Raw genomic sequence first — 41,006 nt, 5'->3', positions numbered from 1 at the left:
AAAAATTGAAAGTGAACCGCCCCAGATTGTGCGGACAGCACAAAAAAGAGGCCTGCAAGAGTAGAATGGATTGAATTAGAGACTGGCTTGGCGAAGCGAGAGCGGAGCCAGGCCAGTCTTTGTCTGGAGCCGCTCATAATTGTAGAAATGGATGTACTCGTCAATCAAATAATTTGCTTGCTGAAACGTCTTGACCTTTTGGCGGTAAATGCACTCTGTTTTGAGAATGGAAAAGAAATTTTCAGCCATTGCATTGTCATACGGGTTCCCACGTCTTGACATCGAAGGCGTAATGCCGTAATCTTGAGTTAAGGTCAAACAGGGTGTCATACCAGATCACGGTATCCACATGATCGACCTGCTCAATTTTTGCCTTCAGGGCAGCTACATCCTTGTTCGGCATATCCTCCACGATAATGAAGGAAAAAGCGCCCTTCCCAAAATCCTCCATGAGTTCATTCTGCCCGATGATGGTATCCATATCCTCCGGCAAGTAATTCAGCATGTCATAATTGATTCTGGTATTTGCAATGCCAATCACTGCCGGAATCATCAGCAAAACGGTTAGAATTAAGATCGGTATGCGGTATTTTACAACCGCCTTTGAAAAACACATAGATGATTACATATCCTTTCTGTTAGGGTCTATCTGGCAATATTCGGCATCGATGACCTCCGGCAGCTGGTGACGAATGATCTTAACGGCGGTCAGAATGGTGATCAGATTTAGCACACCTTCGGTTATGAGCGTCACCCCCAGCAAGATCATCACGACCTGGGCGCTTTCCGATGGGCGTAAGAGCAGCAGGAAACCGGCAGCCCCTGTCAGAATTGCTACAGCGAGAATCAGCCACCACTTTTGAATGCCAAAGGCTTTGGAATCAATGGAAATCTGTATTTTGAGGAGCGCGTCTGCCAGAACACAGATGCCCATAACAATGCAGATAAGATTAACCATTGCATCTGTACGGATGATCAGAATGACGCCAAGTGCCACGAGCAGAATGCCAAAGGCCAGATCAAATTGAAATGCCAGCCTGTATAAGTCTTTGGAACAATAGCCGACGATCTTTACCAAGCCGAATAGAACCATGATTCCTCCGCCGAGCCTGCATAGCAGCGTCACCGAGAAATCAGGCACAGCAATCAGTACAATTCCCAATACACATAACAGAATAGAGATCATGATATAGCCAATTTTTGCGGCTTTAATCCGGTTGTTCAGTTGCACAAAAAACACCTCCTTGTTTTGTCAATATTCTCATGGTTGCGTGAAGGTCACGTACCTCATAGACAATCTTTTTATATATAAAAAGTGTGATTTCGCATCGTAATTTACTACATGAGCTGACATATCAGCCAACTCTTCCGTCTATACTGCCAATCTGAATGTAGAGCAGACTAAGCATTCATTTGACAAAAAATATCTTGCAGATCGGCATCAATTGCAGACAGCAAATCTGCATCATGTTTCAGACGACATTTAAGGGAATCTGACACATCGTTTTCAGTCTTGTCTTTTAGGTGATGCTCTAAACTCGCCCAATAGTCCATAGCAATTGTCCGTATTTGGATCTCAACAGGAATGTGTTCTGTTGTCCCCGCCAAGAAAATGGGAACTGAAACAATTAGGTGGAGACTCCGGTATCCGTTTGACTTTGGATTAGAAATAAAGTCCTTTTTCTTAAGCAAACGAATGTCATCTTGAGAAAGGAGCAGGTCAGCGACTAGATTTACATCATTTAGGTAATTGCACACGACCCGAACTCCAGCAATATCAAGAATACCCTCACGAAGGGATTGCATTTCTATGGGGTATCCTTTTCGTCTGAGCTTTTCGAGCATACTTCCTGGAGACTTCAGCCTACATTCAATATGGTGGATAGGATTGTGGCAGTGCTCTACTTGGAATCCATCATTAAGAATCTCAAGTTTGGTCCTTACTTGCTTAATTGCAGCATTGTACAACTGACGGATTGCGAGAAACTCTGTCACATCATCCACGAAAGCCTCGTCCTGTAAGAGCGCCAGATTACGCTCACTTGTCGTCATTTGCAGGATTCTTTCAAAGTCCATAATAAGTCCCCCTTTTCATTTAAAACCGACAGGACTTTGACCCCTCCATAACACAGATAGCCGGACTGCCCAATGCAACCCTTGGGGCAATCCGGCTATTAGGATCTTCTATCACGAAATCAGATTATATCCTGCCAAAGCTGCGGCAAGTTTGTCTGTTCCCAAGGTAATTCCGCAGTATTTGAGCCAAAGTGACCATAGCTTGCGGTGTGTCTGTAAAACGGTGTTCGCAGGGAAAGGCGGTCTATGATAGCAGAGGGGCGCAGGTCAACCGTTTTAAGAATCAGTTCCCGGATCCGGTCTGCCGGGAGCTTTCCCATACCGAAGGTGTCTACCAGAAGGGATACCGGCTGGGCAACGCCGATAGCGTAACTGATCTGGATCTCACACCGATCCGCCAATCCCGCCGCAACCACATTCTTCGCCAAGTACCGGGCCATATACGCACCACTTCGGTCGACCTTTGAGGGATCTTTACCAGAGAACGCGCCGCCGCCATGCCGGGCATAGCCGCCGTAGGTGTCCACGATCAGCTTCCTGCCCGTCAGGCCGCTGTCACCGGCGGGACCGCCAATGCAGAAACGGCCTGTAGGATTGATAAAGAATTTTGTGTTCCTGTCCAGCATGCCCTCCGGGATCACCGGGCGGATGACATGGCGGAGAATATCCTCCCGCAATTGCTCCATGGACACATCCGCCTCATGCTGGGAAGAAACTACAACAGTGTCCACCCATGCCGGGATTCCGTCCCGGTACTCCACGGTGACCTGGGCCTTCCCATCTGGCAGCAGATAGGGCAGAATTCCCTCCTGCCGCACAAAGGCAAGGCGCTTTGTCAGCGCATGGGCAAGCTCAATGGGCAGCGGCATCAGGTTTTCCGTTTCCTTGCATGCGTAACCAAACATCATGCCCTGATCTCCTGCGCCGTTTTCCATAGAATCCGTCTTCTCCACACCCATGTTGATATCGGGGGATTGCTCATGGATATCCACTGTGATTTGGCAGGTGTCTGCGTCAAAGCCATAGCCGTGCTTCACATACCCGATATCCCGAACCACCTGCCGGGCAATAGCGGCATAGTCCACACGGGCAGCCGAGGTGATCTCGCCGAAAATGTGGATCCCGTTGGGAATGGCAGTTACTTCGCAGGCTACATGGGAATGGGGATCGTTTTCCAAAAGGGCATCCAAAATGGCATCGGCGATCTGGTCACATACCTTATCCGGGTGTCCCGCTGTGACGCTTTCAGAGGTAAAGAAGGTTGTCATTTTGCCGCTTCTCCCTTTTTCTTCGCACAGCTGCAGCTCCACAACTCGGTGGCGGTGGGGGTCCAGTTCTTTGCGTAAGCCTCGCATTTATCGCACAGGTGATCCACCGTTTCCGGGGATTGCAGGTCTGTGGAATGAGCGCCGGTAGCTTTCACAATTTCCCGCAGCTTTTCCGGATTCTCCAGCATGGGGCAGGGACGCAGATGGTTATCGTTAAAGGGCTGCCCATCGTGATAGGCCATGAAAATGGGGCTGCGCAGTACATCCAGCAGGCTCATGTCCCGGATGTTGGCGTTGGAATAGTGGATAAACACGCAGGGATCACAGTCACCGTTGGCGTTGATATGCAGATACCGCCGTCCACCGGCAATGCAGCCGCCTACATACTCGCCATCGTTCTGGAAGTCCATGGCGAAGATCGGCTTGGTAGCCCGGATCTCCCGGATCCTGTGATACATGAATTCCCGCTGCTCAGGATTGGGCAGCAGTTCCGGCACTGCGTCATTGCCCACGGGCATGTAGTGGAAGTACCAGACAAACCGAGCACCCCACTGAATCATCTGATCAATAAATTCATAGGAGCTGATAGAATCCAGATTCTGGCTGGTGTAGCAGCAGGACAGGCCGAAGGGCAGATGCTTCTCCTTCAGGATTGCCATTGCCTGAATCACTTTCTGGTAGGTACCGTTGCCCCGGCGGCCATCGGTGGCAGACTCAAAGCCCTCCACGCTGATGGCAGGGATAAAATTCTTCACCCGGAGCATCTCGTTTGCAAAAGCTTCGTCGATCAATGTGGCGTTGGTGAAGGAAAGGAACTGGCAGTCGCTGTGCTTTTCACACAGGGTGATCAGGTCCTTTTTGCGAACCAGAGGCTCACCGCCGGTATATATGTACATATATACGCCCATTTCCTTGCCCTGGGTGATAATGGAATCGATCTCGTCAAAGGTCAGGTTCAGCTTGTTGCCGTATTCCGCGGCCCAGCAGCCGGTGCAGTGCAGGTTGCAGGCAGAGGTAGGGTCAAGCAGAATGGCCCAAGGAATATTGCAGTTATATTTCTTCCGGTATTCCTCCTGCTTTGGCCAACCGATGATATTCGCGTTGAGGAAGAAATTTTCAAAGGTGGCCTTTAGAACCTCCGAATCCGTCTCCTTCAGGATGTTCATAACGAGCTGATACATGTTGTTCTGCGGGTCTTCCAGCACTTGACGAACTGCCGCGCGCTGGACTGGGAAACTGTCTGGGCCATCGCCAGCCAGCTTATCCACCCAGGACATCAGTTTCAGAGCATTTTCTTCCGGATTTTTCTCCAAGTAGCCAAAAGCAGTACGCAGAGTTGCTTTTTTCAGTTGATTTGTAAATGACATCTTTATCTCTCCATATATAAGGGGGGGAGGCAACGCCTCCCCCCAGTGAAGCTTCTATCACTCAATTACATGATATTCTTTCAGCAGCTTTTCGATATCTGTTCCGCGGATATTCTCCAGCAGCTTCTTGACCACCATTTTCTCCTTGAAACCCAGGTTCATTTCCGTCAGGGGCTTGCCGTCCCGAAGCTGGATGGTGGCGTTCAGCAGATCACGGATATCGTAGACGCTGCCCCAGACCTCGGGCACACCACGGTCGATGTCCAGCAGGGTGTAGACAGCCTCCATGCCGGTACGCATGGAATACTCGGTGGTGAAGATGGTATCCCGCTTGGTTTCGGCAAACTGACCCAGAAACGCAAAGTTCACAGCACCCTCGGGCACCACATCAGGACGGTCACCGGCGGCACGGGGCATGAAGAAAGCGGTAATATAGGGCATCATCACCGGCACAGTGTTGGCGCTGTGCTCGGCCAGCTCCTCGATCTCCCCCACCGGCACGCCGATGTGGTACAGCCACTCCATACAGATTTCCTTACCGGTGCACTCCCGCATGGGCTTCTTCACGAAGTCGCCGGGTTTGTCGGAGAACAGACCGTAAACCCACACCAGGCACTGATCCTTGGGCTGATTCCGGAACTGGGGCTGACGGTTGATGGTCCAGCTCAGGAGCCAGCCGGAATCCTTCACGGTCACGATGCCGCCGGTAACCACGCCGCCGGTAAAGGGGTCACGCTTGCAGATATTCTTGATATAGGGAATGATCTTCTGATCCAGTGTGGTGACGGTGGCGCTCATCCAGTTGGACTGCTCAGGATCATGGCAGAACTTGTCGGGATGACCGAAGGAAGGATCCTGTGCAGCAATTCTGCGCCACATATCCCAGCCGCCGCCGGGCTTGATTTCGGGGTTGAAGGGTGCCACGGTGTTCTGGGAACCCATGGTGGCGTTCTCCACGCAGCCACCGTTGGTAATGAACACCAGATCGTTTTCCGTCAGGTCAACAAACTGATGTTTGCCCTCAGACAGCAGCTCAATACGCTTTGCCTGCTTTTTACCGGGCTGGATGTCGAACTCCACATTGACCACCTTGGTGTTATAGTGGAACTGGACACCGAAGCCTTCCAGATACTTGACCATGGGCAGAATCATAGATTCGTACTGGTTATAACGGGTGAACCGCAGAGCCTTGAAGTCCGGCAGACCGCCCACATGGTGGATATAGCGCTTGAGATACAGCTTCATTTCCAAAGCGCTGTGCCAGTTCTCAAAGGCAAACATGGTGCGCCAGTAGAGCCAGAAATTGGAGTTCAGCACCTCATCATCGAAGAAATCCGTGATGCGCTTATCGTACAGGTCTTCATCGGGGGTGAAGAACAGCTTCATGATCTCCATTGCAGCCTTGTCGGACAGACCGAACTTGCCGTCGGTGTGGGCATCCTGACCCTGGTTGACGGTTGCCCGGCAGAGGGAGTAGTTGGGGTCTTTCTTATTCAGCCAGTAGTATTCGTCCAGAACACTGACCCCTTCTGTCTCGATGGACGGAATGGAGCGGAACAAATCCCACATGACCTCGAAATGGTTATCCATCTCCCGTCCGCCCCGCATGACATAGCCTACATCGGGGTACTGCCAGCCATCGCATGCACCGCCGGGAATGGGGTCTTTCTCATAGATGTGGATGTTCTGACCCTGCAGCTGTCCGTCACGAACCAGATAGCAGGCGGCAGTCAGAGCCGCAAGGCCGGTGCCGATGATGTGGGCGGATTTGTTGTCCACGCCCTCGGGCTTTCTGGGACGGGCAAAGGCTTCGTAATTACCGCTGGAATAATACATAATTTTTCCTCCTTGTTATATTGGCATCCTTTATTTGAGAGGTGTTTTTTTGTTTACGCCCTCATTATATCGGGAAGATTCTTCCTTTCCTATGGACAGAGATACCCCCTATGCCTGAAATTCAGACACAGGGGGTAGGTTTGCCTGGTTTTTTGACTCGTATCGCAAAAAAAGCAGGACCGAAGTCCTGCTTATACCTGGGAATATGAAGTTGTATGCTGGAATTCATCATAAAAAAGCAAAATATCTTTATATACATCCAGCTTTTTCTCTTCGTTGAGTATCTCATGACGCATATGTTCATACAGTTTGCTGCTGATATTTGTATAGCCCAGCTCCGATAAAAAAGCGATTAGCTGTTCAAATCGCTTTCTTGATCGAATAACCGGGTCTTCCTCACCGGCAATGACAAGAATTGGCAAATGTGGGTTGCTTACATGCCAGTTTCTTTTCTCAAAAGCCGCTTTTTGCAGCCTCAAAAGGTTGACAAACCCATTTGTGGTAAAGATAAATCCACATTTCGGATCTTGGTTGTATTGTGCAACATTGGCTTGGTTTTCTGAGAGCCAGCCATTCGGAATCGAATTTCCGGCATTAAACTGCGAAAAGGCCATAGCATTCAACATTTTATTCGGAGCCTTTTCCTTAATGAAGGGTTTTGAAAGTCTGGCCAGAAGCAGACCAAGCCCCGCTGCCGCATTATAGGTCGGCGGACCGCACAGAACAACTTTGTCAATTTCCGAATCATATCTTTTCAGATAACCCCGGGCAACAAGCGTACCCATGCTGTGACTAAACAGAAATACAGGAAGGCCAGAATAGATATGTTTAATATACTTTGTAACGGTATGCAGATCCTCAATGATTGCCTGTTCATTCTCGGTATAGAAAAAGCCATAATCCTCTGCCTTTTCCACACTTCCACCATGTCCACGATGGTCATGAATAACACACACATATCCATGATCGGAAAGATAATTCATGAAGTCGTAGTATCTCTCCTTGTGTTCAGCCATACCATGGGAAAACTGAATAACGCCTTTGGGATTCCCCTCTGGCACAATCACTGCGATTTCCAGCCCCAGTCCGTCAAACTCAGAAAGTATTTTTTCGATTCTCATGTTGCCTCCTTTTCGTTATAAGAGCGAAGAAAAACATCCACTCGGATTTTGTTACCATATTATCAATCATTTTCAAAAACTTTCCACAGACAAAATATCCCCTGTGTCTGAAATTCAGACACAGGGGGTAGGCTTGCCTAAAGACTATGACCGCATTTTCTCACAACGGTCAATGAGATGCTCCAAATCACCGCACTTTAATTCTAAAATCCGCCGAAACCGGGCCATAGCATTCGGGTTCATACCGGTTTCCAGCCAGCCCATGATCATACCGAAGCTGACACATTTCAGATAATCTACAACGGTGGTATAATCCTCAGATGTCATTTTTCGGTTGCCTAGAACGCCGTCTACATACGTCCTGGCCACATAAGTACAGACCCGCCATTGGTATTGCTCATAAATGTCTCGGTTGACGGAATGATAGATATGAAGCACTGCTTTCCGATTGGCCAGAGCAAATTCCAGTGCTGCATTGATACAATCGTCCAGGGAATCGATGGTAGGATGCCCCCGGATAATCCGCTCCGCATCCTCATCTACAACGCTTTCCACCAATTGCGGCAGGTCCTGGTAATAGTAATAAAAGGTATTGCGGTTCACGCCGCAGTCATCTACAATATCCCGAATGGTAATTTGGCTCAAAGGCTTCTCGTTCAATAGTTTCACAAATGAATCCCGAATGGCTTTTTTAGTAAAACTGGCCATGCGTTACGCCTCCTTATTACACAGTGTAACGACATCTGAAATATCACATTGAAGGGCAACACATATTTTTACAATCGTATCCAGATGGACCGGCTGATCTTTTCCCATTTTAGCAATCACGGACGAACTGAGATGTGCCATATTCTGTAAATCTTTTTTCTTCAATTTACGGTCAATCAACAGTTTCCAAAGGCTGTTATAAGAAAGGCTAAGCGTTGCATTATCCATTTTTCCACCCCACAGTGTTGTGTCATAATATATATTATATCATTTTTTCTTCTAATACGCAATAGAATTTACACGAAATCGCTATTTTTATATAGTTAATAAAAAGTCCGCCGATTACAAGTCATCACGCAAAAGTTTTTTGGAGACAATCTTCAGATAGAATTTATATGGATGTTTGCAAAGTAGAAAGGAACAAATACGAAGGAAATTCGTATGTAGTAAGATGCCGCCCGGAAGGACGGCATCTTGTTTAATAGGCGGGAATACCATAACCAAGGATTTCATAATAGCCCACAGAATACTGCCTCTGACGGCAGCTATCACCGGAATTTCCCTCGATGGTATAGACAATGCCGTTTTTGCATTTTTCCACGATACCCACATGGTCGGACTGTCCGTCCTGGGGACCGGAAGAACCATTCGGGGAATCCCAATCAAAGAAGATAATCATACCCGGTGTCGGTTCTATACTGTTGTCGGCCCATTGGCCACGATCCTTGAACCACTGGACGCCATTTACACAGCCTGCGAATTTGGGAATAACACCGGTGTCAATATAGCCGCACTCGTTGGCGCACCAGCTCACAAAGCAGGCACACCATTCCACACGGCCCTCAAAACCGTACCATGACCAATAAGGCTGTCCGCCGATGTTGCCCACCTGTGACAATGCCACAGCCACAATCGTGTCATCGCTGACGCCGATTCCATACAGCACCGCCGCCCACAGGGAATTGTTTTCCTCTGCCAACAGCTCTGCAAGCTGCGCCCGCTGGTCAGCATTGAAACCAAAATAGTCAGCCATTTCCTCAGCGGTTTTATGGCTGACCGTGATATACAGTGTGGTTCGGGTAACGGTGGTTGTGGTTTCCACGATATTGCCGTTGCCGTCGTCCGATTCTTCAATTACTGTTTCCGTGCTGGTTTCCGTCCGGGAGGAGATTTCATTCATCTGCCAGAAGATGTCCTTTAGAATGGCTTTCCTGGCATCGTCCACCGTTGCCACGTCCATGGCATTGTCCGGGTCAGTGGTGGTTTTGACCGCATAAACAGAAAGCACCTCTGGTCAGACGGCACGGGAGCCGGACATTTCCAGTACATCATAGGAGATATTGGCCTTAATGGTGTCAAGTTGGTTTTCGTAATCCTCGTTGATCTCCCGTACCACTGTCTGCATGGTCTGCCCGGTGCCGGTGTCCTCACCGGAAAAGAAAATACCAAAGCAGGAACCAACGATCAGCCCGATCAGGCAGATAATGACGATGACAGCTAATATCATACATCTTTTGATTATTCCACCCGTTTCAGTTCAACAATAAAAAGCTGGTCAGGAATTTTCCCAACCAGCTTATGTCTATATATTTCTACCTCTCATTTCGTTCAGTAAACAAGTTTTCCTTCCATTCGATTTTATGTTTTCGCAGAAGTGATACCATACCTGCTTTTTCCCGTTTGAGGCGTGCGTTTTCTTTTTCCACCTGCATTCGCCGTGCTCTTTCCTCCATGAGTGCCTGACGGTACCGAGCAGTCTGCTCTCCCAGTCTGTTGGTCAGATCATTCACTTTCTTTTTCAGACTGTTCAGCACACTTTCCAGCTGCCGGATTTTTTTCTGGGCGGCATCCCGCAGTTTCTGCAGCTGTTCATCCTGACGGCGGTACACCACATACTGTTTGGCTGCATGGAGCAGGTTTTCAAAGTCACTGCGCGGCAGCGTTACCCGGTCACTCAAAAGCGCCTTTTTCGCACTGACGGCCTCGATCTTATCAAGGTCCACCACTTGTTTCTGGACCGCCTGCAAGGTGTCCTCTATCTTTTCCACTTCGGTACGTTTCTGCGCAATGGCTGAATCCAGTTCCTTGACCTCCTTGCTGCGCTCCTGCTTTTTGTACTCCAATACAGACAGGTGTTCTTCGTGGGTGCCGAGTTGCTCCCATTCGATACCATGCTCCTGCATGATATCCGCCAGCACCTGCTTTTCCCGCTGCACCCACAGATTCCACTCTGTGGCGCTGCGCGTTCCGCCCACAAAGCCCATCTGCGCCAGCGCCTGTTTGAGGGATACACGGGTATCCATTCCCCGTTTGCTGCCGGTGATATAGGGCACAAAATCAATATGGACATGAGGCGTCGCTTCATCCATGTGCAAATGAGCAGAAAACATACGCAGTGTGTGGTTTCGTGCTTGAAAGCCATGGACATACGCTTCCAGACATTGCCGGGCAAGGTCCGCCGTTTCCGAACCGATGCCGGTATCATCCTTGTTTCCGATTTGCAGCACGATCTCGTGGAAGGGCTTTTCCTGCCTGGAGGAAGCGATTTTTTCATAATAGTCCGCTATACAGCGGTCATTGCGTGTCTGCTTTGCATTGTAACGCCGCTGTGCTGCGTCAAACAGTTCATGGTACACCGTTCGGATATCTTCCTTGCAGTATTCCACATTCAGATGGCTGCGGGACGGGTCTACATTGGGGGCGTAAAACGCACGGCTGTTATGATTGAGGGAGCCTTTCCCAACCATGGCGCTGATTGTCCTTTTCAAAATCTCTCCTTTCTCCGGCGTAAGCCGGCGGGTTCTGTTACTCTTGCCAAGAGTAACGCAAAAGCACTTTTGACACTTCGCATCAAAAGCGCCTTTGCGCCCTGCGGGGCTACCTAGCTGAAAAAGCAATCTCCTGTTTTCAAGGAGGCAAGATGCCCTGTTCTTATAGATAGGGTCATCTTGCCTCCTTGCATTATTTTTGTGGCAATTCCCACAACCATCGTTTTCCCACCTTGCGGGAAGTGACACCCAACTCGTACCGGGCATTGCGCAGCGTTTTGGGCTTGATGCCTTTTTGCTCCGCAGCTGCCTCTATTTCAGTTTGCAGCAGAGCCCCTTCCGCCAGCACTTCCTGCAGGAAGTGCTGTGCTTCCCGCAGTTTATGCCCGCGGCTGTTGCCTGAAAGCAAATCTTCTGCGCTGATGTCATATTCACCTGCCCATTGAAAGCCCTGCTCCGGGTCGAGGCGAAAGGCTATCGCCTTTCCTTCCGGAGCCAGGGAACTTTTGGTGGGGCAGACAACCCGCAGCGTCGGGTCATCCTTGATACGGCCTACCACCAGAACACTTCTGGAAGCTGCCTGAAAGTCGATGGAGCCGAGCCCCCGATAACTGGATTTTTCCCCGCTGTTCTTGTTCATGTGTCCGATCAGGACGATGGCACAGTGATGCTTTTCAGCCAAGACACCGACCCTGTGCATCAGTGGTCTGATCTCGTTGGCGCGGTGCATATCCACCCTGGCCCCGATGTAGCCTTGAATCGGATCAAGCACAGCCAACCGTGCATGGGTCTGCACAATGGCCTGTTCCAGCCGGTCATCCTCCAGCGTCAGCGCCCTATCGCCGTCATCGATCACCAGCACCTTGTCACAGGCGGCACCGGCGGCGACGAGACGCGGCTTAATAGTATCCGACAGACCGTCCTCCGCCGTCTGGTAGATCACATTGCCGGGTACCATGGGCGGCATTCCGTCCCATGCGGGTCTGCCGGTGGTCAGGCGCGCAATCAGCTGCAGAATAAAGGTGGTTTTTCCTTCGCCGGGATCTCCCTGAATGATGGTGATCTTTCCGCAGGGAATGAATGGATATACCAGCCACTCCACTTCTTGTACGGGAATTGTATCCAGGGAAATCAATTTTACAGTACTCTCATTTTCCATAAAGCCTCCCATTTTTTCTTCAAAAATGGCGGCTGCTGTGGTAAAATATCAGTGGTACCTGATAGTTACACACAGCAGCCGCTGTTGGTACTGTCTTTCATCGGAGCGTTTACCCCTGCACGGGTAAGCGCTCTTTTTTGTTACCCAACATGACTTTCCGAGTTAAAATAGCCGATTTCCTCCCATACCTTGCGGTCAGGACAGTAGTAGTTATACTCGTTGGAACCTTCCCGCTTGACTGCGTAACCGAACTTGAAAATTCCCTGTTGCAAGCCCACTCGTACATACTGCGCGTCCTTGTGCATTGCCCTTGCAATTTCCGTTACCGGTACATTTCTCCCCGTAAACGGCGGCATCTTTCCGTAGTTCTGACTTTCTCCCATGCTTTCCACCTCCTTCTGCTTGTGATTGCTTTTCAGCAATTTCATTATACGCAGTTTTACTTCGTATGTCAATCTTGTATATGAATTTATTTTTCATATAATTTGCCTAAGATGCTTGATTTCTTCGCATTCCTATGATAGTATTAAGACGAGGTGAGAAGCCATGAATCTTACAAACGAACAAATTGGACAGCGCATCAAAGAAGTCCGTACAGAAAAAAATATTACACAGACTCAACTTGCGAAGTTTTTGGGGAAAAGCCTGCGTACCGTACAGAGCTACGAAAGTGGTGAAAGCCGGATATTCTTTGACACCGTATGCAGCATTGCAAACTTTTTGGGGGTAACCCCTTCCTACCTGTTGGGGTTTGAAGAACCCCAAATGCAACTGAACTCTCTGTCCGACGTCATCGCAGTACTCTATGAACTCAATAAAAAGAAAGAGCTTCATTTTGATGTGGATATCAAGCACGAGCACAACGACGATGGGAATTTCACCGCTTCCCTGATTTTTCGTGCTGACAATCCCGATGCCAGTCTGAATGGAACGCTTTGCTACCTTCTGGAGAACTTCTCCTCCGCACGCACATGGTCCGAAGAGTACTGGCACAATCCCAAACAAATGAAAAGCTGGATGCAGGAGAATACGGCCCAATATGCCGGAACGCCCTTGACAGACAAGCCCCTTTACTCTGCCGATCTCAGCAAATATAGCCTTGCCGAGCTGAAGGCCATGACCAAGGAGCAGCTGGAGAATCTGAAGTGACGTTGATAAGAGGTTTTCCTCTTTATCATAAAATCTGCCTGAGCGAAAGGGAGTTTGATAAAAACATGAAATTACCCAATGGCTACGGCAGCGTAGTCAAAATGTCCGGAAAACGCAGAAAACCCTATATGGTACGCAAAACCATCGGCTGGCATTTGGATAAAGAAAAAGGCAGACAGATTCAGGATTTCATCATCATCGGCTATGCTGAAACCAGAGCTGAAGGTCTGAAAATGCTGGCTGAATACAATCAGAATCCTTATGACGTGGATACCGCCAAGGTCACCTTCGCCGAAGTGTACGAGCGCTGGTCCAAATCCAAGTATCCCACTATCTCACATTCCAATGTAAAGGGGTATGAGGCTTCTTACAAAGTCTGCGGATTTTTGTACGATAAAGCCTTCCGTGAGATCAAACTGTGTGACTTGCAGCTTGTCATTGAAACCTGCGGCAAGAACTATCCTACGCTGAAAAAGCTAAAGGGTCTGTTCAACCAGATGTATGCCTATGCCATGAAGAACGACATCTGCAATAAGGACTATTCCCAATTTGTCGATCTGGCAGGTTACCGGGACAAGAATCCCAACCGACGTGACCGCAATATCTTCACAAAAGAAGAGCTGGCAACCCTGTGGGCGCACAAAGCCAATCCCTATTGTCAGATTTTGCTCATGCTCAATTACAATGCCTGCCGCATTTCGGAGTTTCTGGATCTGAAGAAGGAGAACGTCCATCTGGAAAAACAGTATTTTGATGTGGTGGAAAGCAAAACCGAAAACGGTATCCGGAAGGTGCCCATTGCAGACAAGATGCTGCCCTTTTACAAAGGATGGATGGAGCGCTCGCCTTGCGAGTATCTGCTTTGCACCACTGACGGCAAACACCTGGACTACTTCAATTACTGCGACACCTACTGGGACCCTTTGATGGAAGAATACGGGATGAAACACAAGCCTCACGACACCCGACACACCTGTATTTCCATGATGGCTGATGCCGGTGTGAACCCCACCATCCAGAAGAAGATTGCCGGTCATTCCGGTGCCATGAGCCTGACCGAGCGTGTGTACACTCATCTGGATATCCAGACCCTTATTGACGGTATCAACATGATTTGCAAGCCATAAGGTCTTTCTTTTTTGCAAATAAAAAAGCAGGAGACGTTCTCCTTGCGGAAAACGTCTCCTGCGATAGGCAATTTGCTTTGGAATGGTCTGCTGCATACTCGCTTCTTACCTGCTGCTTTTTCAGCAGGTTCCAAAGGCGATTTGCTGCATTCCACCACGTCAGGCGCATCCGATTTTCTGCACACAATCGTGCAAAAAAGTCGTGAAGCGTACTGAAAAGTTTGCAAATAATGCGGACAATCAGCGCTTGCTGAACTGAGGCGCGCGACGGGCAGCCTTGAGGCCGTACTTCTTACGTTCCTTCATACGAGGATCGCGGGTCAGGAAGCCAGCCTTCTTCAGCACGGGGCGCAGCTCGGGGTTGAACTGCAGCAGGGCGCGGGACAGGCCATGGCGGATGGCGCCAGCCTGACCAGAGCAGCCGCCGCCAACCACGTTGACGACAACGTCAAACTTGCCTTCGGTTTCGGTGAGAACCAGCGGGCTGTTGACCAACAGCTTCAGGGTTTCCAGACCAAAGTAATCATTGATGTCGCGGCCGTTGATGATCATCTTGCCGGTGCCATTGTAGACACGCACGCGGGCAACGGAATGCTTACGACGGCCGGTGCCGTAGAAATAAGGTTTCGTCTCGTACATCTTCTATTGCCTCCTTACTCAAATCTCAACGGCTTCGGGCTTCTGGGCAGCATGCGCATGCTCAGCAGTCTTGTAGCAGTGCAGGCGGGTCATAGCCTTGGTGCCCAAAGTGTTGCTGGGAACCATGCCCTTGACGGCATAGGTCATGGCCTTGTCGCTGGCTTCCGCCATCAGGGTCTTGTACTGGGTTTCCTTCAGACCGCCGATCCAGCCGGAGTGGGTGCGATGGAACTTCTTCTCCAGCTTCTTGCCGGTCAGAACAGCTTCGTCGCAGTTGATGATGATGACATGATCGCCACAGTCAACATTGGGGGTGAAAGTGGCCTTGTTCTTGCCACGCAGGATAACAGCGGCCTTAGCGGCAACGCGGCCCAGCGGTTTGCCGGCAGCGTCGATCACATACCACTTGCGGTCAGCCATTTCAGCGGGCTTAGCGAGAGTCGTGCTCATAGTAGGGACCTCCATTGAAATAGTAACACGTCCGTTCGTATAAACGGTATTGTACAGCGCCGCGCAGGCTTGCTGCCTCGGGGCGCTTTTTCGCGCAAGTGTGATTATAGCAGAAAGTCCCCCGCAAGTCAACGATTTTGGGAAAAGATTTTAATATATTCCCGTGTAGCTCTCAAATTTTCTTGTTTTCTCTTGTATTCTCTCGTTTTCTAATTTCCTATTTTTGCTTTTCATAAACCGTACCTGTCCTTGCAAAAAGCCCGGCCCGCCGCACAGACAACGCTGTACGACGGGCCGGGCCTCGGGTTTGGTTTCCGTTTTGTGTTTACTGTTTAATGGCGCTGATCACACGGCTCAGGTCGTGCTCATCCTCGCAGACAATTTTCACAGGATGGCTATAGTCCAGGCTCATCATGCCCAAGATGCTCTTGGCATCGGCAATGCTGCCCTTCATATCGTGCACGCCGACCGCGTTGTAACATTTGGCGGCAGCAGACACGATTCCCTTAACCTCCGTGAAGTTGGAAACCTTGACTTGTTTCACCATAATAATGACCTCCAGACATTTTCCCTCAACGAACCGTCTCTTCCAAAACAGCGGCATCCCTCATGCACACTGTGCGGTTCGCCACAGGGCGGCCGAACCATCTTGTTCGGTTTTCCCTCCCTGCATTGGGCATTATAGCACAATTATTCCCGTCCGGTTTGTGTATCATGCACAAAAGCCATTTTTTCCATTTCCTGCACAAAAGGGCCAAATCTTCATTTTTTGGATTTGGTGACTTTGCTCAGTTTTTTGACCCATTTTCGCCGTCCGTTCATAGTTTTTATGTTTTTAGAGGCCTATTTTTATGTTTTTAACTCGTTTTTCTTGTTTTCGCTTGATTTTCAAAATCTTTTTGATGCAAAATTGAGTGTTTTTTAGCTCTCATTTGCAACAAAATCACATATTTTATCCTTCTTTTTGGGGCTGTTTACCCCTTTACAGCCCCTTCATGGTTAATGCGATACGTTTTTTGGCAATATCCACAGACAGTACTTTCACTTTGACGATATCCCCCACCTTGAGCACCTCTCGGGGATGCTTGATAAAACGGTCGCTGATTTGAGAAATATGGACCAAACCATCCTGATGGACCCCCAGATCCACAAAGGCACCAAAGTCGATGACGTTACGCACCGTGCCGGTCAACTCCATGCCGGGTTTCAGATCCTCCAGACTCATCACGTTGCTACGCAGCAGCGGTTTGGGCAAACTATCCCGCACATCCCGGCCCGGCTTGCACAGTTCCGAGACAATGTCGCGCAGGGTGGGGGCACCGATGCCCAAGGTATCGCAAAGAGCTTTTTCCCCTTTCGCCTTTACGGCAGCGGGCAGGGCCGCCAGTTTATCAGTACCAATCTCCGCAGTGGTATAACCGCAGGCTTCCAACAGGGCTTTGGCGGCGGTATAGCTTTCGGGGTGGACAGCGGTGGCATCCAGACGGTTCTTCGCTTCGGGCAGCCGCAGGAAGCCGGCGCACTGCTCGTAGGCCTTGGGACCCAGTCCCTTCACTTTTTTGAGTTGGGCGCGGGATGTGAAGGCCCCCCCTTCCTCTCGCCAAGCCACAATATTTTTGGCCGTAGTGGCGGTAACGCCTGCCACACGGCGAAGCAGCGGGGCGCTGGCAGTGTTTAGGTCCACGCCCACACTGTTGACGCAGTCCTCCACCACGCCATCCAGCGTTTCGTTCAGACGCTTTTGGGGCATATCGTGCTGGTACTGCCCCACGCCCACCGCTTTGGGATCGATCTTGACCAGTTCGGCCAGCGGGTCCTGCAAACGGCGGGCAATGGACACCGCACTGCGCAGGTTCACATCAAACTGCGGGAATTCCTCTGCCGCCAGTTTGCTGGCCGAATACACCGAGGCACCCGCCTCACTGACAACCATATATTGCAGGTGCCGGCCCTCTTCCTCGGCCAATTCCCGGATAACGGACGCGGCAAACTCTTCGGTTTCATGACCGGCAGTACCGTTGCCGATAGCCATGACTTCCACGCCGTTCTTGCGGACCATCTCTTTGATAATCCGCTTGGCTTGATCCACCCGCTTAAATTCCGGCACAGGATAGACCACATTGGTGTCCAGTACCTTACCGGTGGGGTCCACCACCGCCACTTTACAGCCCATACGGTAGCCGGGGTCCAAGCCCATCACCGTCTTGCCCCGGATGGGCGGCTGGAGCAGCAACTGGCGCAGGTTATCGCCAAAGACCCGAATCGCGCCCTCGGCAGCAGCATCGGACAGTTCCCCCCGCAGCTCATTTTCCAAACTGGGGTGAATCAACCGGCTGTAAGCGTCCAACGCTGCGGCCTCCACCAATTTCGCGCTGGCGCCTCCGGTCTTTTTGCGGGCGAACATCCAGGCCGCAATGGCACCAGCCCGTTCGCTGTCCACCTGAATGCTGACCTTGAGGTAACCTTCCCGCTCGCCGCGGTCCAACGCCAGAACCCGGTGACCGGGGATCTTGGCCAGCGGCTCGGCGTAGTCATAGTACTGGGCATAGACGCTGTCCTCATCCTTTGCCTTGGTGCTGGCGATCCGTCCAAACGCCCGGTAATAGCGGCGCAGTTCGGCACGGCAGGCCGCATCGTCAGAGATTTTTTCCGCCAAAATGTCCTGTGCCCCGGCCAACGCCGCTTCCTCATCGGGTACTTCGTCATTGAGGTACGCCTGCGCCGCTGCCTGCGGATCAAAGGAAGCCTCCTGCCGGAAGATCGCATCGGCCAGCGGCTGCAATCCCCGCGCCTTGGCGATGCTGGCCCGGGTCTTGCGCTTGGGCTTGTAGGGCCGGTAAAGGTCCTCCACCTCAGCCAGTGTCTTGGCTTTTTCCAACGCAGCGGTCAGTTCCGGCGTCATGGCTCCTTGCTCGGTAATGGAGGCGGTGACCTCCTCCTTGCGTTTATCCAGTCCCCGCAGATATTCCAGACGGTCCCCCAGATTGCGCAGCACCTGATCATCCATCGAGCCGGTGGCCTCTTTGCGGTAGCGGGCAATGAACGGAATGGTGTTGCCCTGATCGATCAAATCAATGGCCCCCTGCACGTTCTTGACGCTCAGATTCAGTTCGGCGGCCAGTTGTTCAGCATGGTTTGGCATTCAAGTTCCTCTTTCTTTTCCTATATAAAAGCAGCAGATACACTGCATAGACTGCCACCCCCGCCAAGCTGATCTTGGCGGAAAGTGCCAGTCCCGGTGTGTGGTAGGTACATTGGATCTCGGCTTCCCCCGCCGGGACCAGAATGGCCATCAGACCGTTATCTACCTTTTCGATCTTGGCCGGCACCCCATTGACGGTAGCGGTAAAGCCGTCGTCGTAGGGCACACTGAAAAAGACCAACTCTTGCTGGTCATAGGCTGTATGGGCCACAAAGCCGGTACGGGTGGCCGTAAAATCCACCGCCGCCGTGGCGCGCCGGTCACTGCAATCCGCCACATAGCGCTCGGTGCTGCGGTCATCCAACTGGAACTGGGGCAGCGGTGTCAGCAAACCTGCGTAGGTTTCGATTTGGTCCTCGTCCAGCAGCAATGCCCGCATGAGAATCCGGGCACGCTCTTCCTCCGGTACCGTTTCCAACTGTTCCTGCGTCACATAATAGTCGTAGGTAAAGCCCATGGGCACCCAGTTGTCGTTCTTATACAGGTAGTAGGCGGAAGTTTCGCCGCACTGTGTCCAACCGGTAAGCGCTTCGCCGGTCCAGTCTTCGTTACTGTCCTTGGCCACCAGTGTGTAGCGTACACTGAGCAGCCCCCGCAATCCTTCGTTCTGTACGTCAGGTTTGGAGTTTACATCCCGGGTGACGCCCATTTCGGGGTAAAATTCCATAATGCTGGGCGCCACAGTAGAATTGAAGAATTGCAGACAACTGCGGTCAAACCACAACCCCAGATTGTTGTGAGCCCCGTAGGCGTCCAACCGGTAGAAGGTATCGTCGGGCAGTGCCGCGTCGATCTCGTCCACCGAATCGTAGGTTTCGGCAATCAGGTCGCCGTCCGTCTCCCACTGGGGGTATTTGGTCAGCGAGAGGTGTACCGTCCCGTACAAAAAGCTGAAAGACAGTACACTGACCAACAAAATCTTGGCCCAACTGCGGCGGGTATGGCCCCATCGCCACAAAAACCAGAACAACAGCACGCCCAACATGCTGACTGCAAAAATTCCCCAGAACCGGGGCTGCAGATCCACCACACCCAGTTGGAAGTTCCCGTCCTCGTCGGTGGCAGGCACCAGCGCAAAGGCGACGGCGCTGAGGGTGACCAACGCCACCAACCGCCACGCCCGAGGTAGCTGCTGCTCGGCCAGATGGGGACGGAACAGCACATAAGCGGTGGCCCCACAGAGCACCAGCACCGGCATATAGTACCACCGGGCATAATAGCTGGAGTTAAGGGCATAGAAAGCGCTGTTCAGCACCGGCACAAAAGCGCAAAGGATACAGACTTTGAGAATATAGGTAAAGGGATGGCTGCGCCGTCCCCGGCAGAAAGCGATTCCGCCCGCAACGCCCACCAACGGCAGGTAGGCCGTCATACTGGTATGCTTGAGAATGCCTTCATGGAACATGTCTTTGAAATAGGGGGCATCCGGCATCAAAAAAGCGCTGTACAAAATCGCCCCGTATTGCTGGGAGTTGCCGTAGACAAGATAGCCGTACCCATCGAAGGGGTCGATGGTGCGTGGATTTTGCACCAAAGATAGGCCTGCCGGGATGAGCAGCACACAACCCATGGCGCAGCCCAGCAAGGTTTCCCCTGCCAAGGCGGCAAAACTGCGGGGCCCCACCTTATAGGCCCGGCCCGCCAGCATGCAGAGGAAATAGAGAATCAAAAAGACAGCTTGTCCGGCGAAGAAGAAATAGTTGTTGACCAGATTCAGCGCCACCCAGAACGGGAAAGCGCCCCGCTTGCCGTCCAGCACCGCATCATCCAGCGAAGCCAGCATATAAGGAAATAGCGCTACCACGTCTAAAAAGTGATTGAAGAAGATGTTGTACACCGTAAAGCCGGAGAAGGCATACAGGACCCCAGCCAGCAGACTGCCGTCCTCCGACCGGACCCAACGGCGAGCCCACAGATAGGCACCGCCCCCAGCCAGCGCCATCTTCAGGCAGAGCAGCGGCACCATCATCCACGGCATCCACCGAGAAGGCACCAACAGGCTCAGCCAGAAAAACGGGCTGCCCAGCAAGTAAAAAGAGTAGGAGTTTACAAACCCGCTGCCCAGATCGGTAGCCCAGCTGAAGGTACCGCCCTGTTTGACAAAAGCGTTGGCGTACTGGTAAAAGTTGATCTGCTGGTCGTTAAAGTCGCCGGCATAGTGAAAATAGCCGCCGCCTGCCACCGCGTCTGCGATGCAGTGGGGCAAAAACAAAGCCGCCGCCAACAAGAAACAGAGCCAGAATGCCCGCCCGTAGCGTGGTTTTTCGGTTGGAAGTGTAAGCTGCATAGCCAAAACCCCGGAATCATCCCGTTAAACGTACTGTGTTTATGGTAAAATCGTGCTATACTGAAGTATACCACACAGGAAAGGACACGTGAAGATGAAAACCTATCCGCTGAGCGCCCTGCTGGGGCGCATGAAGTACATCACCCGGTGGAGCCTGATGCGCAACGGCCGCCCCGAAAGCCTGAGCGAGCACACCGCTGACACGGCGCTGCTGGCCCACACCCTCTGTCTAATCGCCAAGCACTGCACCGGCACCGGGGCCGGGCTGCGCCCCGAAGTGGTAGCCACGGCGGCGCTCTACCACGACGCGCCGGAGATCTTGACCGGCGACATGCCTACCCCCGTCAAGTATAAAAACGAGGAGCTGCGCACCGCCTACAAGGCCGTGGAGCGGGAGAGCGCCCGGGTGATGGCCAGTCTGCAGCCCGAAGAACTGCGGGCCGAGACCGAAGCCTACCTGACCGGGACGGTACTCAACGAAGCAGAGCGCAAGCTGCTGAAAGCTGCAGACCGGCTTTCGGCCATCATCAAGTGCATTGAGGAAAGTCAGGGCGGCAACCGGGAATTTGAGGCCGCCCGGGAACAGCAGCTCAACGCCCTGCATGCACTGGACTGCCCCGAAGCGGAGTATTTCATCCAGCATATGCTGCCCTGCTACGCTCAGAATCTGGACGAGCTGACCCGGGGCCGGTTCTAAAACCGGTTCCCGCTTTCGTCCTGCCGGGGCAGGCGCTGATTACGCCGGTCAGTCCTGCAGGCGGTAGACCGCATCAATGAGTTTGTCCACATCGGTAAAATGTTCCAGCATGGAACAGTACCGCCGCAGGGAAGCCGCCCCCCGCAGGCCTTTCATATAGTGCATGGCTTGACTGCGGGCTTGGGGCATGGCCAGCCATTCCCCTTTTTCCTCGCACATCTCATAGATTTGGCGGCGCAGGGCGTCCATCCGCTGGTTCAGGGTGGGCTCGGCGGGCGGTTCCTCGCCCAGCAGCGCCGCCCGGACCCGGTCAAAGAGCCACGGGTCCCCCAGCGCACCCCGACCGATCATCCCGCCGTCACAGCCGGTCTTGGCCAACAAGTCCAGCGCCCCCTCGGCGGTGGTCACATCTCCGTTGGCCAGCACCGGGATGGTCACCGCCTGCTTGACGGCGGCAATGGCGTCGGCGTCGATGGGGGGAATATACATCTGTTCCCGGGTGCGGCCATGTACCGCCAACAGGTCGGCGCCGTTGGCCTCACATTGTTTGGCTACCTCCACACCGGTGAGATGGTCGGCATCCCAGCCGATGCGCATCTTGACGGTCAGGGGCGTGTCATCCCCCAAGGCCTTGCGGGCAGCGGCTACCATGGACCCGCAGAGCGGCGGGTCCAGCAAAAGGTGGCTGCCTGCCCCGCTGGAGGTGATTTTGGGCGCCGGACACCCCATATTGATGTCCAGTATATCAAACCGAATGCCCTTTTCCCGCACCAATAAAATAGCCTTAGCCAACGTTTCCGGCTCGGCACCGAAGAGCTGGATGGCATAGATGCCATGGGGGTCGGGGTCCTTGAGCAGGGCAAAGGACTTGCGGTCCCCGAAATCCAGTGCCTTGGCACTGGCCATCTCGCTGACGGTCCAGGCTGCGCCGTGGTCCGCCATCATCCGGCGGCAGGCGGCATCGGTCAAACCGGCCATGGGCGCAAAGACCGCCCCCACCGGTATCTGTAAATGTTTGAGTTGCATGGGATACCTCGTTTTTGGATTTCGCATTCCATTCTACCACATTTGCGCCGTTTGTGGTATACTTATTCTATATGCAAATTGCGCCAAAGGAGCTTTTCTATGAAATTGATGGTACTGGACGGCAACAGTCTGGTCAACCGGGCCTTTTTCGGCATCAAACTGCTGACTACGAAAGACGGCCGCTACACCAATGCGATTTTCGGGTTCCAGAACATTCTTTTGAACCTGCTCAGCGCCCATCAGCCCGACGCGGTGGCTATCGCGTGGGACGAGCGGGCCCCCACCTTCCGCCATCAGGCCTATGACGGCTACAAGGCCACCCGCCACGGCATGCCGGAAGAACTGGCCCAGCAGATGCCGGTTTTGAAAGAGCTGCTGGACGATTTGGGGTTCGTGCAGGTGAGCAAGGCCGGGTGGGAAGCCGACGATATTCTGGGCACGCTGGCCGCTGCCTGCGAAGCCCAAGGCGGCACCACCCTGCTGGCCACCGGCGACCGGGACAGCCTGCAGTTGGTGGATGACGCCACCACCGTTTTGCTGGCCACCAATAAAGAGACCCTCACGATGGACCCTGCGGCCATCCGGGAAAAATACGGCGTAGACCCCGCCCAACTCATCGATGTGAAGAGCCTGATGGGCGATTCGTCGGACAACATCCCCGGTGTGCCGGGCATCGGCGAAAAAACCGCGCTGGCGCTGGTACAGAAATTCGGCAGTCTGGACGCCATCTATGAACATCTGGAAGACCCGGCTATCAAGCCCGGACAGCGCACCAAACTGGGCGCCAACCGGGACAAGGCCGAGCTTTCCTATATGCTGGGCACCATCCGCAAGGACGCCCCCATCGACACCGACCCCGCCGCCTATACCCGCCGCCCCGGCGACGGCGCGGCCGCGGCCCATCTGCTGGCCAGTCTGGAGATGCACAAACTCATCGACCGCTGGCAGTTGACAGGAGGCAGTGCCCCAGCAGCGACGGAAACCGCTCCGCTGTCGACGGTAGATCCATCTCCCCTGCCGCTGGTGGTGGAAGGACGGCTCTATCTGGCCCAAAACGCCGACGGAAACTGGTACGCTGTGCAGGATGGGCAGGTCTTTTTGCCTGACGCCGACCGACTGGCCGGGCTGCTAGACAGCGACGCGGAACTCTGGGTCTTTGACGCCAAGCCGCTCTACCATCTGGCATTGGAGCGGGGCGGCATTGGCAAGGCCATCCGTTTTGACGGCAAATTGGCGGCCTATCTCTTGAACCCGTCGGCCAGCGGTTACGCTGTGAAGAATCTGGCCGGTGAGTACGACGTGCCCGCTGCTTTTGCCTGCGAGGCAGCCCCCGACGCCGGGGCGTTGGCCCCGCTGTTGGACAAGCTGGCGGCTGCACTGGACGAGAGCGGCCAGCGCAAACTCCACGATGAGATGGAACTGCCGCTGGCCCGGGTGCTGGCCGATATGGAACGCAGCGGCTTTGCGGTGGACGCCGACGGCATCCGCGCCTTCGGGGACAGCCTGCGAGGCGAACTGGACGGCATTCTGCAGAGCATCTACGACGAAGTAGGCTACGAGTTCAATGTGAACAGCCCCAAACAGTTAGGGGAAGCTCTCTTCGACAAGCTGGGCCTGCCGCCCCGGAAAAAGACCTCCCGGGGTTATTCCACCGACGCCGCTACGCTGGAAAGCCTGCGGCCTTACAGCCCGGTGATCGACCAAATTTTGAAGTACCGCACCTACGCCAAGCTGCTTTCCACCTATGTGGAAGGGCTGCTCACCGCCCAAGCTGCCGATGGCCGGGTGCATTCCACCTTCATCCAGACCGAGGCCCGCACCGGACGGATCTCCTCCACTGAGCCCAACTTACAAAACATTCCCATCCGCACCGAGCTGGGCAGCCGCCTGCGGGGTTTCTTTGTGGCGGGGACGGGCAACCTTCTGGTGGATGCCGACTATTCCCAGATCGAACTGCGGATTCTCGCCCACATCACCGGGGACGAGGCCATGCAGCAGGCGTTTTTGCACGGAGCGGACATTCACCGCTCCACCGCCGCCAAGATCTACCACATTCCGGAAAGTGAAGTCACACCCCAACTGCGCTCCGCCAGCAAGGCCATCAACTTCGGCATCATGTACGGCAAGGGTGCCTTTTCCTTAAGCAAGGATCTGGATGTGTCGGTGAAGGAGGCGGACGCCTTCCTGAAAACTTATCTGGCCACCTTCCCCAAAGTGGACGGCTATATGCAGGACTGCATCGCCCACGCCAAAGAGAAGGGCTATGTGGAGACCCTCTTCGGACGCCGCCGCGCTTTGCCGGAACTGGCCAGCTCCAACTTTCAGGTCCGGGCCAGCGGCGAGCGGATGGCCCGCAACACCCCCATTCAGGGCACCGCAGCGGACATCATCAAGCTGGCCATGGTCCATGTATGGCAGCGTCTGCGGGCGGAAAAACTGCAGGCCAAGCTGCTTTTGCAGGTCCACGACGAACTGATCGTGGAAGCACCGGAAAGCGAAGTAGAGGAAGTCAAACGCGTTCTGCGCGAGGAAATGGAACAGGTCGTCCAGTACAGCGTGCCGCTGACCACCGATGTGGGCACCGGCAAGACTTGGCTGGAAGCCCATTGAGAGGATCGAAACAACCATGTATGTGTTAGGAATTGAATCCACCTGCGACGAAACCGCCGCCGCTATCGTGGAAGATGGGCGCAAGGTAATCTCCAACGTAATCGCCACCAGCGTCAAGGAACAGGCCCTGTATGGCGGCGTGGTGCCCGAAATCGCCAGCCGCCGCCATGCGGAGTCCATCAGCGCGGTGGTAGATAAGGCTTTGGCCGACGCCGGAATGACCATGGCCGACGTGGGCGCGGTGGCCGTCACCTTTGCGCCGGGGCTCATCGGCGCGGTGCTGGTGGGGGTCAACTTTGCCAAAGGGTTGGCTTACGCGGCGGGCAAACCGCTGGTACCGGTCCACCATCTGCGGGGCCACATCGCGGCCAACTACCTGACCCACCCGGCCCTGCATCCCCCCTTCCTGTGTCTGGTGGCCAGCGGCGGCCACAGCCATATCGTGCTGGTGGAGGACTGGTGCCGCTATAAGGTGCTGGGCCGCACGGTGGACGACGCCGCCGGGGAAGCCTACGACAAAGTAGCCCGGACCTTGGGATTGTCCTATCCCGGTGGCCCCAGCGTGGCCGCTGCAGCCAAGGGCGGTGACCCCCATGCCTACAAGTTGCCGGTGCCCCACGTAGAAGGAAAATACAACGTCAGTTTCAGCGGTTTGAAAACCGCCGTCATCAACGAGGTACACAACGCCGAACAAAAAGGCGAACCCATCAACGTTGCGGATATGGCCGCCAGCTTTCAGGAGCGAATCGACCAGATTTTGGCCAAAAAGCTCCTTTCGGCAGCGGCGGACACCGGCGCCCAGACCATCTGTCTGGCGGGCGGCGTGGCGGCCAATGGACGGCTGCGCCAACTGGTCAACGACGGCGCCCAAAAGCTGGGTGCCAAGATCTATCTGCCCGAGTTGAAATACTGCGGCGACAACGGCGCTATGATTGCGGCGCAAGGCTACTACGAGTATCAGGACGGCAATGTGGCGGGCTGGACCCTCAACGGGCTGCCCACCCTGCCCATTGATTATCGGTAAAAAGCAAACTAGGAGGCGGCTTCCCAAAAGGGAGCCGCCTCCTAGTGTTATAAGCTGAATCAGCCGTTGGCAGACAAAAGTTTTGCGTCGGGCAGTTGGATGAGCCCCCAGTGCCGGGCGTTCCATTCGATGCGCTGTTTTTCCGCCACGGTATCCACCATACCGAACCGGGGGCCCGGTACGCAGTCCTCGTCGCTGTGACCGCCGCCGTCCCCGAGAGCGAACAGCGTAAAGTAGGTGTTGTACTGGGCCGGCGAAAGCATTGAGAGATCATATTCCAGCGCCAGCCGGTTTTCCCCCGTCTGCATCGCCAGGCCGTACAGGCAGGAGGTCGCCAGCGGCGCCCCTACCTCGTCCCGGACCTCAAACCGCAGGCCGATCTGATCCAGCGGCCGCTTGGCGTCAATGACCATCTCCAGCCGCACCGGCTCGCGGCGTTCCAGCGACTCGATGGAGGCTGCCGCAAACCGCACATTGCGGATGCGCAGATCATCGGCCTGACACCAGCTTTCCCGCTGGTAGTTGGTATAGTCCACAAAATTGCCGCTCTGGGCCTTGGTGGCCAGATACAGCGCAATGCCGGTATCCACATCGCCATCAAAGATGATTTTGCCTTGGTCCAGCACGATGCACCGGTCGCAGAGATCCCGGATGGTGGCCATATTGTGGCTGACGTACAAAACCGTCTTGCCGTCCCGGGTAGCTGCCTGCCGCATCTTGGTCAGGCACTTTTTCTGGAACTTCATGTCGCCTACGGCCAGCACTTCGTCCATGATCATGATTTCGCTGTCCAGATGGGCCGCCACACTGAAGGCCAGCTTGACGTACATGCCGCTGGAATACCGTTTGACCGGCGTGTCGATGAAGTCGCCTACCTCGGAAAATTCGATGATCTCGCTCATCTTGGCGTCGATCTCCGCCCGGGTCATGCCCAGAATGGCGCCGTTGAGGTAGACGTTCTCCCGTCCTGTCATTTCAGGGTGGAAGCCGGTACCCACCTCCAGCATGGAGGCCACCCGACCATAGAGGTCGATGTCCCCCTCGGTGGGGGCAGTCACGTGGGTGAGCAGTTTAAGCAGGGTACTCTTGCCCGCGCCGTTGGAACCAATGATGCCCACCGCTTCGCCTTTGCCCACCGTAAAGCTGACGCCGTTGAGCGCCATAAAGGTGGTGCCAATGAGCCGCTGGTCGGTGCCGATCAGCGTGTTGGGGTCCTCTTTGCCCCGCTTGCGCGCCCACCAGCTTTGCAGGTCACCCCGCAGCGTACCGCCGCCGATCTGGCCGATCTTATAGCGCTTCTTCACGTCCCGGACGCGGATCATGATGTTGTTGTCTTGCTGCATGATGCGCTCCTCCTTACACGGTATCCACGAAGGTCTTTTCCACCTTGCTGAACAGCGAGAGACCCAGCGCCAGCAGAACGGCGGTCCACGCCAGCGAGATGACCCACATCAGCAGGGTGACCTGTCCCGACCCGAAGAAGATATAGCGGAAGGTTTCCATCGGTGCGGTCATGGGGTTGAAAAGCATAGCCGCATAGAGCACCCGGCTCATGCCGGACACGGTGGAGAGCGGATAAACCACCGGCGTACCGTACATCCAAAGCTGCACGCCGAAACTGACTACCACCATCAGGTCACGGTAGCGGGTGGTCAGACTGGAAACAATGATGCCGCAGCCCAGCCCCAGCAACCCCACCTGCACCAGCAGCAGCACGGTAAGGGGCATCAGGGCCCAATGGGGGGACACCTGCCCCACTGCCACGTAGTAGATCAGCAGCAGGAAGAACATTACAAACTGCAGCAGGAAGTTGATCAGGGCGGACAGCATGGTGGAGATGGGCATAGTCAGCCGCGGAAAATACACCTTGCTGAAGATGGCCGAGTTGGCGGTAAACGTGGCGGAAATTTTGTTGATACAGGCCGAGAAAAAGCCCCACAGGGCGGTGCCCGCCAGATAGAACAGGCCTTGCGGCACGCCGCCGGTGGACATACCGGCGATAACGCCGAACATGACGGTATACATAGCCGCCGAGAGCAAGGGGTTGATCAGCACCCACGCCGGGCCCAACACCGTCTGTTTGTACATAATGGCGAAATCCCGCTTGACAAACAGCCAGATCAGGTCCCGGTAGCGCCACAGCTCCCCAAAGTCCACATGGGACAACCCTTTGGCGGGGCTGTAATGCACGTGGTACTGTTTTTGTGTTTGTTCCATGGTTGGCTCCTTTTGGGTAGCAGGTCACTGCCTGCTGTGCAGAAATTTGAGATAGACCGGCAGCCCCAGCCGCAGCAGCGCGGCGCGCAGCCACATGCTCTTTTGGCCGGTACGGCGGGCCAAGCGGCCATACGCCGCCGCACACCCCCGACAGGCAGTGCGGTACCGCTGCTGCTGGGCGGCGGTGGACAGGTCAAAGCGGTATTTTTCGCTAAGATTCTGGATAGCGTCATTCAGCAGGCCTTCGGCCCGCAGCATGTCACCTTTATCGGCAAAATAATCACACCACTCCAGCAAGAATTCGCTGCGGTCCAGATAGTTGCGGCTGGACCCCTGCGCCATGATGCTGCCGCTGTGCTGGATGTACCGGTACCCCGGGTAGGCCAGACAGACGATGGTATGGCATTGATGCAAAAGATGGGGCATGAGGAATTGGTCCTCATACCGCTTACCCTCCCGGAAACGCAGTTCCCGGAACAGGTCCGCTTTGATCAGTTTGCTGCACGCGATGGCGTAGTATACCTTCTGTTCCCCCAGCGCAAAGTAGCGCTGCCACACGCCGTCCTCGTCCAGCACTTCGTCCCGAAAGATGGTGAAATCCGGCTTACCCAGCGGCTGATCGTTCTCGTCCACATAGACCAGATTGATGATGACCATCTCCGCATTGTGTGCTTGCTGGGCCTCCCATGCCTGACGCAGGGTGTCGGGTTCCAGCGTGTCATCGGCATCCAGAAAGGTCACAAACTGTCCGGTGGCCACTGCTAGCCCGCTGTTGCGCGCCGCCGACAGCCCTCCGTTTTCCCGGTGGACCACCCGGATGCGGGGATCCTTGCGGGCCCATGCCTCACACAGGGCCGGGCAGCCGTCGGGGCTGCCGTCATCCACCAGCACGATCTCCAGATCCCGGAAGGTCTGGGCCACCACGCTGGCGACACAGGCATCCAGATACCGCTCCACGCGGTAAACCGGTATGATGACACTGATGGCAGGCATAGCAATTTCCTCTTTCGTCAGGATGTTCCGCCCCGGCGCAGGGCCAGCAGGCGGGTATAGGCATAAAACACCGGCAGTCCGGCCCGGAGCGCCGCGGCCCGTAACTGCAGCGAGCGCGCCCCCTTTTGGGTGGCCAATGCGTCGTAGGTATGGCAAAGTTCCGCCTTTGTGGCGTTGAACTCTTCCCGGTGGCCGGGTTTGCGCAGGTCGTAGGCGGCCTTATTGCGGTAGAGAAACAGTGCCGCATCGGTCAGGGCGCCCTCGGCCCGGTCATACCAGCCCCGGGACAGGAAATATCCGGCCCGGTGGATGTCCCCCCGGGTGACCGCCAACCGCACTTCCCGGCGGGCGGTCTCGGTGATGCTGCCGGTGTGCTGCAGCACATAGTAGCCGGTATAGGCCAGACACTGAATGCGGCGGCACCGGGCAATGAGATCGGGCAGGACGTAGTAATCCTCGTGGACCATGCCTTCGGGATAGCGTACCCCATCAAACAGCTTGGCAGCGTAGAGCCGGTGGGCTGTGCCGGTAAACTGGCTGATCCACGGGGTGTTGAAGGCATCCCAAAACTGTTCTTCGTCGAGCAGCACATCCGAAGCAAAGCACTGTTCCGGCGCATGAGGCTGCAGAGTGCCGTCCTCGAAACGGCGGCAACTGTTGCAGATAACCAGTTCCGCGCCGCTTTCTTGGGCTGCCTGATACAGGGTGGCAAACAGGTCAGGGGCGATGGTATCGTCGCTGTCCACCATGGTGATCCAATCGCCTTGGGCAGCATCCAGCCCGGCGTTGCGGGCGCCGGACGGTCCCGGTCCCGTTTTGGGCGGATGGAGCGCCCGGATGCGGGCATCCTTCCCGGCCCATCCATCGCAGAGAGCCGGACAGTTGTCGGGACTTTCATCGTCGACGAGCAGCAGCTCAAAGTCGGCAAAAGTCTGGGCTAGGATGCTCTGCACACAGGCATCCAGCGTGGCTTCGGCCTTATAGACCGGCACGATCACGGTGAGAATCGGTTTGGTTTGCGGCATAGCGGTTCCTTTACGGTGCGGCGGGCGCGTCGTCCACGCCCGGCAGATGAATCAGGCTGCCCATGTATTCGTTGGCGCTCTCGGGGTGCCAGCGGGAGATGCCGCTCTCGGTGGTGAAGGTCATCTCGCCGAATTTGATGGAACCGTCGTTGAGAGAATACAGGTCCACCCGCACCGCCGTAAAGCCCTGACTCAGTGTACGGGCCAGTTCCAGCATCTTTTCCAGATTCTGGGGCCGGGGAATGTCGGGTTGTTCCAGCGGTACATTGATGTTGAAGGGCAGCAAGTTCCAATCGGCATCATAGAAGATCATCCGTTCTTCTTTGTCGGTATACCGTTCCAGAATGTGCAGGATGATCTTGGGTTCCCCGTTAAAACAGAAAATCTTGTAGTCGTACAGGTCGCCGCCGTCGTTCTCGATGAACTTTTCCACGATGATTCGCGGTTTGATGTGGATATACTGGACATCCAGACCGCCCATCAGGTAGCAGTAGTTCAGCTTGAGCCAAGTTTCGATTTTGCGCTTGGCATCGGCTTTATCAAACTTGGATTTGTCCTGCACGGCGATGTTCCACCCGGCGCCGTGGTTGACTTTGAGCATAAACTTATCGGGCAGTTTGTCGAAGTCGATGTCGTCGAATCGATTCCAGACGCCCAACAGCGGGATCAGATACTCCTCCCCGATCTTTTCCTTGACCCACTCCCGCACGGTGTACTTGTCCACCAGCGGATAGACTTCCTCAAACCCGCCGTAGAGCTTAAGCCACTGGGTCTTTTCGCTGAAAGTTTTGGGATGTTCCAGATCCAGCGGGGTGTGGGTGTAGTTGGTTTCCAAGAACCACTTTTTCAGGGCCTCGGGGTAGTCCTTCTTTTTCAGGCAGGCCCAGTAGGCATAGTTTTTATTGGCGATCTTATGGTATTTGGCATAGATCACCAGATACCGCACACTGGTGACGGGACCGTTGTGCAAAAGATATTTCAGCGCCCGGACAGCGTTGCGGGGCAGCCAAGTAATGGCCCGCCCGATTTTGTAGGAGGAAGAGCCGTATACAGCTTCCAGCTCATGGCGCAGCAGGCGTGCCTGCTCCTCTGCGCTGAGTTCATGCATATCTTCCATGTGGTAACACTCCCCTGTTCAGGCGTTCTGTTCCTGCTTTTGGCGCGCTTCCTCCAGCAGGGCACGGACCTTCGGTTTCCAGATACAATGGCGGTAGACCTTCGCCACAAAGAACCAGACCGGATTTTCCAATTCACACCACAGTTTCGAAAGCGCCGACTCGTTGTTGTAGTTGACGATACGGCGCAGCCGACCCGCATGGTAGGTGTGGATATTCTCCATATAGGTCTGGGCTTCGGTGGTGAGCTGCGGATTTTTGCGGTCCGCAAACAGGGACTGGTATTCCCGCAGGAACCGCACCAGCCCTGCTCCGTCAAACTTGCGGGTGATGGTACGCTGTTCATATAAAATCAACGCCGTCAGAATATCGTTTTGGTAGGGACTGCGGCGATGGTAGGTGCTGCCCTCCATCTGGCGGTAGTTGAACATGCAGTCCGGCAGATAATAAATATCGCCGTAGGGCAAAAACTGGAAGGTCAGCGGGTTGTCGATGATGGGAATGCCGCTGGTATAGGGGTCAATGCCCTGCAGCCCGATGTTGCGGAACATCATAGCGTTGGTGTGTACGTACAGGAAGCTCCAATACTCCTCCGCCGTCAGGCTGCATTCCCGCAAAGGCCGCTCGATGGGCTTGGTCTCGCCGGTGCTCTCCCAATAATAGCAGCCGTTATGCCCACAGCCGATGTAGCGATGCTCGGTGTCGGCGTCCAGAATGTCCGCCTGTTTTTGCAGCTTGTGTTCGTCGGTGTAGAAGTCGTCGCCATCCAGATAGCAGACATAGGTTCCCTTGGCCTCATAAAACAGGCGTCCCCGGATGGCATTCATCCGCTGGATGCGCTCGTTGGCTTCATACTTGGCGCCGGGGATGCGATCCATCACAAAAACCCGCACCGAGTCGGGATAGTTCTGCTCCCAGACCCGCAGTTTTTCCACCGTACCGTCATCGGAACCGTCGTCGGCACAGAGGATCTCCACCGGGAAATCGGTCTTTTGCCCCACCACACTGCGCAGGGTCTCATCCACATAGGGGGCCAAATTGTAAAAGGATATCAGTACGCTGACCTTTGGCTGCGCCATCGCTCAGTCCTCCTTGTTTGGGTCGGTGATTGCACGCAGGACAGCCGGCAGGTCGTCCCAAGCGTGAAGCCCCTGCTGCTGCCAGTACCGACGGCTGCGAAAGCCGCGGTTTAGCAGATAACAGGGAATGCCTAGCTGCTGTGCCGCACGCAGGTCGGCCTCGGTGTCCCCCACCATGCAGTCGCCGGGGCAGATACGGGGCCGCAACCGTGCCGCTTTCTCGTCGGCAGCATGCCGGGGCGGCACCACCAGCAGTTCCTCCACCAGCGGCAGCAAACCGCAATCCGCCAGCGTCTTGCGCAGGGCTTGGGGGTTCTGGCGGGCCGAAACCAACACGATTTGGGCCGGCAACTGCCGCACCGCCTGCAAAAAAGGCACGGCATCCTCATAGGGGCGGTCCATGGCCAGATAGGCAGGGTCTTCGATTTGGGCCTGCCACCGGGCTGCCAGACCGGCGGCCTGTTCGGGGGAAAAGCCGGCGGTTTCCATCCACGCCCGGGTGCTGTGCCCGTCTGCTTTATAGGTCAAATAGTCCGGCGCATCCTCCGGCCACAGGCAGCCGTCCTGCTGCAGAAGGTCCTGCAGCAGGCGGGTATGACGGGCGCTGCTGTCCAGCAGGGTGCCGTCCACGTCACAATAGACTGTCACCGAACCACCACTTCCTCATAGACCCGCAGCACCGCTTTTACGGTGGGGTCTGGCTGCAGCCAGTCCGCAGGCACCGGCTGCCCGCAAACGTTGGCCCAAAAAGCTCGGACCAACTGGAACCCGGCCGCAGTGGCCAGCGCCGTGCCCGCACCAAGGCGCAGGTTGCAGTCGATGAGATTCCAATGGCCTCGATGCTGCATAAACTGGGCGCAGAAAGCCGCCGGACAAGGTACGATCTGCACCAGTTTCTGGATGGTTTCTTCAATTTCCGGCAGATGGAGCGGCACCATCTTGGTGCAAACCCCCGCCTTGGTCACCACCCGTTCCCGACAAAAGACCCGCAGCTGCCCCTGCGCATTGAAAATTTCCGCCGTGACTTCCCGGCCATCCCCGTCGCACTTTTCCTGCAACAGCTCCCCGGGTTCCAGCGTCAAAGGCTGCCCGCCCACCACGGTGCGCATGCCCTGTGAACCGCAGCCGATCTTCTTTTTAACTACATAAAGACGCCCCGGTTCGGTCTGGGCAGGGTCTACCAGCGGCGGGGTGGGCAGACCATGGGCTTGCAGAAAAGCCGCCATCTGCGCCTTGTCGCTGAGCAGTTCCGCCGTGCGGCGCACAGGCGCCGTGGAGTGTACCCCCAACGCGGTCAGGTTCGGGGCATCGTCCGCCCAGCGGAACAGATCTTGGTCGATCAACGGCACGATGGTATCGATGTGTTCTTGCCGCAAGATTTGGCAAATCGCTTCCTCGTACCCCGGTTGGGCCAAAGGCGGCACCTGATGGTAGTGTTCGGTCAGTACCGCTGCCGGAACCAGTTCCCGGGGATTGATGTCCGCTAAATGCAGGGTGATCTCATCGGCAAAATACTGCTGGGCTACCTGCGCCAGATGCCAGCCGGTGGTCACTCCGGCGGATAATAGCAATACGTTATGCACGGTCAAGCCTCCGGGGCGGATGCAACCATCCGTTTAAATTCATCGTAATCGCGGATGTAGTCGTCGGCATCGTAGTAGGAATCCGCTGCCACACACAGCACCGAATTTTCCTGCTGCCAGATCATCTCCCGCCACATGAAGTGCTCCACGATGAGGCCTTTGGCCGGATCGTTGAGCAACACTTCGGTCTTTTCATGGCCGTCGTCCAACCGGATCAGAATGCTGCCGTAGGGGCACCACAGCACCTGCCGCAGCGCCTTGTGGGCATGACCGCCCCGCTGTACCCCCTTGGGGGCACCATAGATATAGTAGATACGCTGGATGGCAAAGGGAACATCCCGCTCCCCTTCAAAGACAGAGAGTGTGCCCATCCCTTCCGCCGTAACGCTTTTCATGCTGATGGTTTGAAGTATCATCCTTTTCCGCCTTTCTTCAGGAGATGCGGACGACTGCCGTGCCGTCGATCATCGCGCAATAGTCCCCGTTGGGATAGCTGGGCATTGCCTGCACCCGGGGATCCTCCGCCCATGCATCCAGCTGGGCTTGGTCGGCCACCACATTGGCCGAACTGCCCATCACATGCTGGAACCACCACTTGATGGTACCATCGTAGGTGAGGGCCGAATTGACCTGATGCAGGTCCCCTTCCTCATACCAGCTGAAGGCCGGGTCATGGTAGGCAAACTGGGAATCGGTAAACTCGCCGGCAAACACCACCGGGGTAACGCCTTCCTCGTAACCGGGCAGCTCCTGTACTTTGGCCATAACGGCGGTGATCTGCCGGGCGGTCTGGTCATAGACCAACTTGGTATAGACATAGGCGCCGTTGGCGCAGATGGCCATTCGCAGAATCATAAACCCGCACAGCAACGCCAGCATCCAGCGGCCCAGCGGCCGGAGTTCCTGCTTGGCCTCGCTCCAGAGCAGCAGCGGCAGTGCATAGACGAGGAACAGCGCATGCTGCATAAGGATATACACATTGCCGGATGCCAGCAGATAGATCAAGTTGAGCCCCAGCGGCAGCAGAGCCACCGCCAGCAAGGTTTGCACCACGGTGCGCAGCGAACGTCCCCGCAGCCGCAGTACCAGCCCGATCAGGCTGCCCAAGAGAAGCAAGGCTGCCGCCACCCGCATGCCCCGGTCATTCCAACCAGAATACCCCAGCAGGGTGGTGAAGAAATTTTTGTACACCGCCGGGATCCCTGCCAGCAGTGCCGCAGGCCCCAGTCGAGTGAGCTGGGCCAACCCGTTGCCGGTATCGGCCAGTTGGTACCCGGTCAGCGCCAGCGATACCTTGACGGAAATCAGGTAAAGCAGCCCGCCCAGCAGCAGCGAAACCACCCCATAGACGCCGTGGAGCAGCCACGCCCGCCACGGGGTATCCTGCAAGGCCCGCCGCACCAGCAACAGCAAAAACAGCCCCAGCGCGAACTGGATGTAAGACTGGTAGAGGGCCAGACACCCACAGAAGCAGAAGGCCGCCATGACGGCCCCCCACGGTGCAGGCGCTTTTTCGACACACAGCACCCCCACGCAGGCCAAAAGCATGGCCAACAGGTAGGCGTCGGTCTCATAGGTATAGGTGGCCAGCATGGCCGTCACACTGGCACAGGCCCCCAATAGGCCGGTGAGCAGCGCAGCAGCGCCCCGGCGCAACTGCAGCAGATAGGCAATAAAGTAACCGGCCAACGCCACATACACCGTGCTGAACGCACCAATGAGCCACGGCGCCGCTACCTTGCCCCGCACCAGCGGGAAATAGAGGTTTTGCGCCCAACGCCCCAACACATACATGGTCCACTGGGCATCAAAGACCAGCACCGTGCTGTCGTGGTTGGGAAACAGGTTGGTAAAAGCAAAGCCATGGGCCAACAGCATACAGACCAGCGCCGCCAGCGACACGGTGCCCAGCAAAGGCAGGTCGACCCGTTTACGGCAGGCATAGACCCGCTGTTCCAGACTGTCCAACATCGGTTGCATGAAGAAGGTTCTCCTTTGTGTATTGTTCAGGGCTGGGACGCCGCCGCATAGATAGCCCGCAGCGTCGCCTCTTCGCCGTTGACCGGCGGCTGCCAGCTGCGCTGCGCCTTCTTGAAGGGGGCGTTCTGGGGTACGATCAACCGGCCTACCAGCCCACGTACCAACCGGCTTTTGTGCCGGTCGTTGAAGAAATAGGCGTGGGCCAGCCGGACCGTCCGGTCTTTGGGATACTGCCGGTAGAGCAGTTCCACCATGGCGCGCCACTCGGCGGCCATCCGTTGGCGGGCCGACTCGTTGGTGGAGACGCCTTCCCCATATTCATACCACGTGGTCAGACGGTCGTAGCGCCGGATGGGAATGCCCCGCACGGCAAACAGCCGCACCGAGAAATCCTCAGCCAACCGTACATGTCCGGCCAGCAGCTGCAACGCCTCCACCAGCAGGTCCCGCTCGTACACCATGCCGCAGCCGCTGATACCGTCATCGTAGAGCAGCAGATTGCGCTTGATCACGTCCGGCTGGTAGTGGGCGGGATCGTACGGGGTACGGTCAAAAGGGGTCTCCCCCGGGGCTGGGGTCGGTTCCGGTCCCGGCGTATAGTAGGCTTGTTTGGCAAACGCCACCCGGGGCGCATCGGTTTGCAGCCGTTGCAGCCACCAAGCCAGCGTGTCTTGGTCGTAGAGATAATCCCCCGGCGACAAGGTCAAAATCCAACGGGTGGATACCTTTTGCGCCGCATGGAGAATATTGCACACCGTACCGCCGTTTTGCGGCATGGCTACGGTCTGCACGGCGGTGATGCCATGCTCCGCCAGATAGACTTGGCTGTCCGCAAAAAAATTCTGCGGCGAACCATCATCGGCCAGCACCACCGCAAAATCCCGGGTAGTCTGCATCGCCAACGAGGCCAACGTCCGCCGCAGCGCCTGCGGGTCGGGCCGGTATTGGGCGACGAGCACCGTCAACAAAGTTTCCATCTCCGGCCCTCCCTCCGGTTTAGGCCATCCGGCCCATTTTTCCGCGCCAGAAATCCAGCGCACCGCGGAACGCACCATAGCTGCGTCCCTTTTTGCGACCCAACAGTTTGGTCAACGCATACCGCGCCGCGCCGGTGACCAGCGGCCCCACGGTTTTGGCCCGGCTATACAAATGGCTCTTTCCTTTGCAGGTCAGATACAGCGTATTGCGGGTGATGTAATACACGGACAACATTCCCCCAGCGCTGCCACCGGCTTTGTGCCAGATTTTGGCGTCGGGCAAAAACCACAGCGGCACCCCGGCGTCAGCCAAGCGGATGCAGTAGTCCACATCCTCGCAGTACATAAACAGCGTTTCATCAAGGAAACCCACCCGTTCGATCACGTCCCGGGGCAGCAGCACGCAGCAGAAGGTGATGAAACTCACCTGCTTTTTTTCCGCAAAAGCAGGGCCGTCTTTTTCGTGCCCGCCCAGATGCTTGACCCGCCCCGTGGCACGGTCCAATTCCCCGCCGGCAAACCAGATCTCGTCCGGCGGATCGAGGAACAGCATTTTGGGGCAGCTTACAGTGCCTTCCGGCGTTTCCAGCAGCAATGTTTCAAGAAAATCCGGGGCAGCCACCGTATCGTTATTGAGCAGCAGCACCCAGTTGCAGCCGTCGGCCAGCGCCCGACGAATGCCCACATTGTTGGCGGCGGCAAAGCCGATGTTGGCCTGCTGGGGCAAAAACACCGTGTTGGCGGGCAGGTGCGGCCGCAGCTGCTCCACCGAATCATTGGTGGAAGCATCGTCCAGCAGGATGATCTCAAAATCCCGGTAGGTCTGCTTGTCCAGACTTTCCAGACATTGGACGGTATCCTGCCAGCCATTATAGTTGGAGATGACGATCCCGACGTTTGGCATGGTTACTCCTTAAACGAATTGACAGCGTCGATGACGGCCTGCACCTGTTCCTCGGTCATGCCGTAGTACATGGGCAGGCTCAGTTCGGTGGCGGAGATTTCCTCCGCAATGGGCAACGCACCGCGGTCAAGGCCCAGTTCCCGGTAGGCCCCCTGTAGATGGATGGGGGTGGGATAATGCTTGTTGGTGCCGATACCCAAGGCGTTCAGGTGCGCTTCCAGCTCATCCCGGGCCTTGCAGCACACAGCAAAGATATGGTAGACATGCTCGCAGTTGGCAGCCACCGTGGGCAGCACCACCGCCGGGTTGGTGATTCCCGCCTGATAGCGGGCCGCAATGCGGCGGCGCTCGGCGTTCATCCGGTCCAGATGGGGCAGCTTGGCGGCCAAAAAGGCGGCTTGCAGTTCATCCAACCGGGAATTTTGTCCTTTATAGATATGATGATACTTGGCGTCACTGCCGTAGTTGCCCAGTGCCCGTACCTTTTTGGCAAGGTCGGGATCATTGGTGGTCACACAGCCTGCATCGCCCAGCGCACCGAGATTTTTGCCGGGGTAGAAACTGAACCCGGCGGCATCCCCCAGACTGCCCGCCCGGCGGCCCTGCCAGGTGGCACCGTGGGCCTGCGCCGCATCCTCGATGACCTTGAGACCGTGGGCCTTGGCGATGGTGGTGATGGCATCCATCTGGGCACACTGGCCATAGAGGTGTACGGCAATGATGGCCTTGGTGCGGGGGGTAATGGCGGCTTCGATGCGGTCGGGGTCCAGATTGTAGGTAGCCAGCAGCGGCTCCACCAGCACCGGGGTGGCCCCTGTATAACTGACGGCCAGCACCGTGGCAATAAAGGTATTGGACGGGACAATGACCTCGTCCCCGGCCCCGATGCCCATTGCTTTGAGGATCAGCACCAACGAATCCAAACCGTTGCCGCAGCCCACGCAATAGTCGGTACCGCAATACCGGGCAAAGGCTTCCTCAAAGGCTGCATCCTCGCGGCCTTCAATATACCAGCTATTTTGCAGCACCCGGTCGAAGGCTGCACGCAGAGCACCGTCCAGTTCTTTTTCCATGGGACGGAAGGAGACAAACGGCACCGAAATCGGCGAATTGGCCATAGACAGCACGCCTACTTTCACAAAAATTGGCAGGCGGGCGCACGCCGCCTACTATATCGTCTTATTATACAACGATTCGGGCGCTTTCGCAACCGTAAAAAACAGGGCGTCCCCTTGAAGGGGAACGCCCTGTTCGGCTTACTGACGGCTTTTCCGTGCCGTTTTGCGGGTGGCACATTTAGGGCCGCAGCCGCACTCGTCCACGCAGACATGGTCGGCGCAGCAGCTGCGCCCTTCCAGATACTTACAGCCCTTGTCGTCGCAGCGGACTTCTGTTTCTGCCGTGGCGGGGGCATTATCGGTCGCCACATTGCCCATGCCCTCGTTACAGCGGTAACTGGTACAAACCGCGTCCTTCTCGCCCGCATGGTGCACCTTGATGCTGCCCAGACAGCAGGCCCCCGCTTTGTTGTGGCAGCAATCGTACTGCGCACAGTCCAGATAGGTCATTGCAATCCACCTCCGTGGCTAGTGTGCCCGAAGGCAGGGTGGATATGCACCAGACGGTTCAGGGCTGACACCGTGTTTCGTCCCGCGACGGGTCGGCGGCAAGCCAAGGGTCAAGTTCCTGCCGCACCGGGTCGCTCATGGGCAACCATGCCAGATAGAAGGAAACAACGCCGGGCCCTGTCAAAAACCGGAGCCGCAGCCCCCTTTCTTCATAGTGATAGGTCACCCCCGGCAGGTCTCCCTCTGTACCAATGCACAGCTTGTGGTTTTGCCAGCTAAGGCTCAGCAAGGCCAGCGCCTCGTCGGTCTCCGGCCCACCGGTTACCGGCAGCGTCGGATCGGCAGCAAGGCGACACACCACCTCCACCGGGGCAGCGGTGCCGGGCAGCAGACAGTCCAGCCGCCAGCGCCCTTCCACCTGAAACTGTCTAGTCTGCAAGGGTAGCGCCGTACAGCAGTACGGTACCGGCCGTCCATCGGCCAGAATCTCCACCGGGCCCAACGGCGTGGATACATTTCCCTGCGCTGCCGCTTCGGGGCGCCGCGGCAGCACCGTGACGGCGGGCAGCCCCCACGCGATCACGTCGATCCGGTCACCGGCCGTCAAAAACACCAGATGGTGCAGTTCTTCCTTCGGTCCGGCAGCAGTTGTTTGCGCCCGAAACCGACGCAGATCAGCGCTGTTTTCCAGCGCATACAGCAGTCCGGTTTCTCCGTTATCCCCGCTTTGCGCTCGCCCGGGTTCAGGGCGGAAAGCCTTTTCACTATGCACCGAAAGGGACAGAAAACCGAACTCCACGGTGATGTACCACCGCACCCCTTCAAATACCAGCGTCAGCCCGCGCCGGTCCTGACGCTGGGACCGCAGTTGGTAGACATCCAGCGGGATGCGTTCCGGCATACAGCGGCGCTCATTTTCCACCACGATGCCCCCCTTCCAGAGAATCTTTCGATTCATAGTATAAATCCCCCATCGCTTTTTTGTAAAGCAACGAGAAAATCATAACCCCACGTTGAACGTGGGGTTTGCAAAACGGCCCCATAGGGGCCA

38 protein-coding genes and 2 pseudogenes are annotated in these 41,006 nt (G+C 55.6%); 5 read left to right on the top strand and 35 right to left on the bottom strand.

Annotated elements, in window-relative coordinates; translation table 11 throughout:
* Nucleotides 1-75 precede the first annotated feature (75 nt).
* The 14 genes and pseudogenes from Q0526_RS18730 to Q0526_RS01500 all read right to left on the bottom strand — a co-directional run bounded on the left by Q0526_RS18730 (nt 76) and on the right by Q0526_RS01500 (nt 12,686).
* Entirely contained in the window at nt 76-249 is a 174-nt protein-coding gene (locus Q0526_RS18730; protein WP_366522012.1) for an IS3 family transposase, read from the bottom strand.
* Nucleotides 250-307: 58 nt separating this feature from the next.
* Nucleotides 308-616, bottom strand: a pseudogene (locus Q0526_RS01560) (hypothetical protein); the annotation flags it as partial.
* A gap of 6 nt (nt 617-622) precedes the next feature.
* Nucleotides 623-1,231: a DUF308 domain-containing protein gene (locus Q0526_RS01555; RefSeq protein WP_242957537.1), complete on the bottom strand. Its 609-nt coding sequence runs from the start codon at nt 1,229-1,231 to the stop codon at nt 623-625.
* Nucleotides 1,232-1,401: 170 nt separating this feature from the next.
* Nucleotides 1,402-2,076 carry a GTP pyrophosphokinase family protein gene (locus Q0526_RS01550; RefSeq protein WP_298730180.1) on the bottom strand — a complete coding sequence of 225 codons (675 nt, stop codon included), beginning with the start codon at nt 2,074-2,076 and terminating at the stop codon, nt 1,402-1,404.
* A 119-nt stretch (nt 2,077-2,195) separates the two neighbouring features.
* On the bottom strand, nt 2,196-3,344 hold the full coding sequence (gene metK, locus Q0526_RS01545; RefSeq protein ID WP_298730178.1) for a methionine adenosyltransferase: 1,149 nt from the start codon (nt 3,342-3,344) through the stop codon (nt 2,196-2,198).
* On the bottom strand, nt 3,341-4,711 hold the full coding sequence (locus Q0526_RS01540) for a radical SAM protein (RefSeq protein WP_298730177.1): 1,371 nt from the start codon (nt 4,709-4,711) through the stop codon (nt 3,341-3,343). Before Q0526_RS01540 ends, metK begins: the two co-directional genes overlap by 4 nt.
* A 57-nt stretch (nt 4,712-4,768) precedes the next feature.
* Nucleotides 4,769-6,547: an oleate hydratase gene (locus Q0526_RS01535; protein ID WP_087171832.1), complete on the bottom strand. Its 1,779-nt coding sequence runs from the start codon at nt 6,545-6,547 to the stop codon at nt 4,769-4,771.
* 191 nt (nt 6,548-6,738) lie between these two features.
* A complete protein-coding gene (locus Q0526_RS01530; RefSeq protein WP_289608452.1) occupies nt 6,739-7,668 on the bottom strand; it encodes an alpha/beta hydrolase in 930 nt (309 codons plus the stop codon).
* Between the two features lie 144 nt (nt 7,669-7,812).
* Complete coding sequence (locus tag Q0526_RS01525; RefSeq protein ID WP_298730175.1) at nt 7,813-8,376, bottom strand: TetR/AcrR family transcriptional regulator; 564 nt, start codon at nt 8,374-8,376, stop codon at nt 7,813-7,815.
* Between the two features lie 3 nt (nt 8,377-8,379).
* Nucleotides 8,380-8,604, bottom strand: coding sequence for a helix-turn-helix transcriptional regulator (locus Q0526_RS01520; protein WP_087171829.1), 225 nt, complete (start codon nt 8,602-8,604; stop codon nt 8,380-8,382).
* A 250-nt stretch (nt 8,605-8,854) separates the two neighbouring features.
* A pseudogene (locus Q0526_RS01515) lies at nt 8,855-9,871 on the bottom strand (CHAP domain-containing protein); the annotation flags it as partial.
* A gap of 97 nt (nt 9,872-9,968) precedes the next feature.
* Nucleotides 9,969-11,123 (bottom strand): plasmid recombination protein, encoded by a 1,155-nt coding sequence (locus Q0526_RS01510; protein ID WP_298730188.1) that lies wholly within the window; start codon nt 11,121-11,123, stop codon nt 9,969-9,971.
* A gap of 214 nt (nt 11,124-11,337) precedes the next feature.
* On the bottom strand, nt 11,338-12,303 hold the full coding sequence (locus Q0526_RS01505; RefSeq protein ID WP_298730171.1) for an AAA family ATPase: 966 nt from the start codon (nt 12,301-12,303) through the stop codon (nt 11,338-11,340).
* A 140-nt stretch (nt 12,304-12,443) separates the two neighbouring features.
* The gene (locus Q0526_RS01500; RefSeq protein ID WP_298730169.1) at nt 12,444-12,686 is read right to left on the bottom strand and encodes a hypothetical protein; all 243 of its coding nucleotides are present in this window, start codon (nt 12,684-12,686) and stop codon (nt 12,444-12,446) included.
* 163 nt (nt 12,687-12,849) lie between these two features.
* Between Q0526_RS01500 and Q0526_RS01495 the strand changes: the two genes are divergently transcribed.
* Both Q0526_RS01495 and Q0526_RS01490 read left to right on the top strand, forming a co-directional pair.
* Nucleotides 12,850-13,452 (top strand): helix-turn-helix transcriptional regulator, encoded by a 603-nt coding sequence (locus tag Q0526_RS01495; RefSeq protein ID WP_298730166.1) that lies wholly within the window; start codon nt 12,850-12,852, stop codon nt 13,450-13,452.
* A 65-nt stretch (nt 13,453-13,517) separates the two neighbouring features.
* A complete protein-coding gene (locus tag Q0526_RS01490) occupies nt 13,518-14,579 on the top strand; it encodes a tyrosine-type recombinase/integrase (protein WP_298730164.1) in 1,062 nt (353 codons plus the stop codon).
* A 240-nt stretch (nt 14,580-14,819) separates the two neighbouring features.
* Here Q0526_RS01490 and rpsI read toward each other — a convergent pair whose 3' ends face one another.
* The 5 genes from rpsI to Q0526_RS01465 all read right to left on the bottom strand — a co-directional run bounded on the left by rpsI (nt 14,820) and on the right by Q0526_RS01465 (nt 21,157).
* Nucleotides 14,820-15,218, bottom strand: a complete 399-nt coding sequence (gene rpsI / locus Q0526_RS01485; protein WP_298730162.1) for a 30S ribosomal protein S9 — start codon at nt 15,216-15,218, stop codon at nt 14,820-14,822.
* An 18-nt stretch (nt 15,219-15,236) separates the two neighbouring features.
* Entirely contained in the window at nt 15,237-15,668 is a 432-nt protein-coding gene (rplM, locus tag Q0526_RS01480) for a 50S ribosomal protein L13 (protein ID WP_298730160.1), read from the bottom strand.
* 325 nt (nt 15,669-15,993) lie between these two features.
* The gene (locus Q0526_RS01475; RefSeq protein ID WP_298730158.1) at nt 15,994-16,215 is read right to left on the bottom strand and encodes a hypothetical protein; all 222 of its coding nucleotides are present in this window, start codon (nt 16,213-16,215) and stop codon (nt 15,994-15,996) included.
* Between the two features lie 435 nt (nt 16,216-16,650).
* Nucleotides 16,651-18,810: a Tex family protein gene (locus tag Q0526_RS01470; RefSeq protein WP_298730156.1), complete on the bottom strand. Its 2,160-nt coding sequence runs from the start codon at nt 18,808-18,810 to the stop codon at nt 16,651-16,653.
* Entirely contained in the window at nt 18,794-21,157 is a 2,364-nt protein-coding gene (locus Q0526_RS01465) for a YfhO family protein (RefSeq protein WP_298730154.1), read from the bottom strand. Before Q0526_RS01465 ends, Q0526_RS01470 begins: the two co-directional genes overlap by 17 nt.
* 94 nt (nt 21,158-21,251) lie before the next feature.
* Here Q0526_RS01465 and yfbR point away from each other — a divergent pair, with 94 nt between their 5' ends.
* Nucleotides 21,252-21,854 carry a 5'-deoxynucleotidase gene (yfbR, locus tag Q0526_RS01460; protein ID WP_298730151.1) on the top strand — a complete coding sequence of 201 codons (603 nt, stop codon included), beginning with the start codon at nt 21,252-21,254 and terminating at the stop codon, nt 21,852-21,854.
* A 48-nt stretch (nt 21,855-21,902) separates the two neighbouring features.
* On the opposite strand, the gene dusB is transcribed toward yfbR, so the two are convergent.
* Nucleotides 21,903-22,880 carry a tRNA dihydrouridine synthase DusB gene (dusB, locus tag Q0526_RS01455; protein WP_298730149.1) on the bottom strand — a complete coding sequence of 326 codons (978 nt, stop codon included), beginning with the start codon at nt 22,878-22,880 and terminating at the stop codon, nt 21,903-21,905.
* Nucleotides 22,881-22,979: 99 nt separating this feature from the next.
* Here dusB and polA point away from each other — a divergent pair, with 99 nt between their 5' ends.
* Together polA and tsaD are read left to right on the top strand one after the other, a co-directional pair.
* Entirely contained in the window at nt 22,980-25,490 is a 2,511-nt protein-coding gene (polA, locus tag Q0526_RS01450; RefSeq protein ID WP_298730147.1) for a DNA polymerase I, read from the top strand.
* A 16-nt stretch (nt 25,491-25,506) separates the two neighbouring features.
* Nucleotides 25,507-26,514 (top strand): tRNA (adenosine(37)-N6)-threonylcarbamoyltransferase complex transferase subunit TsaD, encoded by a 1,008-nt coding sequence (gene tsaD / locus Q0526_RS01445; protein ID WP_298730145.1) that lies wholly within the window; start codon nt 25,507-25,509, stop codon nt 26,512-26,514.
* 59 nt (nt 26,515-26,573) lie between these two features.
* Here the strand turns inward: tsaD and Q0526_RS01440 are convergent, their stop codons facing one another.
* The 15 genes from Q0526_RS01440 to Q0526_RS01370 form a co-directional block, all read right to left on the bottom strand.
* Complete coding sequence (locus Q0526_RS01440) at nt 26,574-27,857, bottom strand: ABC transporter ATP-binding protein (protein ID WP_298730143.1); 1,284 nt, start codon at nt 27,855-27,857, stop codon at nt 26,574-26,576.
* Nucleotides 27,858-27,870: 13 nt separating this feature from the next.
* Nucleotides 27,871-28,731, bottom strand: a complete 861-nt coding sequence (locus Q0526_RS01435) for an ABC transporter permease (protein WP_298730141.1) — start codon at nt 28,729-28,731, stop codon at nt 27,871-27,873.
* A gap of 24 nt (nt 28,732-28,755) precedes the next feature.
* Nucleotides 28,756-29,724: a glycosyltransferase family 2 protein gene (locus tag Q0526_RS01430; RefSeq protein WP_298730139.1), complete on the bottom strand. Its 969-nt coding sequence runs from the start codon at nt 29,722-29,724 to the stop codon at nt 28,756-28,758.
* Between the two features lie 17 nt (nt 29,725-29,741).
* Nucleotides 29,742-30,749 (bottom strand): glycosyltransferase family 2 protein, encoded by a 1,008-nt coding sequence (locus Q0526_RS01425; protein WP_298730136.1) that lies wholly within the window; start codon nt 30,747-30,749, stop codon nt 29,742-29,744.
* Nucleotides 30,750-30,759: 10 nt separating this feature from the next.
* Nucleotides 30,760-31,866: an ATP-grasp fold amidoligase family protein gene (locus tag Q0526_RS01420; protein WP_298730134.1), complete on the bottom strand. Its 1,107-nt coding sequence runs from the start codon at nt 31,864-31,866 to the stop codon at nt 30,760-30,762.
* Between the two features lie 18 nt (nt 31,867-31,884).
* On the bottom strand, nt 31,885-32,943 hold the full coding sequence (locus Q0526_RS01415) for a glycosyltransferase family A protein (RefSeq protein ID WP_298730133.1): 1,059 nt from the start codon (nt 32,941-32,943) through the stop codon (nt 31,885-31,887).
* Between the two features lie 3 nt (nt 32,944-32,946).
* Nucleotides 32,947-33,591, bottom strand: a complete 645-nt coding sequence (locus tag Q0526_RS01410; protein WP_298730131.1) for an HAD family hydrolase — start codon at nt 33,589-33,591, stop codon at nt 32,947-32,949.
* Nucleotides 33,588-34,526 (bottom strand): ATP-grasp domain-containing protein, encoded by a 939-nt coding sequence (locus tag Q0526_RS01405; RefSeq protein ID WP_298730129.1) that lies wholly within the window; start codon nt 34,524-34,526, stop codon nt 33,588-33,590. The genes Q0526_RS01410 and Q0526_RS01405 overlap by 4 nt, the downstream gene beginning before the upstream one ends.
* Nucleotides 34,527-34,528: 2 nt before the next feature.
* The gene (locus Q0526_RS01400) at nt 34,529-34,942 is read right to left on the bottom strand and encodes an FdtA/QdtA family cupin domain-containing protein (protein ID WP_298730127.1); all 414 of its coding nucleotides are present in this window, start codon (nt 34,940-34,942) and stop codon (nt 34,529-34,531) included.
* 16 nt (nt 34,943-34,958) lie between these two features.
* A complete protein-coding gene (locus Q0526_RS01395; RefSeq protein WP_298730125.1) occupies nt 34,959-36,506 on the bottom strand; it encodes a glucosyltransferase domain-containing protein in 1,548 nt (515 codons plus the stop codon).
* A gap of 26 nt (nt 36,507-36,532) precedes the next feature.
* Complete coding sequence (locus Q0526_RS01390; protein ID WP_298730123.1) at nt 36,533-37,483, bottom strand: glycosyltransferase; 951 nt, start codon at nt 37,481-37,483, stop codon at nt 36,533-36,535.
* Nucleotides 37,484-37,502: 19 nt separating this feature from the next.
* A complete protein-coding gene (locus tag Q0526_RS01385) occupies nt 37,503-38,387 on the bottom strand; it encodes a glycosyltransferase family 2 protein (protein ID WP_298730121.1) in 885 nt (294 codons plus the stop codon).
* A 2-nt stretch (nt 38,388-38,389) separates the two neighbouring features.
* Nucleotides 38,390-39,505 (bottom strand): DegT/DnrJ/EryC1/StrS family aminotransferase, encoded by a 1,116-nt coding sequence (locus Q0526_RS01380; RefSeq protein WP_298730118.1) that lies wholly within the window; start codon nt 39,503-39,505, stop codon nt 38,390-38,392.
* Between the two features lie 138 nt (nt 39,506-39,643).
* On the bottom strand, nt 39,644-39,955 hold the full coding sequence (locus tag Q0526_RS01375; protein WP_298730116.1) for a hypothetical protein: 312 nt from the start codon (nt 39,953-39,955) through the stop codon (nt 39,644-39,646).
* Nucleotides 39,956-40,013: 58 nt separating this feature from the next.
* A complete protein-coding gene (locus Q0526_RS01370) occupies nt 40,014-40,913 on the bottom strand; it encodes a hypothetical protein (RefSeq protein ID WP_298730114.1) in 900 nt (299 codons plus the stop codon).
* Nucleotides 40,914-41,006: the final 93 nt, after the last annotated feature.

The organism is uncultured Subdoligranulum sp., from assembly GCF_937890665.1.
The sequence above is the reverse complement of the archived record's forward strand: the minus strand, read 5'-3'. Positions and strand labels throughout refer to the sequence as shown.

Bases quoted from the DNA above. Each gene is read 5' to 3' on its own strand.
- Q0526_RS18730 (WP_366522012.1), bottom strand. From the start codon at position 249: ATGGCTGAAAATTTCTTTTCCATTCTCAAAACAGAGTGCATTTACCGC.
- Q0526_RS01550 (WP_298730180.1), bottom strand. From the start codon at position 2,076: ATGGACTTTGAAAGAATCCTGCAAATGACGACAAGTGAGCGTAATCTG.
- metK (WP_298730178.1), bottom strand. From the start codon at position 3,344: ATGACAACCTTCTTTACCTCTGAAAGCGTCACAGCGGGACACCCGGAT.
- Q0526_RS01540 (WP_298730177.1), bottom strand. From the start codon at position 4,711: ATGTCATTTACAAATCAACTGAAAAAAGCAACTCTGCGTACTGCTTTT.
- Q0526_RS01535 (WP_087171832.1), bottom strand. From the start codon at position 6,547: ATGTATTATTCCAGCGGTAATTACGAAGCCTTTGCCCGTCCCAGAAAG.
- Q0526_RS01530 (WP_289608452.1), bottom strand. From the start codon at position 7,668: ATGAGAATCGAAAAAATACTTTCTGAGTTTGACGGACTGGGGCTGGAA.
- Q0526_RS01525 (WP_298730175.1), bottom strand. From the start codon at position 8,376: ATGGCCAGTTTTACTAAAAAAGCCATTCGGGATTCATTTGTGAAACTA.
- Q0526_RS01520 (WP_087171829.1), bottom strand. From the start codon at position 8,604: ATGGATAATGCAACGCTTAGCCTTTCTTATAACAGCCTTTGGAAACTG.
- Q0526_RS01510 (WP_298730188.1), bottom strand. From the start codon at position 11,123: ATGGTTGGGAAAGGCTCCCTCAATCATAACAGCCGTGCGTTTTACGCC.
- Q0526_RS01505 (WP_298730171.1), bottom strand. From the start codon at position 12,303: ATGGAAAATGAGAGTACTGTAAAATTGATTTCCCTGGATACAATTCCC.
- Q0526_RS01500 (WP_298730169.1), bottom strand. From the start codon at position 12,686: ATGGGAGAAAGTCAGAACTACGGAAAGATGCCGCCGTTTACGGGGAGA.
- Q0526_RS01495 (WP_298730166.1), top strand. From the start codon at position 12,850: ATGAATCTTACAAACGAACAAATTGGACAGCGCATCAAAGAAGTCCGT.
- Q0526_RS01490 (WP_298730164.1), top strand. From the start codon at position 13,518: ATGAAATTACCCAATGGCTACGGCAGCGTAGTCAAAATGTCCGGAAAA.
- rpsI (WP_298730162.1), bottom strand. From the start codon at position 15,218: ATGTACGAGACGAAACCTTATTTCTACGGCACCGGCCGTCGTAAGCAT.
- rplM (WP_298730160.1), bottom strand. From the start codon at position 15,668: ATGAGCACGACTCTCGCTAAGCCCGCTGAAATGGCTGACCGCAAGTGG.
- Q0526_RS01475 (WP_298730158.1), bottom strand. From the start codon at position 16,215: ATGGTGAAACAAGTCAAGGTTTCCAACTTCACGGAGGTTAAGGGAATC.
- Q0526_RS01470 (WP_298730156.1), bottom strand. From the start codon at position 18,810: ATGCCAAACCATGCTGAACAACTGGCCGCCGAACTGAATCTGAGCGTC.
- Q0526_RS01465 (WP_298730154.1), bottom strand. From the start codon at position 21,157: ATGCAGCTTACACTTCCAACCGAAAAACCACGCTACGGGCGGGCATTC.
- yfbR (WP_298730151.1), top strand. From the start codon at position 21,252: ATGAAAACCTATCCGCTGAGCGCCCTGCTGGGGCGCATGAAGTACATC.
- dusB (WP_298730149.1), bottom strand. From the start codon at position 22,880: ATGCAACTCAAACATTTACAGATACCGGTGGGGGCGGTCTTTGCGCCC.
- polA (WP_298730147.1), top strand. From the start codon at position 22,980: ATGAAATTGATGGTACTGGACGGCAACAGTCTGGTCAACCGGGCCTTT.
- tsaD (WP_298730145.1), top strand. From the start codon at position 25,507: ATGTATGTGTTAGGAATTGAATCCACCTGCGACGAAACCGCCGCCGCT.
- Q0526_RS01440 (WP_298730143.1), bottom strand. From the start codon at position 27,857: ATGCAGCAAGACAACAACATCATGATCCGCGTCCGGGACGTGAAGAAG.
- Q0526_RS01435 (WP_298730141.1), bottom strand. From the start codon at position 28,731: ATGGAACAAACACAAAAACAGTACCACGTGCATTACAGCCCCGCCAAA.
- Q0526_RS01430 (WP_298730139.1), bottom strand. From the start codon at position 29,724: ATGCCTGCCATCAGTGTCATCATACCGGTTTACCGCGTGGAGCGGTAT.
- Q0526_RS01425 (WP_298730136.1), bottom strand. From the start codon at position 30,749: ATGCCGCAAACCAAACCGATTCTCACCGTGATCGTGCCGGTCTATAAG.
- Q0526_RS01420 (WP_298730134.1), bottom strand. From the start codon at position 31,866: ATGGAAGATATGCATGAACTCAGCGCAGAGGAGCAGGCACGCCTGCTG.
- Q0526_RS01415 (WP_298730133.1), bottom strand. From the start codon at position 32,943: ATGGCGCAGCCAAAGGTCAGCGTACTGATATCCTTTTACAATTTGGCC.
- Q0526_RS01400 (WP_298730127.1), bottom strand. From the start codon at position 34,942: ATGATACTTCAAACCATCAGCATGAAAAGCGTTACGGCGGAAGGGATG.
- Q0526_RS01395 (WP_298730125.1), bottom strand. From the start codon at position 36,506: ATGCAACCGATGTTGGACAGTCTGGAACAGCGGGTCTATGCCTGCCGT.
- Q0526_RS01390 (WP_298730123.1), bottom strand. From the start codon at position 37,483: ATGGAAACTTTGTTGACGGTGCTCGTCGCCCAATACCGGCCCGACCCG.
- Q0526_RS01385 (WP_298730121.1), bottom strand. From the start codon at position 38,387: ATGCCAAACGTCGGGATCGTCATCTCCAACTATAATGGCTGGCAGGAT.
- Q0526_RS01380 (WP_298730118.1), bottom strand. From the start codon at position 39,505: ATGGCCAATTCGCCGATTTCGGTGCCGTTTGTCTCCTTCCGTCCCATG.
- Q0526_RS01375 (WP_298730116.1), bottom strand. From the start codon at position 39,955: ATGACCTATCTGGACTGTGCGCAGTACGATTGCTGCCACAACAAAGCG.
- Q0526_RS01370 (WP_298730114.1), bottom strand. From the start codon at position 40,913: ATGAATCGAAAGATTCTCTGGAAGGGGGGCATCGTGGTGGAAAATGAG.